Annotated in this window: 55 protein-coding genes and 2 CRISPR repeat arrays; of the genes, 29 read left to right on the top strand and 26 right to left on the bottom strand. The window is 71.2% G+C overall.

The annotated features are described in order from the left end of the window. Positions 1-23 precede the first annotated feature (23 nt). Entirely contained in the window at positions 24-1,622 is a 1,599-nt protein-coding gene (locus ACFV9T_RS27090; RefSeq protein ID WP_385444766.1) for an acyl-CoA carboxylase subunit beta, read from the bottom strand. A 177-nt stretch (positions 1,623-1,799) separates the two neighbouring features. Then, the gene (locus tag ACFV9T_RS27085; protein ID WP_385444731.1) at positions 1,800-3,002 is read right to left on the bottom strand and encodes a magnesium and cobalt transport protein CorA; all 1,203 of its coding nucleotides are present in this window, start codon (positions 3,000-3,002) and stop codon (positions 1,800-1,802) included. A gap of 278 nt (positions 3,003-3,280) precedes the next feature. Here ACFV9T_RS27085 and ACFV9T_RS27080 point away from each other — a divergent pair, with 278 nt between their 5' ends. Next, a complete protein-coding gene (locus tag ACFV9T_RS27080) occupies positions 3,281-3,937 on the top strand; it encodes a TetR family transcriptional regulator (RefSeq protein WP_385444729.1) in 657 nt (218 codons plus the stop codon). A 160-nt stretch (positions 3,938-4,097) separates the two neighbouring features. On the opposite strand, the gene ACFV9T_RS27075 is transcribed toward ACFV9T_RS27080, so the two are convergent. After that, positions 4,098-4,958: a response regulator transcription factor gene (locus tag ACFV9T_RS27075; protein WP_385444727.1), complete on the bottom strand. Its 861-nt coding sequence runs from the start codon at positions 4,956-4,958 to the stop codon at positions 4,098-4,100. Between the two features lie 102 nt (positions 4,959-5,060). Here ACFV9T_RS27075 and ACFV9T_RS27070 point away from each other — a divergent pair, with 102 nt between their 5' ends. Together ACFV9T_RS27070 and ACFV9T_RS27065 are read left to right on the top strand one after the other, a co-directional pair. Then, positions 5,061-6,782: an AMP-binding protein gene (locus tag ACFV9T_RS27070; RefSeq protein ID WP_385444725.1), complete on the top strand. Its 1,722-nt coding sequence runs from the start codon at positions 5,061-5,063 to the stop codon at positions 6,780-6,782. A gap of 38 nt (positions 6,783-6,820) precedes the next feature. Beyond that, a complete protein-coding gene (locus tag ACFV9T_RS27065) occupies positions 6,821-8,527 on the top strand; it encodes an AMP-binding protein (protein WP_385444724.1) in 1,707 nt (568 codons plus the stop codon). 15 nt (positions 8,528-8,542) lie between these two features. Here ACFV9T_RS27065 and ACFV9T_RS27060 read toward each other — a convergent pair whose 3' ends face one another. The 3 genes from ACFV9T_RS27060 to ACFV9T_RS27050 all read right to left on the bottom strand — a co-directional run bounded on the left by ACFV9T_RS27060 (position 8,543) and on the right by ACFV9T_RS27050 (position 11,112). Continuing rightward, on the bottom strand, positions 8,543-9,271 hold the full coding sequence (locus ACFV9T_RS27060; RefSeq protein ID WP_385444722.1) for a neutral zinc metallopeptidase: 729 nt from the start codon (positions 9,269-9,271) through the stop codon (positions 8,543-8,545). Between the two features lie 62 nt (positions 9,272-9,333). Further along, the gene (locus ACFV9T_RS27055; protein ID WP_385444720.1) at positions 9,334-10,260 is read right to left on the bottom strand and encodes an alpha/beta fold hydrolase; all 927 of its coding nucleotides are present in this window, start codon (positions 10,258-10,260) and stop codon (positions 9,334-9,336) included. Positions 10,261-10,401: 141 nt separating this feature from the next. After that, positions 10,402-11,112 (bottom strand): hypothetical protein, encoded by a 711-nt coding sequence (locus ACFV9T_RS27050; protein WP_385444718.1) that lies wholly within the window; start codon positions 11,110-11,112, stop codon positions 10,402-10,404. A gap of 196 nt (positions 11,113-11,308) precedes the next feature. On the opposite strand from ACFV9T_RS27050, the gene ACFV9T_RS27045 reads away from it, so the two are divergent. Together ACFV9T_RS27045 and ACFV9T_RS27040 are read left to right on the top strand one after the other, a co-directional pair. Then, the gene (locus ACFV9T_RS27045) at positions 11,309-11,560 is read left to right on the top strand and encodes a hypothetical protein (protein WP_385444716.1); all 252 of its coding nucleotides are present in this window, start codon (positions 11,309-11,311) and stop codon (positions 11,558-11,560) included. Between the two features lie 77 nt (positions 11,561-11,637). Beyond that, on the top strand, positions 11,638-11,964 hold the full coding sequence (locus tag ACFV9T_RS27040) for a helix-turn-helix domain-containing protein (RefSeq protein ID WP_385444764.1): 327 nt from the start codon (positions 11,638-11,640) through the stop codon (positions 11,962-11,964). On the opposite strand, the gene ACFV9T_RS27035 is transcribed toward ACFV9T_RS27040, so the two are convergent. Then, positions 11,927-12,376, bottom strand: a complete 450-nt coding sequence (locus tag ACFV9T_RS27035) for a hydrolase (protein ID WP_385444714.1) — start codon at positions 12,374-12,376, stop codon at positions 11,927-11,929. The genes ACFV9T_RS27040 and ACFV9T_RS27035 overlap by 38 nt on opposite strands. A gap of 134 nt (positions 12,377-12,510) precedes the next feature. On the opposite strand from ACFV9T_RS27035, the gene uraD reads away from it, so the two are divergent. From uraD to ACFV9T_RS27010, 5 genes are all read left to right on the top strand, one after another. Continuing rightward, positions 12,511-13,026, top strand: coding sequence for a 2-oxo-4-hydroxy-4-carboxy-5-ureidoimidazoline decarboxylase (uraD, locus tag ACFV9T_RS27030; RefSeq protein ID WP_385444712.1), 516 nt, complete (start codon positions 12,511-12,513; stop codon positions 13,024-13,026). Further along, positions 13,026-13,355, top strand: coding sequence for a hydroxyisourate hydrolase (gene uraH, locus ACFV9T_RS27025; RefSeq protein WP_385444710.1), 330 nt, complete (start codon positions 13,026-13,028; stop codon positions 13,353-13,355). Before uraD ends, uraH begins: the two co-directional genes overlap by 1 nt. 6 nt (positions 13,356-13,361) lie before the next feature. Continuing rightward, positions 13,362-14,243, top strand: coding sequence for a factor-independent urate hydroxylase (gene pucL, locus ACFV9T_RS27020; RefSeq protein ID WP_385444708.1), 882 nt, complete (start codon positions 13,362-13,364; stop codon positions 14,241-14,243). A gap of 26 nt (positions 14,244-14,269) precedes the next feature. Beyond that, on the top strand, positions 14,270-15,649 hold the full coding sequence (locus tag ACFV9T_RS27015; RefSeq protein ID WP_385444707.1) for an 8-oxoguanine deaminase: 1,380 nt from the start codon (positions 14,270-14,272) through the stop codon (positions 15,647-15,649). Between the two features lie 155 nt (positions 15,650-15,804). Continuing rightward, on the top strand, positions 15,805-17,676 hold the full coding sequence (locus ACFV9T_RS27010; RefSeq protein ID WP_385444706.1) for an alpha-L-fucosidase: 1,872 nt from the start codon (positions 15,805-15,807) through the stop codon (positions 17,674-17,676). A 60-nt stretch (positions 17,677-17,736) separates the two neighbouring features. Here ACFV9T_RS27010 and aceB read toward each other — a convergent pair whose 3' ends face one another. Further along, positions 17,737-19,356, bottom strand: a complete 1,620-nt coding sequence (gene aceB / locus ACFV9T_RS27005) for a malate synthase A (protein WP_385444704.1) — start codon at positions 19,354-19,356, stop codon at positions 17,737-17,739. Between the two features lie 116 nt (positions 19,357-19,472). Next, a complete protein-coding gene (locus ACFV9T_RS27000; RefSeq protein WP_385444702.1) occupies positions 19,473-20,093 on the bottom strand; it encodes an NTP transferase domain-containing protein in 621 nt (206 codons plus the stop codon). A gap of 194 nt (positions 20,094-20,287) precedes the next feature. Between ACFV9T_RS27000 and ACFV9T_RS26995 the strand changes: the two genes are divergently transcribed. Continuing rightward, positions 20,288-20,599 carry a DUF5955 family protein gene (locus ACFV9T_RS26995; RefSeq protein WP_385444701.1) on the top strand — a complete coding sequence of 104 codons (312 nt, stop codon included), beginning with the start codon at positions 20,288-20,290 and terminating at the stop codon, positions 20,597-20,599. 11 nt (positions 20,600-20,610) lie between these two features. Here the strand turns inward: ACFV9T_RS26995 and ACFV9T_RS26990 are convergent, their stop codons facing one another. Beyond that, positions 20,611-21,396 (bottom strand): IclR family transcriptional regulator, encoded by a 786-nt coding sequence (locus ACFV9T_RS26990; protein ID WP_385444699.1) that lies wholly within the window; start codon positions 21,394-21,396, stop codon positions 20,611-20,613. A 261-nt stretch (positions 21,397-21,657) separates the two neighbouring features. Here ACFV9T_RS26990 and allB point away from each other — a divergent pair, with 261 nt between their 5' ends. Then, positions 21,658-23,004, top strand: a complete 1,347-nt coding sequence (gene allB, locus ACFV9T_RS26985) for an allantoinase AllB (RefSeq protein ID WP_385444762.1) — start codon at positions 21,658-21,660, stop codon at positions 23,002-23,004. Further along, positions 23,001-24,134 (top strand): allantoicase, encoded by a 1,134-nt coding sequence (alc, locus tag ACFV9T_RS26980; protein ID WP_385444698.1) that lies wholly within the window; start codon positions 23,001-23,003, stop codon positions 24,132-24,134. Before allB ends, alc begins: the two co-directional genes overlap by 4 nt. Before the next feature lie 196 nt (positions 24,135-24,330). Here alc and ACFV9T_RS26975 read toward each other — a convergent pair whose 3' ends face one another. From ACFV9T_RS26975 to ACFV9T_RS26945, 7 genes are all read right to left on the bottom strand, one after another. Then, positions 24,331-25,959, bottom strand: coding sequence for an IS200/IS605 family accessory protein TnpB-related protein (locus ACFV9T_RS26975; RefSeq protein ID WP_385444696.1), 1,629 nt, complete (start codon positions 25,957-25,959; stop codon positions 24,331-24,333). Between the two features lie 290 nt (positions 25,960-26,249). Next, entirely contained in the window at positions 26,250-26,885 is a 636-nt protein-coding gene (otnC, locus tag ACFV9T_RS26970) for a 3-oxo-tetronate 4-phosphate decarboxylase (protein ID WP_385444694.1), read from the bottom strand. 16 nt (positions 26,886-26,901) lie between these two features. Then, complete coding sequence (otnK, locus tag ACFV9T_RS26965; protein WP_385444693.1) at positions 26,902-28,185, bottom strand: 3-oxo-tetronate kinase; 1,284 nt, start codon at positions 28,183-28,185, stop codon at positions 26,902-26,904. Between the two features lie 71 nt (positions 28,186-28,256). Next, the gene (locus ACFV9T_RS26960) at positions 28,257-29,339 is read right to left on the bottom strand and encodes an isocitrate/isopropylmalate dehydrogenase family protein (RefSeq protein WP_385444691.1); all 1,083 of its coding nucleotides are present in this window, start codon (positions 29,337-29,339) and stop codon (positions 28,257-28,259) included. 28 nt (positions 29,340-29,367) lie between these two features. Next, a complete protein-coding gene (locus tag ACFV9T_RS26955) occupies positions 29,368-30,207 on the bottom strand; it encodes a sugar phosphate isomerase/epimerase family protein (RefSeq protein WP_385444690.1) in 840 nt (279 codons plus the stop codon). Continuing rightward, on the bottom strand, positions 30,204-30,902 hold the full coding sequence (locus tag ACFV9T_RS26950; protein WP_385444688.1) for an aspartate/glutamate racemase family protein: 699 nt from the start codon (positions 30,900-30,902) through the stop codon (positions 30,204-30,206). The genes ACFV9T_RS26955 and ACFV9T_RS26950 overlap by 4 nt, the downstream gene beginning before the upstream one ends. 288 nt (positions 30,903-31,190) lie before the next feature. Next, on the bottom strand, positions 31,191-31,904 hold the full coding sequence (locus tag ACFV9T_RS26945; protein WP_385444686.1) for a FadR/GntR family transcriptional regulator: 714 nt from the start codon (positions 31,902-31,904) through the stop codon (positions 31,191-31,193). Between the two features lie 180 nt (positions 31,905-32,084). Between ACFV9T_RS26945 and ACFV9T_RS26940 the strand changes: the two genes are divergently transcribed. Further along, positions 32,085-33,380: a CitMHS family transporter gene (locus ACFV9T_RS26940; RefSeq protein ID WP_385444684.1), complete on the top strand. Its 1,296-nt coding sequence runs from the start codon at positions 32,085-32,087 to the stop codon at positions 33,378-33,380. A gap of 7 nt (positions 33,381-33,387) precedes the next feature. Here the strand turns inward: ACFV9T_RS26940 and ACFV9T_RS26935 are convergent, their stop codons facing one another. After that, complete coding sequence (locus ACFV9T_RS26935) at positions 33,388-33,669, bottom strand: hypothetical protein (RefSeq protein WP_385444683.1); 282 nt, start codon at positions 33,667-33,669, stop codon at positions 33,388-33,390. Between the two features lie 110 nt (positions 33,670-33,779). Between ACFV9T_RS26935 and ACFV9T_RS26930 the strand changes: the two genes are divergently transcribed. Then, a complete protein-coding gene (locus tag ACFV9T_RS26930; protein WP_385444681.1) occupies positions 33,780-34,394 on the top strand; it encodes a TetR/AcrR family transcriptional regulator in 615 nt (204 codons plus the stop codon). Between the two features lie 69 nt (positions 34,395-34,463). Here ACFV9T_RS26930 and ACFV9T_RS26925 read toward each other — a convergent pair whose 3' ends face one another. The 4 genes from ACFV9T_RS26925 to ACFV9T_RS26910 form a co-directional block, all read right to left on the bottom strand. Beyond that, positions 34,464-34,937, bottom strand: a complete 474-nt coding sequence (locus tag ACFV9T_RS26925; RefSeq protein ID WP_385444679.1) for a carboxymuconolactone decarboxylase family protein — start codon at positions 34,935-34,937, stop codon at positions 34,464-34,466. An 86-nt stretch (positions 34,938-35,023) separates the two neighbouring features. Continuing rightward, positions 35,024-35,884 carry a hypothetical protein gene (locus tag ACFV9T_RS26920; RefSeq protein ID WP_385444677.1) on the bottom strand — a complete coding sequence of 287 codons (861 nt, stop codon included), beginning with the start codon at positions 35,882-35,884 and terminating at the stop codon, positions 35,024-35,026. A gap of 83 nt (positions 35,885-35,967) precedes the next feature. Further along, the gene (locus tag ACFV9T_RS26915; RefSeq protein ID WP_385444675.1) at positions 35,968-36,150 is read right to left on the bottom strand and encodes a DUF6126 family protein; all 183 of its coding nucleotides are present in this window, start codon (positions 36,148-36,150) and stop codon (positions 35,968-35,970) included. Then, entirely contained in the window at positions 36,147-36,821 is a 675-nt protein-coding gene (locus ACFV9T_RS26910; protein ID WP_385444673.1) for a helix-turn-helix domain-containing protein, read from the bottom strand. The genes ACFV9T_RS26915 and ACFV9T_RS26910 overlap by 4 nt, the downstream gene beginning before the upstream one ends. A 169-nt stretch (positions 36,822-36,990) precedes the next feature. Here ACFV9T_RS26910 and ACFV9T_RS26905 point away from each other — a divergent pair, with 169 nt between their 5' ends. From ACFV9T_RS26905 to ACFV9T_RS26880, 6 genes are all read left to right on the top strand, one after another. Continuing rightward, the gene (locus ACFV9T_RS26905; protein WP_385444671.1) at positions 36,991-37,416 is read left to right on the top strand and encodes a ribonuclease; all 426 of its coding nucleotides are present in this window, start codon (positions 36,991-36,993) and stop codon (positions 37,414-37,416) included. Positions 37,417-37,681: 265 nt separating this feature from the next. Next, positions 37,682-38,647, top strand: coding sequence for a sugar kinase (locus tag ACFV9T_RS26900; protein WP_385444669.1), 966 nt, complete (start codon positions 37,682-37,684; stop codon positions 38,645-38,647). Positions 38,648-38,825: 178 nt separating this feature from the next. After that, entirely contained in the window at positions 38,826-39,482 is a 657-nt protein-coding gene (locus ACFV9T_RS26895; protein ID WP_385444667.1) for a bifunctional 4-hydroxy-2-oxoglutarate aldolase/2-dehydro-3-deoxy-phosphogluconate aldolase, read from the top strand. 112 nt (positions 39,483-39,594) lie between these two features. Next, on the top strand, positions 39,595-40,464 hold the full coding sequence (locus tag ACFV9T_RS26890; protein ID WP_385444666.1) for a transporter substrate-binding domain-containing protein: 870 nt from the start codon (positions 39,595-39,597) through the stop codon (positions 40,462-40,464). A 95-nt stretch (positions 40,465-40,559) separates the two neighbouring features. Continuing rightward, positions 40,560-41,036, top strand: a complete 477-nt coding sequence (locus tag ACFV9T_RS26885; protein ID WP_385444664.1) for a hypothetical protein — start codon at positions 40,560-40,562, stop codon at positions 41,034-41,036. 177 nt (positions 41,037-41,213) lie between these two features. Continuing rightward, a complete protein-coding gene (locus ACFV9T_RS26880; RefSeq protein ID WP_385444663.1) occupies positions 41,214-42,500 on the top strand; it encodes a cytochrome P450 in 1,287 nt (428 codons plus the stop codon). 621 nt (positions 42,501-43,121) lie between these two features. Here the strand turns inward: ACFV9T_RS26880 and ACFV9T_RS26875 are convergent. Next, positions 43,122-43,742, bottom strand: coding sequence for an HAD family hydrolase (locus ACFV9T_RS26875; RefSeq protein WP_385444661.1), 621 nt, complete (start codon positions 43,740-43,742; stop codon positions 43,122-43,124). A gap of 363 nt (positions 43,743-44,105) precedes the next feature. On the opposite strand from ACFV9T_RS26875, the gene ACFV9T_RS26870 reads away from it, so the two are divergent. Next, a complete protein-coding gene (locus tag ACFV9T_RS26870) occupies positions 44,106-45,122 on the top strand; it encodes an NAD-dependent epimerase/dehydratase family protein (RefSeq protein ID WP_385444660.1) in 1,017 nt (338 codons plus the stop codon). Here ACFV9T_RS26870 and ACFV9T_RS26865 read toward each other — a convergent pair whose 3' ends face one another. The 3 genes from ACFV9T_RS26865 to ACFV9T_RS26855 form a co-directional block, all read right to left on the bottom strand. After that, positions 45,123-45,710: a hypothetical protein gene (locus ACFV9T_RS26865; protein WP_385444658.1), complete on the bottom strand. Its 588-nt coding sequence runs from the start codon at positions 45,708-45,710 to the stop codon at positions 45,123-45,125. A 335-nt stretch (positions 45,711-46,045) separates the two neighbouring features. Further along, a CRISPR array of direct repeats spans positions 46,046-46,318; the repeat unit is 29 nt; unit sequence GGGACCAACCCCGCGTGTGCGGGGACCAC. Positions 46,319-46,527: 209 nt separating this feature from the next. After that, entirely contained in the window at positions 46,528-47,103 is a 576-nt protein-coding gene (locus ACFV9T_RS26860; protein WP_385444657.1) for an HD family hydrolase, read from the bottom strand. A gap of 23 nt (positions 47,104-47,126) precedes the next feature. Beyond that, complete coding sequence (locus ACFV9T_RS26855; RefSeq protein WP_385444655.1) at positions 47,127-48,284, bottom strand: helix-turn-helix domain-containing protein; 1,158 nt, start codon at positions 48,282-48,284, stop codon at positions 47,127-47,129. Positions 48,285-48,483: 199 nt separating this feature from the next. Between ACFV9T_RS26855 and ACFV9T_RS26850 the strand changes: the two genes are divergently transcribed. From ACFV9T_RS26850 to ACFV9T_RS26820, 7 genes are all read left to right on the top strand, one after another. Then, positions 48,484-49,029 carry an ATP-binding protein gene (locus ACFV9T_RS26850; protein WP_385444653.1) on the top strand — a complete coding sequence of 182 codons (546 nt, stop codon included), beginning with the start codon at positions 48,484-48,486 and terminating at the stop codon, positions 49,027-49,029. Between the two features lie 201 nt (positions 49,030-49,230). Continuing rightward, on the top strand, positions 49,231-50,118 hold the full coding sequence (locus ACFV9T_RS26845; protein WP_385444760.1) for a thymidylate synthase: 888 nt from the start codon (positions 49,231-49,233) through the stop codon (positions 50,116-50,118). Next, positions 50,115-51,155: a nucleoside-diphosphate kinase gene (locus ACFV9T_RS26840; protein WP_385444651.1), complete on the top strand. Its 1,041-nt coding sequence runs from the start codon at positions 50,115-50,117 to the stop codon at positions 51,153-51,155. Before ACFV9T_RS26845 ends, ACFV9T_RS26840 begins: the two co-directional genes overlap by 4 nt. A 29-nt stretch (positions 51,156-51,184) precedes the next feature. Beyond that, positions 51,185-52,369, top strand: coding sequence for a radical SAM protein (locus ACFV9T_RS26835; protein WP_385444650.1), 1,185 nt, complete (start codon positions 51,185-51,187; stop codon positions 52,367-52,369). Beyond that, on the top strand, positions 52,366-52,968 hold the full coding sequence (locus ACFV9T_RS26830) for an exonuclease domain-containing protein (RefSeq protein WP_385444649.1): 603 nt from the start codon (positions 52,366-52,368) through the stop codon (positions 52,966-52,968). The genes ACFV9T_RS26835 and ACFV9T_RS26830 overlap by 4 nt, the downstream gene beginning before the upstream one ends. Beyond that, entirely contained in the window at positions 52,965-53,555 is a 591-nt protein-coding gene (locus ACFV9T_RS26825) for an AAA family ATPase (RefSeq protein ID WP_385444647.1), read from the top strand. Before ACFV9T_RS26830 ends, ACFV9T_RS26825 begins: the two co-directional genes overlap by 4 nt. Next, positions 53,552-54,331: an aldo/keto reductase gene (locus ACFV9T_RS26820; RefSeq protein WP_385444645.1), complete on the top strand. Its 780-nt coding sequence runs from the start codon at positions 53,552-53,554 to the stop codon at positions 54,329-54,331. Before ACFV9T_RS26825 ends, ACFV9T_RS26820 begins: the two co-directional genes overlap by 4 nt. A 134-nt stretch (positions 54,332-54,465) precedes the next feature. Continuing rightward, positions 54,466-55,164: direct repeats of the CRISPR family, unit length 29 nt; unit sequence GGGACCAACCCCGCATGCGCGGGGACCAC. Positions 55,165-55,858: the final 694 nt, after the last annotated feature.

Below are 55,858 nucleotides of genomic sequence, written 5' to 3'. Positions count from 1 at the left end.
AGCGGGAGCGGAGTGCGGGCCGGTCAGAGCGGGATGTTGCCGTGCCTGCGCTCCGGCATCGCGGCGCGCTTGCCGCGCAGCGCGCGCAGGGCGCGGCAGACATGGGCGCGGGTGTCGCGCGGTGCGATGACGGCGTCGACGTAGCCGCGCTCGGCCGCCAGGTACGGGGTCCCGTAGGTGCCCTCGTACGTGGCGACGAGCCGGGCCCGCAGCGCCTCGGGGTCGTCCGCGGCGGCGAGTTCACGCCGGTGGAGGACGCCCACCGCGCCCTCGGCGCCCATGACGGCGATGCGCGCGGTGGGCCAGGCGAGGTTGATGTCGGCGCCCAGGTGCTTGGAGCCCATCACCGCGTACCCGCCGCCGTACGCCTTGCGTACCACCACCGTGACCTTGGGGACGGTCGCCTCGGCGTACGCGTACAGCAGCTTGGCGCCCCGCCGGATGATCCCGGCCTGCTCCTGCCGGACGCCGGAGAGGTAGCCGGGGACGTCGGCGAAGGTCAGCAGCGGGATGCCGAAGGCGTCGCAGAACCGCACGAAGCGCGCGGCCTTCTCGGACGCGTCGATGTCCAGGACCCCGGCGGCGTGCAGCGGCTGGTTGGCGACGACCCCGACGGAACAGCCCTCCACGAGCGCCAGGGCACAGATGATGTTCGGCGCGAACAGCTCCTGGATCTCCAGCAGTTCGCCGTCGTCCACGACCGCGCGCAGGATATCGCGCATGTCGTAGGCCTGCCCGAGCCGGTCCGGCATGACCTCATCGAGGCACGCCCCGGCCGGTGGCGCCGCCGGTGCGTACCGCGGCGGCAGTTCCAGATTGTTGGCGGGCAGGTACGACAGCAGATCGCGCACGGTGCCGAGGGCGCTCACCTCGTCGGCGGCGAGGAAGTGGGCGTTGCCGTTGACGGTGTTGCTGGTGCGGGCGCCGCCCAGCTCCTCGGCGGTGGCGCGCTCACCGGTGACCGCCTCGATGACATCCGGCCCGGTGACGAACATCTGCGAGGCCCCGTCCACCATCACGGTGAAGTCGGTGATGGCGGGCGAGTACGCGGCTCCGCCCGCGCACGGCCCCAGCACGACCGAGATCTGCGGAATCACCCCGGACGCCCGCACATTGCGGCGCACCAGCTCGGCGTAGAGCGCGAGCGAGGCGACCCCCTCCTGGATCCGGGCGCCCCCGCCGTCGTTGAGCCCGACGACCGGACAGCCGGTCTTCAGCGCGAGGTCCATCAGCGCGACGGTCTTCTCGCCGAAGGCCTCGCCCATGCTGCCGCCGAACACCGTGGAGTCCTGCGCGAAGACACACACCGGACGGCCGTCGACGGTGCCGTGCCCGGTGACGACCCCGTCGCCGTACGGCCGCCCGGAACCGCCCCCGCTCCCGCCCCCGCTCCCGCCTCCGCCTCCGCCGGGCCGGGCCCGTACGAACAGCCCGGTCTCGGTGAACGACCCGGCGTCCAGCAGCAGATCGATCCGCTCCCGCGCCCCGAACTCGCCCCGCCGCCGCGTCCCGCCCGGCGCGGCCGCCTGTTTCCGGCGCACCTCCAGATCGGCGAGGCGATCGGCGGTGGTGCGGCCGGGTGCGTGTGGTGGGGGTCGCGGCGGGGAGAGCGGTGCGGGTATCCGGGATGTTGTCGCCTCAAGCGTCACTGCCACCTCCGAAGGGGGCCTTCGAATATGGCAGCGCCTGAGTCACGGACCGGGACGATCGCGGCCGCGTGTGGCCGAGGTGAGTCCCCCGGGCCGGTGGTTCGTGCCGGGATGACAAGGCCGACAAGGCCAACGGCGCCCGGGACGCGCTCAGAGCCAGTCGCGCCGCTTGAAGATGACGTACAGGCTGACGCACACCACCGCCATCAGCAGCAGCGCGAAGGGGTAGCCCAGCACCCAGTGCAGCTCCGGCATGTGCGTGAAGTTCATGCCGTAGATGGTGCCGACGAGGGTGGGGGCGAAGAGGATGGCCGCCCATGCGGAGATCTTCTTGACCTCCTCGTTCTGCTCGAAGCCCGCCTCGGCCAGCGCTCTCATCTCGGCGTTCTGCTGCTGGGTGACCAGGGTGGCGTTGACCGCGAGGATGTCGGTGAGGGCCGAGCGGAAGCCGTCCACGCGCTCGCTGGTGTGGGTGACATGGTCGGCGACGTCCCGCAGGTAGCGCTGCAGCTCCTCGTCCGTGCCGTACTTGTCGAACCCGGCCATCAGCCCGCGCAACATCCCCACCAGGGGGCGGGTCGCGCGCTGGAACTCGACCATCTCGCGGGAGAGTTCGTAGATGCGGCGCGATACGGCGGGGTCGCCGCGGAAGACCTCGGTCTCGATCTCGTCGATGTCGTTCTGCACGCCCGCCACGACCGGGGCGTAGCCGTCCACGACCGCGTCCAGGATGGCGTACAGCACGGCCTCCGCGCCCAGGGCCAGCAGCTCCGGGGCCGACTCCATGCGGGCGCGCACCGCCGACAGGTCCGGGGCGGCGCCGTGCCGGACGGTGATGACGAAGTCGGGGCCGACGAAGACGTGCAGCTCGCCGAAGTCCACCTCCTCGACCGCGTCGAGGTAGCGGGCCGCGCGCAGCACGACGAAGAGCGTTTCGCCGTAGCGCTCCAGCTTGGGCCGCTGATGCGCCTCCATCGCGTCCTCGATGGCCAGCTTGTGCAGGTCGAATTCCTCGGCGACCGACAGCAGCTCCGCCTCGGTCGGCCGGTGCAGCCCGATCCACGCCATCGCGCCCGGCTCCTCGCGCAGCCGCCGGAAGGTGGCGGCCAGGCCGTCGGGCGTGCCGACCCGGCGGCCGTCGCGGTAGACGGCCGCGTCCACCACGCTCTGCTCGTCGGCGACCGGGGTGCCGTCGACCGCGGCGGGCCCGGAGTCGGCGCTCGGCGGACCGGCCGCCCCGGTCCCGGCCCCGGTCCGGGAGCGCGGTCCGGCGCCCGCTCCGCGCTCCGCTGCGGACCGCAGCCAGGGGTACTTCCTCGGCGGGCGCGGGGTGTGGGAACGGCGCTGGGACATGCGGGGTCCTTTACGAAGAGGTGCCGCCGGGCCGTGCCGCGCTCAGCGTGTCCGGCTCGGGGTGATGGTTCGCGGCATGCGACTGGGAGGTTCGCTGGTCATCGCGTGGACCTCACCTCCTCGTCGCGGTCCCCTCGGCGCCCGGAGCGCCGACCACTGGCCTCAGTGCAGGATATCCCCCGATATGCCCAGGCGGCGGCCGGGGCACTGGCGGGGCCTCGCCGGGCCCTCGTACCCGCTCCTGGCGCCCCAACGACTGGTTGCCTACGATTGTTGGCATGGACGATCCCGGGCGGCGCCTCCCCTCCGGACCCTCCGACCCATCCGACCGCTCCGCAAGCGAACCGGGCCCCGGCCCGGCCGACAGCCCGGCGGCCACCCCTGCAGGCTGCCTCAGGGGCGCCCGGAGCGCCGACCGCACCCGCGCCACCATCCTCCGCGCCGCCCGCGCGCACTTCGCCCGGCACGGCTACGAACGCACCACCATCCGCGCCGTCGCCGCCGACGCGGCCATCGACGCCTCGATGGTCATGCGCTACTTCGGCAGCAAGGAGAAGCTCTTCGACGCGGCCCTCACCATCGACCTGCGGCTGCCCGACCTCACCGCCGTGGCCCGCGACGACCTCGCACTCGTCCTCGTCCGCCACTTCCTCGACCGCTGGGAGGGCGACCCCGCCGACGACGCCCTGCTCGTCCTGCTGCGCTCCGCCGTCACCAACGAGCGGGCCGCCGAGCGGCTGCGCGAGATCTTCGCCGAGCAGGTCGCGCCCGCGCTCGGCGAGACCGTCGACCGGCGCCGCGCCGGGCTGGTCTGCGCCCAGCTCCTCGGCCTCGCCCTCTCCCGCTATCTGCTGCGCGCCCCGGCCGTCGCCGCCCTCACCCCGGACGAGGTCGCCGAGCTGTACGCACCGGCCCTCGCCGCCGTCCTCTCCTGACCGCAGCCGTCACGAGCACCGCCACCGCACCATGAAACCGCCACAGCATGACCGCGACATCGCATCAGGTCGGCCCACGGCGTCAGGGACGCGCCTTCCGGCCGTCGCCCGGGGAAGCGCTCCGGGCGTCACGGGGCCGGGGGGTGTTGGCGGACACGCCCTACGGCAGCAGCCCCGCGCGCCGCGCCTCGACCACCGCGTGCAGCCGGGTGCGCGCCCCCAACTTGCGCATGCACGAGCGCAGATAGCTCTTCACCGTCTCCGGCCGCAGCCCCAGCCGGTCGGCCGCCGCCGAGTTCGTCGCGCCCGAGGCCACGCAGGCCAGGACGTCCACCTCGCGCGGCGACAGCCGTACGTGGCCGTGGGGCGCCGGGTCGCGGGCCTCGCCCGACGAGGCGCGGGCCAGCCGGCCGCACGCGGTCAGGATCTCCTCCCGCAGCTGCGGGTCGGCCACCCGGTGGGCCAGGGCCCGCAGGTCGACATGGGCCCGGCGGACCTCTTCCCACACCGCCGGGTCCGGCTCGGCCTCCGGCACCGGCACCGGCCGCTCCGCGACGACCGTCATCAGCCGCTGCGCCTCGTCCTGGACGGCGAGGGCCCGTTCCAGCTCACGGGCCGCCTCCACCCCGGCGGTCAGCGCGCGGTCGCCGAGGATCAGCGGCTGCCGCAGCGCCCCGTACAGCACCGCGCGCACCCGGCCCCGGACGACCACCGGGACGGCCATCATCGAGCGCAGCCCCTCGGCGCCGACCGCCCCGTCGTACTCATGGCTGATGGCCCGCGAGACGGGGTAGTCGATCACGGATATCGGCCGGGACAGGGTGAGGACCTTGCCACCGAGCCCGTTGCCCGCCGTGATGGCGAGCCCGTGCAAGGAGTTCGTGGTGGTTCCGGTCAGTTCGGAGATCCGGAACTGCCGCGCGCCCGAGAACAGCCCGCCGAAGGCGACGGGCAGCCCGCCGCGCCGGCGCATCCGCAGCAGCGCCGCCCGTATGTCGACGGCACGCTCCGATTCCGCCACGGTCGCCTCCCCGAAACGTCACCACCCCCGCCCGGGGGATGGTGAGACCCAGATCACCCGTCGCACGATGCTAGCGAGCGGCACGCCACATCAGGAGGACAAGTGACAGCAAACAGTCCGTCTCACGAATTCCGTGCGGCCCGGGACTTCCTTCTCGACCGCCGGGAGGACTACGAGGCGGCGTACGAGGGGTTCAGCTGGCCGCGCCCGGACCGGTTCAACTGGGCCCTGGACTGGTTCGACCAGATCGCGGACGGCAACGACCGCACCGCCCTGCACATCGTGGAGGAGGACGGCCAGGAGACCCGGCTGAGCTTCGACGCGATGCGCCGCCGCTCCGACCGCGCCGCGAACTGGCTGCGCGCGCGGGGCGTGCGGGTCGGGGACCGGATCGTGGTCATGCTCGGCAACCAGCGGGAGCTGTGGGAGACGGCGCTCGCGGCGATGAAGCTGCGCGCCGTCGTCATCCCGGCCACCCCGCTGCTCGGCCCGCTGGACCTGGCCGACCGCATCGGCCGCGGCCGGGCCAAGCACGTGATCGCGCGGGCGGAGGACACCGGCAAGTTCGCCGAGGTGGCGGGCGACTACACCCGCATCGCGGTCGGCGCACCCCAAGGGGCGGTCCCGGACGGCTGGCTGGCGTACGAGGACGCCGGGACGGACACCGTGCCGGACGAGGTGCGGGGCGGGGCGGCGGACCGCTTCGTACCGGACGGCCCGACCTTCGCCGCCGACCCCCTCATGCTCTACTTCACCTCCGGCACCACCGCTCAGCCCAAGCTCGTCCAGCACACCCACATCTCGTACCCCATCGGCCATCTGTCGACGATGTACTGGATCGGGCTCCGGCCCGGGGACGTGCACCTGAACATCTCCTCCCCGGGCTGGGCCAAGCACGCCTGGTCCAACCTCTTCGCCCCGTGGAACGCCGAGGCGACCGTCTTCATCCACAACTACACCCGCTTCGACGCCACCCGCCTCATGGCCGAGATGGACCGCTGCGGCGTCACCACCTTCTGCGCCCCGCCCACCGTCTGGCGGATGCTCATCCAGGCCGACCTGACCCAGCTGCGGCACCCGCCGCGCGAGGCCGTCGCCGCCGGTGAGCCGCTGAACCCCGAGGTCATCGAGCATGTCCGGCGCGACTGGGGCGTGACCATCCGGGACGGTTTCGGCCAGACCGAGACCGCCGTCCAGGTCGCCAACACCCCAGGCCAGCCGCTCAAGACCGGCTCGATGGGCCGCCCGACCCCCGGCTTCGCCGTCGTCCTCCTCGACCCGGTCACCGGCGAACCCGGCGACGAGGGCGAGATCGCCCTCGACCTGACCGGACGGCACGGCCGCCCGGTCGGCCTGATGACGGGGTACGAGGGCGACGAGGAGCGCACCGCCGAGGCCACCGAGGGCGGCTACTACCGCACGGGCGACATCGGCTCGCGGGACGAAAGTGGATATATCACCTACATCGGGCGCGCCGACGATGTCTTCAAGGCCTCCGACTACAAGATCTCCCCGTTCGAGCTGGAGAGCGCCCTGCTGGAGCACGAGGCGGTCGCAGAGGCCGCCGTCGTCCCGGCGCCTGACCCGCTGCGGCTGGCCGTGCCGAAGGCGTACATCGTGCTGGCCGAGGGCTGGGAGCCGGGGCCCGAGACGGCGAAGGTGCTGTTCGCGCACTCCAGGGCGGTGCTGGCGCCGTACAAGCGGGTCCGGCGGCTGGAGTTCGCGGAGCTGCCCAAGACGGTGTCCGGCAAGATTCGCCGGATTGAACTACGGGAACGCACGGCGATGGGAGACGGCGTCGAGTTTCATGAGGGAACCTCATGAAGGGCAGCTCTCTTTCGTGTGACCGCTAAGGAGACACCATGACCGACCCGATCCCCCCGGCGGCTGAGGCCCCCGCCGCCCTCTCGTACGCGAGCGGCACCGGGGACCAGCCGCTGCGCGGCGACACCATCGGCGCCGACCTCGCCCGGGCCGTCGAACGCCACGGCGACCGCGAGGCGCTGGTCGACCTGCCCTCCGGCCGCCGCTGGACGTACGCCGAATTCGGCCGGTCGGTCGAGGAGGTGGCGCTCGGGCTGCTGGCCAAGGGCGTCGGCAAGGGCGATCGGGTCGGCATCTGGGCGGTCAACTGCCCCGAATGGCTGCTGACGCAGTACGCCACCGCCCGCATCGGCGCCATCATGGTCAACGTCAACCCCGCCTACCGTGTCCACGAGCTGCGCTACGTGCTGCGGCAGGCAGGGGTGTCGGTCCTCGTCTCGTCCACCGAGCACAAGGACAGCGACTACCGCCGCATGGTCGAGCAGGTCCGCGCCGAATGCCCCGCCCTGCGCGACGTCGTCTACATCGGCGACCGCACCTGGGACGGGCTGGTGCGCGCGGGGGCGAGCGTGCCGAAGGACCAGCTGGCCGCCCGCGAGGCCCGGCTGACCTGCGACGACCCGGTCAACATCCAGTACACCTCGGGCACCACGGGGTTCCCGAAGGGCGCCACCCTCTCCCACCACAACATCCTCAACAACGGCTACTTCGTGGGGGAGACGGTCGGCTACACCGAGCGCGACCGGATCTGTCTGCCGGTGCCGCTGTACCACTGCTTCGGCATGGTCCTGGGAGCGCTGGCCGCCACCACCCACGGCGCCTGCCTCGTCCTCCCCGCCCCCACCTTCGACCCGGCGGCCACTCTGACCGCCGTCGAACGGGAGCGCTGCACCTCGCTGTACGGCGTCCCCACCATGTTCATCGCCGAGCTGGCCCTGCCCGACTTCGCCACCTACGACCTCTCCTCGCTGCGCACCGGCATCATGGCCGGATCGCCCTGCCCGGTGGAGGTGATGCGGCGGGTGGTCGCCGAGATGCACATGGCCGAGGTGTCCATCTGCTACGGCATGACCGAGACCTCCCCCGTCTCCACCCAGACCCGCCGCGACGACGACCTCGCCCGCCGCACCGGCACGGTCGGCCGGGTGCTGCCGTACGTCGAGGTCAAGGTCGTGGACCCGGCCACCGGCCTGACCGCCCCGCGCGGCACCCGCGGCGAGCTGTGCACCCGCGGCTACTCGGTGATGCTCGGCTACTGGGAGGAACCCGAGCGGACGGCCGAGGCGATCGACCCGGCGGGCTGGATGCACACCGGCGACCTGGCCGTGATGGACGACGACGGCTACGTCCAGATCGTCGGCCGCATCAAGGACATGATCATCCGGGGCGGCGAGAACGTGTACCCCCGGGAGATCGAGGAGTTCCTGCACACCCACCCCAAGATCGCCGATGTGCAGGTGGTGGGCGTACCGGACGAGAAGTACGGCGAGGAGATCCTCGCCTGCGTCATCCTGCGTGAGGGCGCCACCGCCCTCACCCGCGACGAACTGGCCCGCTTCTGCCGTGGCCGCCTGGCCGCCTTCAAGGTGCCCCGCCACCTGCGCGTCATGGACGCCTTCCCGATGACGGTCAGCGGCAAGGTCCGCAAGGTCGAGCTGCGCGAGGCGGGCGCCCGAGACGTGTCCGCCGTCCCGGAAACCCGCACCGACCCGGACCGCAGCCCGGCGCCGCAGGCCGCGCGCTGAGGCCGATAACGCGTTCTACCGGGCCGCGTTCGGGAGGCAGCCCTTTACTCCGGATTCGGCGCCCCGGCTGAACGCCGAGACGCGCTGCGAGGCGTTGCCGTGGTCGGAGGTGTTCGTCCACGGCGTCTCGTCGGCGAGGGCCGACAGGGCGTCGGACAGTTCATTCGTGTCGCCGTCCTCGAAGGTCAGCGTGTTGTCCCGGGCCGCGCCGAAGAGGACGGCGCCCGCCAGGCAGTCGGCCTGGAGTTCGCGGGCCAGGTCGACCAGGCCCGCGTCCAGCCGGTTCTGGATGGCATGGCCCCACTCATGGGCGATGACCAGGTAGACCCAGGCGTCGCCGCGCTGGTGGCCCGCCCGCATCAGGTCCATGTCCCAGGCCACGTAGTCGCCGCCCGGGCAGTAGACGGCGTTGTTGTCGGGGAGCGCGGTGCCGCCGCAGGTGGGAGCGGTGCCGGTGGCGCCGTCGTAGGCGCCCACGATCCGGGGCGGGCGGTAGGTGCCGGTGAAGAACTCGTTCCAGTGGGTGGACCAGTAGGTGTTGGTGATGGACACCGCCGCGTTGATGTCCCCCTCCACGCTGTCGGCCGTCCCCGGATCGGGGACGCTCGGCGTGGTCGCGGGGCGGCTCTCGTCCGTGGGCCGCGGCAGCCCGCCCCCACCGCAGCCGGTGACCGTGAGCAGGGTCAGGACGGTCAGGAGGGTCAGGAGCGTCGCCGCGATCCTCGGGCACCACGGAACAGCCATCGCTACGGCCTCCGGCCGGTCGTGAACGGTGGGGGTGGTGCTTCAACCGAAGCGCCCCCCGGTCATGAGCGCAAGTGCGGGCCGGTGGTGAAGGAGCGCACGAGCGCCGCCAGCGCACGCGGGCGCTCGAGCAGCATCGCGTGCGACGCGTCCAGCGTGTGCACCGCGATGTGCGGGTGGTCGGCGGCGAGCGCGCTCAGCTCGGCCTCCAGCCCCTTCATGTACGCGGCCATCAGCTCGTCGAACCACGCCAGCTCCGGGCCCTGGTCCACGAGCCGCGCGCCACGGACGATCAGTAGCGGGCGGGTCAGACGGCGGTAGACCGGGAACATGTCCAGCTCGTACATCGCGTCCAGCATCTCCACCGCCCGCTCCCGCTCCGGCCGCAGGAACAGCTGCCCGTCGCCGGTCTCGCCGAGCGACCGCCGTACGCCCTCCTCCAGCAGCTCGGGTGCGAAGCCCAGCTGGGCGGCCATGGCGGCCCCTTGGGCGCGTACGGTCTCCAGCGCCTCGGGCGGGAAGGCCTGGCCCGCCGAGGCCCGGGCGACCTGCCGGGCCCGGTCCAGGCCCTCGGCCACGGTCTCGGGGTCGAGCCCGGCGTACTGGTCGGGGCGTCCCATGCCGAAGCCGTCGAGGTTGACCGCGCCGGGGGTGTGCGGATGGGCGTCCGCGTAGAGCGCGGCCAGCATGCCGCCGAGCGAGTGCCCGACGAGTACGGCCTCGGGGGCGTCGCACGCGTCGAGGACCGCCTCGATGTCGCCGAGCGCGGCCCCGGCCGTCCACGGCCGCGCACCGCGCCCCGAGGCGCCGTGCGCCCGCAGGTCCATCGAGAGGACCCGGTGATCGGCGATCAGGTCGTCCGCGATCTCCGACCAGTCGGCGAGCGTGCGGGTGGCGCCGTGGAGTAGCAGCAGCGGGGTGCCGCTGCCGCCGTGGTCGCGGACGGCCAGGGTGATGTCGGCGCGGTCGACGGTGAGGTCTTCGGGCATGGCTCGGCGCTCCGATTCGCAGGGGGTCGTGGGCGGGAACGGGAACCACGGTAGAGCGCGAAAAACCGGCGGAGATCATCCGCGAAGGGGAGGCGAAACGGCCCTCGTTCGGGTGACAATGGACAAGGCTCATACGCGGGTTCATGCGCGGGGCGGGCCACAGCGGATCAGCGTGTCCGCGGGGTCGTTGACGGGCTGTGGAGTGCCGGTCAGGTCCATGATGAACAGCGGTATGTGCAGCGCGTCCGCGCGCGCCCGCGCCTCCCGGGCGTAGCCCGCCAGCGAGAAGAAGACGCTCACGGCCGACTCGTTGAGCCCGTTCAGCCACAGGCACTCGACCTCGCGCAGCCCGGTGGGGCGGGTCGTCGGATCGACCTGGGCGACGATGCCCTTCCCGTACAGGTCCACTCCGGACGCCTCCGGGTCGTCCGGCCGCCGCAGACACCCGAAGCCGAGCCACCGCAGATACTGGGCGGCGGCGGTGACCACGTCCCGCGCGGTACGGATCGTCACCGGCCGGAACGCCGGGCGCGGGGTCGGCTCGCTGTCCTGATGACGTTCCGAGGCTTCCGGAACCGGCGCGACCGGCACCACCGGGACCACCGGGACCCGTACGACCGCACCGCAGCCGCAGCCGAACTCCGGCTGCGGCCAGTGGCCCTGACGCCCGCAGGAGGGGCAGTCCGCCGCCACCCATATGTCCTGCCAGGTGCGGTGTTCGATCTCCTCCGGCGTGCCGTCGCGCAGCACCGGCAGGGTGAGCGGCGCGCCGCACGAGCACGGGAAGGTGGGCGGAGTGAACGACTGCTCGCGGCGGCACGCGGGGCAGCGCACCGGCACGCTCTCTGTCATCTGACGCTCCGTAGTGGGCTGCTGGTAACTGGGCCATGGTCCACGAAGCGGGCGGGCGAGGAGGGGGAGTTGGGCGTTCTGCCCACCTCCAGTGGGACGGCCGCGTGACGCCGGGCTGGACGCTTGACGGATGACGCCCGGAGTACGCGCCGCGCGAGGCTGCCGGAGGCGCGGCCCGGCGCAGTAGGTTGGCGGCGTGAGATTGAGGGTTGAGTTCACCACCGAGCCGTTCGACCTCGACGAGGTGCCGCCGCACGCCGTGGCCGCCCGCGAGGCGGTTCAGGCCGCACCGCTGGACACCGTCGACGTCGGCCCGTTCGGCAACACCGCCGAGGGCCGGGCGGACGCCGTGCTGGCCGCCGTGGGCGACCTGCTGCGCACCTCCCTGGACGCGGGCGCCACCCGGGTCTCGCTGCAGGTCAACGTCGTCGCGGAGCCCGACGCGTGACCGGCCCGGCGGACACCGACGCGGACCCGGGAACGGACCACCCCTTCGTCTCGGCGGTCCGGCCGCTGGTCGACGCGATGGGCGGCGAGCTGATCGCCCCGGACCGGGCCCGGGACGACGACGTGGTGCTGTCCTGGGAGGGCAGCGCGGTGGTGGCCGTACGGCTGCCGCACCTCTCGGCGTCGCTGGACCACATCCTCGCCGACCTCCAGCGCCGCCACGGCGTCCCGCTGTCGGACCTGGACCGCAAGACGAAGCAGGGAATCGTCCGCGCCCTGGAACAGCGCGGCGCGTTCTCGGTGCGCCACGGCGTCGAAACGGTCGCGAGCGCGCTCGGGGTGAGCCGCTTCACCGTCTACAACTACCTCAACCGCGAGAAGAGCGCCGAGCCCCCACGGCCGTGACCAGCTTGACGCCGATCAGGGTGCGGTAGCGGGGCCGGTCGGCGAAGGCGCTCAGCGGCCAGACGGCGGGGCGCCCGGCCTCGGCGCACAGGTGGAGCACCTGGTCAGGACCGGCCCACACGCCGACGTGGGCGCCGTAGGCATCGTCGGTGGCGTTGAAGAACAGCAGGTCGAGGGGGCGGGCCACCGTAACGCGGGCCGTCGCCGCCGTGTCGGCCCACAGGTCGCTGGAGCGCAGCGCGGGCGGCTCCAGGCCGAAGTGGCGGAGCACCGCGTACGCGAACACCTGGCAGTTGGCGCCCTCGGCGAGGTCCGGCCGCTCGGCGACCGCCGGGGATCCGGGGAAGCGCGCGCCGACGTACGGCACGGACCAGAAGCGGTCCGGCAGCCGTGCGGCGAGTTCAGCGGTCATGGAACCCATCCTGCCGTGTGCCGTGTGCCGTGTGCCGTGTGCCGTGTGCCGTGGCCGGGCCCGGCACCCGCGTTTCCTGGCCTGATTTCAACAAAGTGTTGACGTTCGCCGGGGAAGCTCTTAGCTTTCGGGATGTGACTACCAGCGCTCCACCGGGCCTGGCCCGGTTCAACGCGGCGGACCGGCCGGACGCGGCCGCGCTGCTGTACGAGGTGTGCGCCAGCCGGGCCTGGGGCGCGGCGGTGGCCGCCAAGCGCCCGTACGCGCACCTGGACGCCCTGCTCGACGCGTCCGACACGGCCATGGCCGGGCTGACCGAGGGCGACCTCGCCGAGGCCATGGCCGGGCATCCGCCCATCGGGCGGCCGAAGCCGGGGGACGCCACCTCGGCGCGCGAACAAAGCGGAGTGGGCCATGAGCTGCGGGCGGAGCTGCTGGAGCTGAATCTCGCGTACCAGGAGCGCCACGGCCACGTGTTCCTGATCTGTGCCACCGGCCGCACCGGCGAGGAGATGCTCACCGCCCTCCGCCACCGGATCGGCAACGACACGGCCACCGAACGCGAGATCGTCCGCACCGAACTGGGAAAGATCAACCGCATCCGGCTGACCCGATCCATGACCGCCGAGGCGGCGGAAGGAGAGCGGTAGTGACGACCCCCACCTCCGTGTCCACCCATATCCTGGACACCAGCCTCGGCCGCCCGGCCACCGGCGTCCCCGTCGAGCTGTCGGTGCGCCCCGCCGCCGGTGGCGAGTGGACGGTGCACGCCGCCTCCGCCACCGACCGGGACGGGCGCTGCAAGGATCTGCCCGCCCTGCCCGGGGGCACCACCCAGGTACGGCTGCGTTTCGAGACCGAGTCGCGCGGGCCCTTCTTCCCGGAGGTGGCGGTCGTCTTCGCCGTCGAGCCCGGCGAGCACTACCACGTGCCGCTGCTGCTCACCCCGTTCGGCTACTCCGTATACCGAGGGAGCTAAAGCCCGATGCCCATGCTCGGCCAGAACCAGTACGGCAAGGCGGAGACCCGCGTGGTCCGGATGGTGCGCGACGGCGCCGTCCACCACATCAAGGACCTGAACGTCTCCGTCGCGCTCTCCGGCGACATGGCGGAGGTCCACCGCCAAGGCGACAACACCGGTGTCCTGCCGACCGACACCATGAAGAACACGGTGTACGCCTTCGCCAAGAAACACGGCATCGCCACCGCCGAACACTTCGGCATCGAGCTGGCCCGCCACTTCGTCTCCAGTCAGGAGACGATCCGCACCGCCCGCGTGCGGATCGAGGAGTACGCCTGGGAGCGGATCGAGACCGGCGGCGAGGCCCGGCACTCCTTCGTCCGCGCGGGCCGGGAGACCCGTACCGCCCAGATCCGCTACGACGGCCAGGACTGGGAGGTGCTGTCCGGCCTGCGCGACCTCACGGTCATGAACTCCACCGACTCCGAGTTCCACGGCTACGTCAAGGACGCGTACACCACCCTGCCCGAGGCGCGCGACCGCGTCCTCGCCACCGAGGTGCACGCCCGCTGGCGCCACGGCTGGAGCGACGGCGAGCAGCCCGAGCCGGACTGGGACGCCGCGTACGCGGACGCGCGCGCCGATCTGCTGGCCGCCTTCGCCGAGACGTATTCGCTCTCGCTCCAGCAGACCCTGTACGCGATGGGCGCGCGCGTGATCGAGCGGCGTTCCGGGATAGCCGAGATACGGCTCTCGCTGCCCAACAAGCACCACTTCCTGGTCGACCTCGCGCCCTTCGGGCTCACCAACGACAACGAGGTCTACTTCGCCGCCGACCGGCCGTACGGGCTCATCGAGGCCACCGTCCTGCGGGACGGCGCCGAGGCCAGGATCCCCACCGACTGAACCCCCGACAGGGAAGGCCACGCCCCGTGCACCGCACCCACCGCATCGTCATCGAGAACTGCGCCATCGCGACTGTGGACGCGCAGGACACCGAGCACGCCTCGGGCCATGTCGTCGTCGCGGGCAACCGCATCGAGTCGGTCGGCCCGGGACCCGCGCCGGGCGGCCTGGACGGGGTGGTCCGCCGGGTCGACGGCACCGGCCACCTTGTCACCCCGGGCCTGGTCAACACCCATCACCACTTCTACCAGTGGCTCACCCGAGGCCTCGCCCAGGACCACAACCTCTTCAACTGGCTGGTCGCGCTCTACCCCACCTGGGCCCGGATCGACGAGCCGATGGTGTACGCCGCCGCGCGCGGCTCGCTCGGGATGATGGTGCGCGGCGGCGTCACCACCGCCATGGACCACCACTACGTGTTCCCGCGCGGTGCGGGCGATCTGCTGGGCGCCGAGATCCGCGCGGCGCGCGAGCTGGGCGTGCGGTTCACCGCCGCGCGCGGCTCCATGGACCTCGGCAGCTCGGACGGCGGACTGCCGCCGGACTTCGCCGTCGAGACCACCGAAGACGCCCTCTCCGCCACCGAGGAGGCCATCGACACCCACCACGACGCCTCGTACGACGCGATGCTGCGGATCGCGGTCGCGCCCTGCTCGCCCTTCTCCGTCACCACCGAACTCATGCGGCAGAGCGCCGAGTTGGCCCGCCGCAAGGGCGTACGGCTGCATACCCACGGCTCGGAGACGGTCGAGGAGGAGAAGTTCTGCCACGAGCGGTTCGGGATGGGCCCGACCGACTACTTCGCGGACACCGGCTGGCTCGGCGAGGACGTGTGGATGGCGCACAGCGTCCACATGAACGACGCCGACATCGCCGCCTTCGCCCGCACCGCCACCGGCGTCGCCCACTGCCCGTCGTCCAACGCCCGGCTCGCCGCCGGGATCGCCCGGGTGCCGGATCTGCTCGCGGCGGGCGTACCGGTCGGGCTCGGCGTGGACGGCACCGCCTCGAACGAGTCCGGCGAACTCCACACCGAGCTGCGCAACGCCCTGCTGATCAACCGGCTCGGCGACCACCGCGAGAAGGCGCTGACGGTCCGCCAGGCGCTCCGTCTCGGCACCTACGGCGGGGCCCGGGTGCTGGGCCGCGAGGGCGAGATCGGGTCCCTGGAGCCGGGCAAGCTCGCCGATCTGGTGCTGTGGAAGCTGGACGGCATCGGCCACTCGACCATCGCCGACCCGGTGGCTGCGCTGGTTCTGGGCGCGGCGGCGCCGGTGACCCTGTCGCTGGTGAACGGCGAGCCGGTGGTGGAGGCGGGGCGGCTGCTCACCGCCGACGAGGACGACATCGCACGCGGTGCGCGCGACGAGGCGCGGCGGCTGGCCCGTATCGCCGAGGATGGGTGATACATCGGATGGATGGGGGCTCGCTGGTAGCAAAGTGGCGGCGGTGGCGCTTTATGTCCCGTTGACATCCCACCTATGCGGCTCTAGGTTCCGGTACGCGGCTGGCCAGCCCTCCTGTCCGACCACCCATGAGCACCATGAGCACAGGAGCCGCCATGCGTGTGTCCCCACGGGCGTTATCCCTGTCCCGAGGTCTGAGCCTGCTGCTCGGCCTGTTCCTGGCGCTGACCCTCACCGGACCCTCCGCCACCGCCGAAGCCACCCCCGTACCCACCCCCGTACCCACCCCCGTACCCACCAGCGCCGACCCCGGTCCCGGCACCGACTACGCGGGCGACGACCCGTTCACCTCCGCCCGCACCGACTGGTGGCGGCAGGACCGGTTCGGGATGTTCATCCACTTCGGCGCCTACTCCCAGCTGGAAGGCGAATACACCCGCCCCGACGGCACCGTGTGCCGGGACGCGGAGTGGATCAAGCGGAACTGCCGGATATCCACGAGCGCCTACGAGGACATGGCGCGGGGCTTCAACCCGTCCTCCTTCGACGCCAAGGCCGTCGTCCAGGCCGCCAAGGACGCGGGTCAGCGCTACATCGTCATCACGTCCAAGCACCACGACGGATACGCGATGTGGCCGACGAAGCAGAACACCTGGAATCTGCGCGACCACTCCTCGTTCGACCAGCGGCGCGACATCCTCGCCGAACTGAAGACCGCCGCCGACGCAGCCGGGATCAAGCTCGGCTTCTACTACTCGATCTGGGACTGGCACGACCCCGACTTCGCCGACCCGGCCACCTTCCCGAAGTACCGGGAGCGGATGTACGCGCAGCTCAAGGAGCTGGTCGACGGGTACGACCCGGCGCTGCTGTGGTTCGACGGCGAATGGGACGCGGACGACCCCACCAACAACTGGTCCCCGCGCGACGGCGAGCAGCTCGAAGCGTATCTGCGCGGCCTCGACCCGGACCTGGTCATCAACAACCGGGTCGGCAAGCGCCGCGTCGTGGACGGCGACTACGGCACCCCCGAGCAGGAGATCCCGGACGCCCCGGTGGACGGCCAGCTCTGGGAGTCCTGCATGACCCTCAACGGCAACTGGGGCTTCGCCAAGTACGACCAGAACTGGAAGTCGCCCCAGACCCTCACCCGCAACCTCCTCGACATCGCGGGACGAGGCGGCAACTACCTGCTCAACGTCGGCCCCGACAAGCTCGGCCGCATCCCCCAGCCGTCCGTCGACCGGCTGCGCGACATCGGCTCCTGGCTGCGGACGTCCGGCCAGGGCCGGGCCGTATACGGGGCGCGGGAGGCCGGTCTTGTGGCCGAGCCCCGGTGGGGAGCGGTCAGCCGGTCCGGCGACAAGCTCTACGCCTCCGTGGCTGACTGGCCCGCCGCCGGGCAGCCCCTCCACCTCACCGCGCGGGCGCCGTTCGAGGTGACCGGGGCGCGGGTGCTGGGCAGCGGGCAGAAGGTCGCGGTCGCGGCGGCCGGGGACGGCTTCGACCTCACCCCGTCCGGCGGGCCGGCGAACACCACCGCGTCGGTCATCGAGCTGACGGTCAGGCCATCGGGCGCGTCCGTACCTCCGGGCCGGGGCACCGGGCTGCGGCAGGAGGTGTTCGCGAACGACACCTTCACCGGGCCGCCGGTCGTCACCCGGACCGATCCGACCGTCAACCACGCCTGGCGGAGCGCCGGTTCACCGGACGCCCGGGTTCCGGCCGACCGCTTCAGCGTCCGCTGGACCGGCTCCCTGGTGCCCCGCCACAGCCAGACGTACACGCTCACCACCGTCTCCGACGACACGGTGCGGGTGTGGATCGACGGCAAGCTGCTCATCGACAGCACCACGCCGCATACGGCGAAGGTCGACAAGGCGACCGTCGCCTTGACGGCCGGGAAGCGCCACGCCCTCAAGGTCGAGTACACCGAGCAGACCGGTGAGGCGCATATGAAGCTGCTGTGGTCCAGCCCCGGCCAGTCCCAGCAGATCGTGCCGCGCGCCCAGCTCCACACCTCGTAGACGCCAGCACGCCAAAGGGCCCCGGGGCGATGTCCCGGGGCCCCTCGTCACGTACGGGGCTCAGCCCAGCAGCTCGTACGCGGGCAGCGTCAGGAACTCCGCGTAGTCCTCGTCCAGCGCGACCTTCAGCAGCAGATCGTGTGCCTGCTGCCACCGCCCGGCCTCGAACGCCTCCGGGCCGACCTCCTCGCGGATCGCGGCCAGCTCCTCGGCGGCGACCGTGCGCACCAGGTCGGCGGTGGCCTTCTCGCCGTTCTCGAAGACGACCCCGGCGTTGATCCACTGCCAGATCTGGGAGCGGGAGATCTCCGCGGTGGCGGCGTCCTCCATCAGGTTGAAGATGGCGACGGCGCCCAGGCCCCGCAGCCACGCCTCGATGTAGCGGGTGCCGACCTGTACGGCGTTGCGCAGCCCCGCGAAGGTGGGCTTGGCGTCCAGGGAGGCGACGTCGATCAGCTCGGCCGCCGTGACCCGGACGTCCTCGCGCAGCCGGTCCTTCTGGTGCGGCCGCTCGCCGAGCACCGCGTCGAACGACTCGCGGGCGACCGGGACCAGATCGGGGTGGGCGACCCACGAGCCGTCGAAGCCGTCGTTCGCCTCACGGTCCTTGTCGGCCCGCACCTTGTCGAACGCGACCGCGTTCACCTCGGCGTCCCGGCGCGAGGGGATGAAGGCCGCCATCCCGCCGATCGCGTGGGCGCCGCGCTTGTGGCAGGTGCGGACCAGCAGCTCGGTGTAGGCGCGCATGAACGGCGCGGTCATCGTCACCGCGTTGCGGTCGGGCAGGACGAAGCCGGGGCCCGCGTCGCGGAAGTTCTTCACGATGGAGAACAGGTAGTCCCAGCGGCCCGCGTTGAGCCCGGACGCGTGGTCGCGCAGCTCGTACAGGATCTCGTCCATCTCGTACGCGGCCGTGATCGTCTCGATGAGCACGGTGGCGCGGACGCTCCCTTGCGGGACGCCCACGTAGTCCTGCGCGAAGACGAAGACGTCGTTCCAGAGGCGGGCCTCCAGGTGCGATTCGGTCTTCGGGAGATAGAAGTACGGGCCCTTGCCCAGGTCGAGCAGGCGGCGCGCGTTGTGGAAGAAGTACAGCCCGAAGTCGACGAGCCCGCCGGGCACCGCGCGGCCCTCCGCGTCCCGGAGGTGGCGCTCGTCCAGGTGCCAGCCGCGCGGGCGGGCGACGACGGTGGCCAGCTCCTCGGCGGGGCGCAGCGCGTAGCTCTTGCCCTCGGGGGAGGTGAAGTCGATCCGGCGCTCATACGCGTCGGTCAGATTCAGCTGGCCGCCGATCACATTCGCCCAGGTGGGCGCGGAGGCGTCCTCGAAGTCGGCGAGCCAGACCCTGGCGCCCGAGTTGAGCGCGTTGATCGTCATCTTGCGGTCGGTGGGACCGGTGATCTCCACCCGGCGGTCCTGGAGCGCGCGCGGGGCCTCGGCCACGCGCCAGTCCGGGTCCTCGCGGATGTGCGAGGTCTCCGGCAGGAAGTCCAGCGTGCTCGTACGGGCGATCTCGGCCCGTCGCTCGGCGCGACGCGCGAGCAGCTCGTCGCGGCGAGGGGTGAAGCGGTGATGCAGCTCGGCCAGGAAGGCCAGAGCCGCGTCGGTCAGCACCTCTCCCTGACGCTCCAGAGGCTCGGCGTCGACGATGGCCAGCGGGGATGGCGCTGGTGCGGACATGGGCGTTCACTCCTCAGTCGATAGCAATTCTGGATATTAATTTCCTCATCGTGGAAGTTCAATCGGCTGTCGATGTGAGACTCGCTGCACGTGCGGTGTGGACGTGTGAGTGGGGGCTACCGCAGCAGCTCCAGATCCTGCGGGGTGTCGATGTCGTCCACGCGGGCGATGTCGCCGCAGTCGACCCGGATGATCTCGGCCTGATGTGCCCTCAGATACGCGCGTGCCCCGCGATCCCCCTCCGCACTCGCCGCCACATCCGCCCACCGGTCCGCGCCGAACAGCACCGGATGCCCCCGCTCGCCGTCGTACTCCGCCGTCACCAGGCCCTCCGCCGGGCGGGTCGCGTCGCGGCAGGCGGCCCGTACGCGCGCCACCGCCGGTGCCCCGATCCCGGGCTGATCCACCAGCGTGACCAGCGCCGCGCACGCCCCCGTGGCGCTCAGTGAGGCCAGTCCGGCGCGCAGCGAGGAGCCCATGCCGCCCTCCCAGTCCGGGTTGTCGACCAGGACGCAGCCCGGCAGCTCGGCCCGCTCCCGCACCTCCCCGGCGGCGGCGCCCAGCACGATGTGCACCGGGGCGCACCCGCCCTCCCGCAGCGCGCGCGCCGCGTGCTCCACCAGCGGCCTGCCCCGGTACTCCAGCAGCGCCTTGGGCCGCCCGCCCAGCCGCCGTCCCCCGCCCGCCGCCAGCAGCAACCCGGCGACCTGCGCGTTGTCATCGAAGGTGCGATCCATGCCCCCTGCTTACCGCACCGGGGCGCCGCGTGGACGGTTCATCCCAGCCGGTCTGATTTTCGCTCTCCGTATGGCGCACTGCGCACACGGTGGCGTTAACTGATCCGCAGCCCCTTGTGTCCGATTCGACATCCGGAGGGGCAGGGGAGAGGGAGGGCGGGCTCGTGCAGCCGCGCGCGAGGGGGAGAAGGGCCGTGTTGTCCGACGTGGAGGGCGCCACAGTGGCGTGCACCGAGGAAGACCCGAGGGTGGCGGAGCTGCGCCTGGCCGTGGCCCGGCTCAGGCGTGACCTGGCCGCCCATCCGGCGGAATTACCGGACCGGGCCATCGCGGACGACGAACTGGCCGCACTCGACGCCATGGCCCGCACCGGCACCCCCGAACTGCACCGCCTCCGCCGCTCCCTGCTCTTGGTGGCCGGTGCGCTCGGCTCGGTCAGCGCCCTGAACCCGGCGCTGCGAGGGGTCAGGACGGCGATCGATTTGTTCGGTACGGTGCCGCGCTAGCTCCTGCCTCGTCAGCTGCCGTCCGTGCTGGCCAGCGCCGCCGACAGATCGGCGGCGACCTCCTTCAGCACCGGCACGATCTCCTGAGTGGCCTCGTCCGTCACCCGCCCCGCCGGGCCCGAGATCGAGATGGCGGCCGCCGTCGGGGAGTCCGGTACGGACACCGCCAGGCAGCGCACGCCCATCTCCTGCTCGTTGTCGTCCACGGCGTATCCGGTCTCACGTACCAGCCGCAGCGCGTCCAGGAACGCGTCAGGCGAGGTGATCGTCTTCGCCGTCGCGGCGGGCATACCGGTGCGGGCCAGGAGGGCGCGTACCTCGTCCGGGGGTGTGGTGGCCAGCAGCGCCTTGCCGACGCCGGTGGAGTGCGGCAGGACCCGCCGCCCGACCTCGGTGAACATGCGCATGGAGTGACGGGAGGGCACCTGTGCGACGTACACCACCTCGTCCCCGTCCAGCAGCGCCATGTTCGCGGTCTCGCCGGTCTCCTCCACCAGGCGCGCCAGATACGGCCGTGCCCAGGTGCCCAGCAGCCGGGCCGAGCTTTCGCCGAGCCGGATCAGCCGGGGGCCGAGCGCGTAGCGGCGGTTGGGCTGCTGGCGTACGTAACCGCAGGCCACCAGCGTGCGCATCAGCCGGTGGATGGTGGGCAGCGGGAGGCCGCTACTGCCGGAGAGTTCGCTCAGCCCGACCTCGCCCCCGGCGTCGGCCATCCGCTCCAGGAGGTCGAAGGCGCGCTCCAGGGACTGGACGCCACCCGCGTTGGTGGCGGCGGTCTTGGACTCGGCGGACGGCACGTCGGCGTTTCCTTTCGCAGCGGGCAGCACCGGTCTCGCGCCCGCGTCGGATATCGCGGCCGACCGGCCTTCGGAAGCCTACCGGTCCCTCTTGGCGCCACGTTCTACGTATCGAAAATCCACTTTCATGCTACGGAATCGAACGGGGGTGCCCGGGAAGTCTTGACCAGATCGAACGAGAAGGGAAGACTCCGAGCGGAAAACTTATTCCGTGTTGCGGAATTATCGAGGGGAGTAGGGGTGCCCGAGCTGGAACCGGAGCTGAGCCCGGACCTGGTGCTGCGTTCGACGCGCGTGATCACTCCCGACGGCCCGCGCGCCGCGTCCGTCGCCGTTTCCACCGCCGAGGGCCGGATTCTGGCCGTCCTGCCGCACGACACGGCCCTCCCGCCCGGGGCGCGGCTCGAAGACCTCGGGGACGATGCCCTCCTCCCCGGGCTCGTCGACACCCACGTCCACGTCAACGACCCCGGCCGCACCGAGTGGGAGGGCTTCGCCTCCGCCACCCGCGCCGCCGCGGCCGGTGGCGTGACCACGCTGGTCGACATGCCCCTCAACAGCATCCCGCCCACCACCGATGTCGAGGCGCTGGAGATCAAGCGGGCCGTCGCCCGCGCGGCGGCCCATATCGACGTCGGCTTCTGGGGCGGTGCGATCCCCGGCAACACGGCCGATCTGCGGCCGCTGCACGACGCCGGGGTCCTCGGCTTCAAGTGCTTTCTGCTGCACTCCGGCGTGGACGAGTTCCCGCACCTCGACCCGGCCGGGCTCAAAGCAGCCCTGGGCGAGATCGCGGGCTTCGGCGGGCTGCTCATCGTCCACGCCGAGGACCCGAGGCTGATCGACGGCGCCCCGCCGCCCAGCGGCCCGCGCTACGCCGACTTCCTCGCCTCCCGCCCGCGCGCCGCCGAGAACCGGGCCGTCGAGGGCCTGATCGACCTCGCCCGCGAGCTGGAGGCCCGGGTCCACATCCTGCATCTGTCCTCCGCCGACGTCCTGCCGCGCATCGCCGCCGCGCGCCGCGAAGGCGTCCGGATCACCGTGGAGACCTGCCCGCACTTCCTCACCCTGACCGCCGAGGAAGTCCCGGACGGCGCCACCGAGTTCAAGTGCTGCCCGCCGATCCGCGAGGCGGCCAACCAGGACGCGCTGTGGCAGGGCCTGGCCGACGGCACGATCGACTGTGTCGTCTCCGACCACTCGCCCTGCACCGCCGAGCTGAAGACCGACGACTTCGGACAGGCCTGGGGCGGCATCTCCTCGCTCCAGCTCGGCCTGCCCGCCATCTGGACCGAGGCCCGCGGCCGGGGCCACACCCTCGTGGATGTCGCACGCTGGATGTCCACGGCCCCGGCCGCCCTGGTCGGCCTCGACGGCAAGGGCGCCATCGAGGCGGGCCGGGACGCCGACTTCGCGGTCCTGGCGCCCGAGGAGACCTTCACCGTCGACCCCGCCGCCCTCCATCACCGCAACCAGGTCACCGCGTACGCCGGGAAGACGCTGCACGGCGTCGTACGGTCCACCTGGCTGCGCGGCCGCAAGATCGCCGACCACGGCGCACACACCGAACCGACCGGCCGACTCCTCGAAAGGCAGCCCCGCGTATGACCGCGCCGATCCCCCGTTTCACCGGCGACGCCCACCCGTACGGCGGCGGCGACCCGGGCGCCGACTACCGCACCGCCGACTTCCCCTTCGCCCACCTCCCCGACCTCGCCGACCGGCGGCTCGGCGGCAGTGTGACCGCGGCCAACGACGAGTTCTTCGCCGAGCGCGAGAACCTGCTGCGGCCCGAGGCGCCGCACTTCGACCCCGCGGACTTCGGCCACAAGGGCAAGGTCATGGACGGCTGGGAGACCCGGCGCCGCCGGGGGGCCGCCGCCGACACCCCGCACCCCACGGACGAGGACCACGACTGGGCCCTGATCCGGCTGGGCGCGCCGGGCGTCATCCACGGCATCGTGGTCGACACCGCCCACTTCCGCGGCAACTACCCGCAGGCCGTGAGCGTGGAGGCCACCTCGCTGCCGGGCACCCCGTCCCCGGCGGACCTGCTCGCCGACGAGACGGAGTGGACGACCCTCGTCCCCCGCACCCAGGTCGGCGGCCACGCGGCCAACGGCTTCCCCGTCTCCGTTCCCCATCGCTTCACCCATGTGCGCCTCAAGCAGCACCCCGACGGAGGCATCGCCCGCCTCCGCGTCCACGGCGAGGTCATCCCCGACCCGGCCTGGCTCACCGCCCTCGGCACGTTCGACCTGGCGGCCCTGGAGAACGGCGGCGCGGCCGAGGACGCCTCCGACCGCTTCTACTCCCCGCCGACCAACTCCATCCAGCCGGGCCGCTCCCACAAGATGGACGAGGGCTGGGAGACCCGCCGCCGCCGCGACCGGGGCAACGACTGGGTGCGCTACCGGCTCACCGAACAGGCCTCGATCCGCGCCGTCGAGATCGACACCGGCTGCTACAAGGGCAACTCGCCGGGCTGGGCGGCGCTGTACGGCCGTGACACCACCGCCGACGCGGACGCGCCCTGGACCGAACTCCTGCCCCGCACCCCCCTCCAGCCGGACACCGTCCACCGCTTCCTGCTCGACCAGGCCCCGCCGGTGACCCACGTCCGCATCGACATCTACCCGGACGGCGGCATCGCCCGCCTCCGCCTCCACGGCTCCCTGACGGCCGAGGGCGCGAACCGGCTGGCCGCGCGGTACGCGGAGCTGGGCGGCGACGCCTGACGTTCCCAGCGCACCCCGCTCGGTGACGGTCCCGCTACCTTCGGCCCTCCATTAGACGTGGCGGGGCTGTCGCGCCAGGGAGTGTCTTGCCGATCATGCCGGCTCCCGACGCCCGGCATGGCACCTTGCGGCGCCGCGCTCGCCCTCGGTATCACCGACCAGGACCAGCGGGTCGTGATCTACACCGCGACCGTTCCTAGGGACTGAGCGGGAGCGAGTCCTGGTGCCAGAACTCGTGCTCAGCCGTGTGCTCCGAACGGTTTTGGGCACACTGGTCGCCCGCTTTCGCTCCGCGTCCGGTGCCGACGGATCGTGTCCGTGGTCCGGGGATGCGGGGGCGGGTTTCCTCACGCCCCGGGGCACCCGGTGCGGCCTGGACGCTCCGATGCCCGACAGCATCGCTCTGGTGCTGTGGGGGCGGTTGCGTCCGTCGCCGGATCGGGTGTCCCAGGGCGCGCCTTCCGATCGCCACCGCTGCCGCGTGATGACGAGTTGGCTTTCTGCTGTCGCTGGTGAGGGGCTTTTGCCAGTGCTGGGCGCCCCAGCGGCTGGTGTAGGCGGGATCGACGGCCACGATGTTGATGCCGAGCTCGGCGGCCATCGATACCAGTCGTGCCCGCAGCTTGGCGGTGGGCATGCTGGAGATCAGTTTGCGGAACCGCTTCCTGCGCCCGTGCTTCTCCCGGGTCTTCTCCGCGGCGAAGTCCAGGTCCTCGACTGCTATGGCCGCCCCGTGGTGTTTGGCCCAGTGCAGGAGGCGGATGAGGGCGTGCCGTACCTGCGCGTCCCGGTGCGGTGCGTTGCTGGACAGGTCGTAGTCGAACCTGCGCGGTTCACCGACGGGGTTGCCGTGGGTGTCCAGGCGCCAGGCGGCCAGGTGATCGGCGTTCATGTCGGCGCCGATCAGCCCGCCGGACCGGACAGCCTCCAACGGCACCGTCCTGATCGGTGGGATCTTCCAGGAGGCGGTCAGGTACCAGCGGTCCCGATCCACGTCGTAGTGGATGCGGTAGGCCACGGCGCGGTGGGCCGTGATGCGGTCGGCCCACTGCTCGCCCCGGTGCCGGAAGCCGACCCGGCAGGCCAGCACATAATGGCCGTGGGGCGCGTTCGCCAGCCCGGCCAGCGGCGCCGGGAGCTTGATACTCACCTCACCGTCCGGGCTGACGCGGATCGTCTCGTTCCCGTGCCGCTTTCCTGATTCGCCGTCGGCCTGGAGGAACCAGCGCTCAGCCTCCCACCGCACACGCCACTGGGACTCGGTCAACTGGGCGGCTTGGAGATTGTGCCGGTTACGCAGCAGCTTCCTGCCACCCCGCACCACCCGCACACATCCGCTCGCACGGTCGGCCCGCTCCTGCTCCAGCTGGTCTTGGAGCAGGTGCAGGCGCCGGGACTTGGCGAACCACTCCTGTCGGGAGCGGTAACCCCCCGGCAAGCCCCGGGAGCCCTTCGCCCCGACCGGCAGCGCCAGCCGACTGGTGATCGTACGAACAGCGGCCTCAAGAGACTGGATATGCGCGAGCTGGCCACGCCGGGCCAGCGCCCATTGGTCATGCGTGGCCTTAGTGATACTGCCCGCCCAACGCGAGGAGCACTGTCCGGTCAACGCCCGCTTGCGCTGCGCCCACCGGTCGCTGTCATGAGCTGGCCCGGCTGCACAGCGGGCCTTCCAGTCCAGGGAGGCCAGGGAGCCCAGCAGGCCACCGACCAGGCGCAGGACCCTCTCGTCCTGACCGGTCAGGCCCTTGAGACCGGTGCGGATGGCCACCCCGGCCGGGCCGGGCGCCACGAACGACGCCGCCACCTCGCGCATCCCGCTCATCCCTCACCCCTACGCGGCCCGAAGAGTTCCCGTCGCAGCGTCCAACGAACACCACTCGTAAAGGTCACGCATTCGACGCAAGAACCGGCGTTCCCTTCCCACTCTTCGAAGGGGCGTCGCGCGCTCGTCGATGCTCACTCGCGCACACCAAAATGCACCCAAGTGCTTTCAACCGGCAGCAGCTCTCGACCCCCGGCTCCTCGTCCGAGGAGGCGCTGCGGCTGCTGTCCGTCGTCGGCACGCAGCGCATGGACGTGCCCCCTCCCGCGCGGCGATGGCTCGGCGATGGCTCAGGGGGCGATCTCGGCGGCCTGTTCGGGGGTGAGGGGGCGGGTGGCGTGGCCGCGCAGCAGGAGGTGGAGCTTGGCGGTTTCCTCCAGTTCCTCGATGGCGTCGGCGGCCTGTTCCAGGGTGGCACCGGCGACGACGGGCCCGTGGTTGGCGAGGAGGACCGCGTGGTGGGCGCGGGCGGTCCGCTCGGCGAGCGGTTCCAGGGCGCTGTCGCCGGGGGCGTGGTAGGGCAGCAGCGGCAGGGTGCCGACGCGCATGGCGTAGTACGCGGTCAGCGGGGGCAGGGCGTCGGCCGGATCGACGCCGTCCAGGCAGGAGACGGCGGCGGCGTGGGTGGAGTGCAGATGGACCACCGCGTGGGCGGCGGGCCGGGCCCGGTAGAAGGCGGCGTGCAGGAACGCCTCCTTGGTCGGCCGGGGCCCGTCCAGATGCCCGCCGGTGAGGTCCGTACGGGACAGCTCGGCCTCCTCGACGGTGCCGAGGCTGGACCCGGTGGGGGTGAGCAGCAGGCTGCCGTCGGCCAGCCGGACGGACAGATTGCCGGTGGAGCCGTGGGTCAGGCCGCGCGTGAACAGGGAGCGGGCGGTCCGCACGACCAGCGCGCGGGCGGCCTGATCGCCGTAGGGGGTCGTCATGCGTGCTCCTCGCTCGTCATGCGTGCTCCTCGCCGGGGGTGCCGGGGGCGCCGAGGGCGCGGGTGAACAGGTCCGGGGCGCCGAAGTTGCCGGACTTCAGCATGAGGGCCAGCTCGCCCGCCTCGGTCGTGGCGTACGTCCACGGCACGCCCGGGTCGGCCTCGTCGCCGACCAGGACCGCGCGGACGCCGAGCGCCGTGGTGACGGCGCCGGAGGTCTCCCCGCCCGCGACCAGCAGGCGCCGTACGCCGCGTCCGACGAGGTGGGAGGCGAGGGTGCCGAGCAGCCCCTCGACCAGGGCGGCGGCTTCGGCGACGCCCAGCGCGTCCTGGACGGCGGCGAGTTCGCCGGGTGCGGCGGAGGCGTGGAGCAGGGCGGGCAGGCCGGGGTCCTGTGCGTCGTACCAGTCCAGGGCCGCGCCGATGACGTCGTGGCCGGACGCGGCGGCCAGGGCGTCGAGGCGGTGGGCGGGCAGCCCGGCGGCGTGGAAGTGGCCGATCTGCTCCAGGGTGCGTACGGAGCAGCTGCCCGCCAGCACCGCGGCGCGGCCCTCGCGCGGTACGGGGACGGGGGCGGCGGGCCCGGCGGCCGGGTGGGCGCGGCTGAGCCCTTCGGCGAGCCCGGCGGCGCCCGCGACGACGGGGAGTTCGAGGGCGGCGGCGCCGAGCGTGGCCAGGTCGTCGTCGGTGAGGGCGTCGGCGATGACGTGCCGCGCCCCGGCCCGCTGGTGCGCGGCCAGGGCGTCCCGTACGGCGTCGGCTCCGCGGCGTACGGTCGGCCAGTCGATCAGGGCGACGGGGTGCGGGGTCTGCGCGGACAGCAGGCGGGTCAGGGCGGAGTCCGTCATGGGGTTGAGGGGGTGCTGCCGCAGGGGCGATTCGGACAGCAGCTGGTCGTGGACGAAGAGATGGCCCTGGTAGACGGTGCGGCCGTTGGGCGGGGACGCCGGGCAGTGCAGGGTGACGGCGGTGTCGGTGGCCGTTGCCAGAGCGTCGGTGACCGGGCCGATATTGCCCCGGGCGGTGGAGTCGAACGTGGAGCAGTACTTGACGTAGATCTGCGCCGCGCCCATTTCCCACAGCACCCGCTGGGCGGCCAGCGAGTCGGCGACGGCGTCGTCGGCGGGCGCGGAGCGGGACTTGAGGGCGATCACGGCGGCGTCGCAGTCGGCGGGCAGCGCGGTGGTGGCGTCCGGGGTGCCGAAGACCAGAGCGGTGCGCAGGCCCGCCCGCCGGAAGGCGGCGGCGACGTCGGTGCCGCCGGTGAAGTCGTCGGCTATGCAGCCGATGCGCAGGGTCATGGTCGTGGGTCTCTCTCGTGCGGAGGCCGGGGCGGGCGACGACAGGGAGGGCCCGCCCCGGAGCGGGTGGGTCAGCTCTGGCCGGTGGCGCCGATGGTCTTGACGGCGGCGGCGGTGAACTCGGTGGTGGAGGCGGAGCCGCCGAGGTCGCGGGTGGACGTACCGGCGGCGATGGTGTCGGCCACGGCGGTCTGCATGAGCTGCGCGGCGGCGCCCAGGGCCTCGTCGCCGTGCTTCGCGCCGAGCCATTCGAGCAGCATGGCGCCGGAGAGGATCATGGCGACCGGGTTGGCGGCGTTCTGCCCGGCGATGTCGGGGGCGGAGCCGTGGGACGCCTGGGCCATGGCGGTGGTGGCGGAGGCGTTGATGGACGGGGCGGTGCCGAGCGAGCCGGAGATCTCCCCGGCCAGGTCGGAGAGGATGTCGCCGAACATGTTCTCGGTGACGATGACGTCGAAGTCCTGGGCGCGGCGCACCAGATGGACCGTCATGGCGTCGATGTGGAAGTCGTCCACCGCGACATCCGGGTACTCCTCGGCGACCTCCTGGCACACGGTGCGGAACAGCCCGGTGGTGAGCTTGAGGACGTTCGCCTTGTGGACGATCGTCACCTTCTTGCGGCGCGAGCGGGCCAGGTCGAAGGCGACGCGGGCGACGCGCTCGGTGGCCTCGCGGGTGATGATGCCCATCATGATCGCCGTATCGCGGGTGGGCATGAACTCGCCCGTACCGGCGTAGGTGTTGCGGTCGGCGTAGAAGCCCTCGGTGTTCTCGCGGACGATGACCAGGTCGGCGCTGTCGCAGACGGCCTTCGCGCCCGGGAAGCTCTTGGCGGGGCGGATGTTGGCGAACAGCTGGAAGTGCTTGCGCAGGGTGCCCGAGGGGTTGAGCGCGGACTTGTGCGGCTCGGGGTACGACACGGAGTCGTGCGGGCCGAGGAACCAGCCGTCCAGTCCGGCCAGCGCCTCCTTGGTCTCCTCCGGAACCGGCGTCCCGTGCGAGGCGATCGCGGTGGCGCCCAGCGGCAGGGGCACCCAGTCGACGGACACCCCGGTGGCCCGGGCGGCGGCGGTGGCGATCTCGACGGAGGACGGGACGATCTCGGCGCCGATGCCGTCGCCCTCCAGGACGCCGAGGCGGTACGTGGTGCTCATGCGGGTTCCTCTCACAGGTGGTGGGGTGTCAGGTTGGGCTCTCTGCCGCATCGGTGAGCGCGGCCCGCGATCTCGCGGCGGCCCCGGGGCTGTCGTCGCCCTGGGTGTGTTCCAGCGTCAGCCACCCGGTGAAGCCGCCCCGGCGCAGCGCCCCCAGCAGCGCGGGCAGCCGGGGGTCGCCGACGGTCAGCGGGCCCCGGGTGCCCGGCGCCGCGAGCTGGACGCAGCCGGTCACCCGGGCGTGGTCGGCCACGGCCCGGACCGGATCGATGCCCTCCGACTCCAGGTGGTGGGTGTCCAGCACCAGCCCGGCTGACGGTGCGCCGATCCTGTCGAGCGCGGCGAGTACTTGGCCGGGGGAGTGCCAGAAGGAGGTGTGGGCGCGCGACTGCGGCTCCACGAGCAGTCGACTCCCGTACGCGGCAGCCTCCTCCGCCAGCTCCCGCACCGCTCGCTCCGCCCAGGCCCGCTGCACGTCCTCCAGCCCCGGCAGGAAGGTGCCCCGGGTCTGGCCGAGGGTGAGCGGCACCCCGAGGGCCCCGGCGAGCCGGGCCGCGCCCAGCAGCCGGTGGCGTGCGTGGCGGCGTACGTCCGGCGCGGGGTCGGTCGGCGTCAGCCGGTCCTGCGCGGAGACCGGTCCGGTGCCGATGCCGAGGATCCTCAGCCCGGCGCCCTCGGCGGTGCGGAGCATGGCGTCGGCGTCGCGCGCGGTGGCCTCGCGGACCTGGACCTCGACACCGTCGTAGCCGAGTGCGGCCAGCTGCCGGACGGCGTCGGCGAACCGCGCCCGGAAGCCGAGCGGCACGGGCGCGCGGCAGTCGTCGCCGGTGACGGTGTAGGCCAGTGGCCAGGCCAGGGGCGTGCTCATGGGGTGACCGTCGCCCGGGGTACGAGCAGCGCGCGCAGCTCGCGGGCGGCGGCGCCCGCGCCGTCCAGTACGGGGACGCCCAGCAGCCCGGCCAGCGCGTCCCGGGCGGGGGAGAGGGAGTACTGCGCCAGCAGCACCACGTCCGCCCCCTCGCCCCCGGCGGCCGTGAGGGCGTCGGCCAGCTGCCGGGCGATCGCCTCCGGGGTGTCCGCGCGGGCCGCCGCCTCGCTCAGCGCGGTGACGAGCCGGACCGGCCGGTCGGGCCGGACGGCCGGGGCGAGCGCCTCGAACTGGGCCACGGCGGCGGGAACGGCGGGCGGAGTGGAGGCGACGACGGCGACGCGCTCGTACGGGCCCGCCAGGGCGGCCGTGAACATGGCCTCGTCCGCCTTCAGCACGGGCACGTCCCACAGGGCGCGGGCGGTGTTCACCACGTCCCCGTAGGACGAGCAGGTCAGCAGCAGGCCCTGGGCGCCGCCGTCCACCACATGCCCGATCAGGCGGAGCATGCGACGCCGCAGCGCGCCCGTAAGACCGTCGCCGTCGGCAGCACCGAGGGCGTCCTCCAGCAACCGATCGTCCAGCACATTCCACACGGTGGCCTGCGGGAACTCTCGCGCGAACGCCTCCTGGGCGACGCGGGCTCCGGTCGGCACGGCGTGGATCATGGCGACCAGAGGGCGGGATTCGATCACCGGGATGTCCTCTTCCGGTAGGCGGGGGCGCCGCCACTGTAGAAGCAACCGGTCAACCGGTCAACCAGTTGCCGTTATGGCAGGCCATGGACCACCGGAACGCGCCCGGCGGCCCTAGGGGGTGTCTTCCGGATCATGCCGGGCTCCCGACGCCCGGCACGGCACCTCGCCGCCCCGCGCTCGTCGCACGCAGCGCCGCTGCGCTCTCCTCACGCGGGTTGCGAGGCACCGCACCGGACGCCGCTCGCTGATCCGGCCTGATCCGAAAGACACCCCCTAGCCGCCCCCCTACGCCTGACGCTGCTCCAGCGCCTCCATCAGCCGCCGCGACGCCCCGTCCATGTGCTGCGTCATCGCCGCGCGGGCCGCCTCGGCGTCGCCCTCCGCGACCGCTTCAAAGATCGGCACGTGGTCGGCGTACGCCACCTCGCGCGACCGTACGGCGCCGGTGCGCTCCACCCAGCCGCGCTGGATCATCGCCCGCATGCCCTTGAGCATGTCCCGCAGGACCGTGTTGCCCGCCAGCTCCGCCAGGGCCGCGTGGAAGGCCGTGTCCGCCTCGGGGAACTCCTCGTCCGGGCACTCCCGCATCGCGGCCAGCCGTGCGCGCAGCAGCCCGACGCCCGCCTCGTCACGGGCCTGCGCCGCAAGGCCCGCCACGACGACCTCCAGCTCCGCACGGGCCCGCACCATGTCCCGGGCGCCCCGCTCGCCGAGCACCAGGCCCAGTTCGAACAGCCGGTAGAGCACGTCGGAGTCGGCGCCGCGGAAGTACGTCCCGCTGGACTGGCGGATCTCCAGCAGGCCGAGGAATCCCAGCGACTTGATCGCCTCGCGCACGGTGGGTCGGTTCACGCCGAGCATCTCGGTCAGCTGCCGCTCGGAGGGGATGCGGTCGCCGGGCTGCACCTCGCCGGACATCAGATAGTCGATCAGACGGCGAGAGACCTCGGCTGCCAGCGGCTCCCGTGGTTCGACGGTGATCCTGGCGAGTTCGGCCATCGAAATCCTCAACTTCGGTATTGACGTGATGCCCGGAAGTCTAGTTACCTACCGGCCATCCGGTAAACCGGTCAACCGGATGCAAGGTGACGGATCTCCTCCCCGGCAGCGCGACCGATGACGCGAGCCACACCGGAACCCACCCCGCACGGCCCCTCGGCCCTGCCCCAAGGAGCAACGATGCTCGCCGTCCTCGGCTTCGCCACCCTGGGCAGCTTCATGCTGCTCGTGATGCGGAAGTACCTCTCCGCGTTCACCGCCATCATGCTCACGCCGATCGCCGCCGCCCTCGTCGCGGGCAAGGGAGCCAAGCTCGGCGACATGATCACGAACGGCCTGGAGACCGTCGCGCCCACCGCCGCGCTCCTCCTCTTCGCCGTCCTCTACTTCGGCCTGATGATGGAGTGCGGGCTCTTCGAACCCGTCTGCCAGACGATCGTCCGCGCCGCCAAGGGCGACCCGGTCCGCATCTGCGTCGGCACCGCCGTCCTGTCCCTGTGCGTCGCCCTCGACGGCGACGGCACCACCAGCTACATGATCGTCTGCTCCGCGTTCCTGCCCATCTACCGGCGCCTGGGCATGAACCCCCTCATCCTCGCCACCGTCTCCGCCATGGCGCTGGGCACCATCTCCGGCACCACCCCCTGGGGCGGCGCGGCCACCCGGGGCATCAGCGTCCTGCACCTGAGCGCCACCGACTACTTCGTCCACATGATCGGCCCCATGGCCCTGACCAGCGTGGCCATCATCGCCGTCGCCTACTGGCTCGGCCTGCGCGAGCGCCGCAAGCTCGACCCCGCCGAACTCGCCGCCTACCAGCGCGAGATCGCCTCCGGCGAGGCCTTCGAACCGGTGCGCCCGGACTGGCGCATGTGGGTCAACGCCGCCCTCACCGTGCTGCTGATGGTCCTGCTCATCCTGGAGGTCGCCGACCTCCTGGTGCTCTTCATGGTGGCGTTCGTCATCGCCCTGCTCATCAACATCCGCGCCATCGGCGACCAGCAGGACCTCATCAAGCGTCAGGCCGCCAACGCCGTCCCCGTGATGATCCTCGTCCTCGCGGCCGGTGTCTTCACCGGCATCATGACCGACTCCGGCATGATCAAGGCCATGGCCGACGCGGCCCTCGCCGTCGTCCCCGACTCCATGGGCAACCTCATCCCGCTGTTCACCGCCGTCCTCGCCCTGCCCCTCGGCTTCTTCATGTCCAACGACGGGTACTGGTTCGGCGTCGTCCCCGTCCTCGCCGAATCCGCCGCCCACTACGGCATCGACGCGAACCAGATCGCCCGCGCCGGTGCGATAGGCCAGATCCTCCACATGATGGGCCCCACCAGCGCCCCCCTCTGGGTCCTCCTCGGCCTCGTCAAGGCCGAACTCGGCGACTTCCAGAAGCACGCGCTGCGCTGGGGCGTCCCCGTCTCCCTCGCCTACATAGCCTTCGCCGTCATCACCGGCGCCATCACCGTCACCTGAGCGTTGGCTAAGGGATGTCCCGCGACGCGACCGGGTGCCGCTCCGCCCGACTCCTCGCGTAACGACGGCGCGCCGCCATTCCCAGCAGGACCACCCCCGCGAAGCCGACCAGCAGCGTTACCCATTCGGGCAGATGGGCGGCCCGCAGGAGCCCGGCGACACCAAAGCTCGTATCCCACCCGGCCTCCGTGATGGCGGAGCCGAAACCCTGGACGACGAGGATGGCACCGAACAGCCACAGCAGCCCCTGCCCTGAGCCGCTGTCCGTCCTCTTGAGCTGCTTCGCCATGACGAACTTTCCCTCCCGGTATCCGCGCATCGTTCCGATGCGATCGCATCACATCGTGCAGCGGATCCGGATACGATGCAAGTGCATCAGAACGTGGGAAGGAGTACACCGTGCCCAGGCAGGTCGACTACGAGGACCGGCGCCGACGGATCGCCGAGGCGGTCTGCACCCTGATCGCGCGCTCCGGCATGGAAGCCGTCAGCCTCCGCGACGTCGCCGCCGAGGCCGGTGTGTCCATGGGCGCTGTCCAGCGGTGTTTCCGCACCAAGCAGGACATGCTGCTCTCCGCGCTGGAGCACATCTCCCACCACGTCAGCGAACGCGCCAACCAGCGCATAGCCGCCACCCCCACCTCCCAGGCCGCGTCGACCCTGCTGTCCCACACCCTGGCCGAACTCGCCCTGCTGGACGAGGAGTCGAAGACCCAGGCCCAGGTCTGGCTGGCCTTCGTCACCCATGCCCCCGCCAGCGAGGAGCTGGCCGCCGTCCTGCGCGACACCTACGCCAAGCTCCACGGCCTCATCGCGTGGCTCATCCGCTACGGCCAGGACACCCGGGAAGTTCCCCAGCACCTCGACCCCGACCGCGAAGCCCACACGCTCCTCGCCCTGGCCGACGGCCTCACGGCCCACGTCCTGGCAGGCCACCACTCCCCGCCCACGGCGCAGGCCATCCTCCAACGCCACATCGACCACCTGCTGCACACCACACCCGCCCGCGCCTAACGCCTCCGGCACGTGAACGACGTCCCCCGGGCCCCGATAGAGCAGGACCCGGGGTGCCGTGCTGACCGGTTAGCCGAACTGGCCCACCCGGTAGTCACCGGCGGGCTGCTGGACGATGACGTTCATGCGGTTGTAGGCGTTGATGAGGGCGATGAGGGAGACCAGGGCGGCGAGCTGGTCCTCGTCGTAGTGCTTGGCGGCGTCCGCCCAGGCCTCCTCCGTGACGCCACCGGCCGCGTCGGCGATGCGGGTGCCCTGTTCCGTCAGCTCCAGGGCGGCGCGCTCGGCGTCGGTGAAGACCGTGGCCTCGCGCCAGGCCGCGACCAGGTGGAGGCGTACGGAGGTCTCCCCGGCGTGTGCGGCCTCCTTGGTGTGCATGTCGGTGCAGAAGCCGCAGCCGTTGATCTGGCTGGCGCGGAGCTTGACCAGCTCCTGGGTCGCGGTCGGCAGGGTCGAGTCCGAGATGGACCGTCCGGCCGTGTTGATGTGCTTGAGGAACGTGGCCGCGGCCGGGTTGGCGAAGAGGTTCAAGCGGGCTTCCATGGTCGGCTCCTCATGTCGTCGCTGCTGGTTACACCTCTCTGACGGGACAGCGCGGCGAAGTGTGACATGGGGGAGGGTGACCTGGGTCACTGCCCGCTCGGGTTCGGCAGGCCGATCGGGTTCGGGAAGCGGAGCGCGGTGGCGCAGGCGCGGGAGACGGGGGTGAGGAGGGTGGTCAGCTCCCGGACTGCGTCCGGGGTCAGGGCGCGCCAGGGGCGTTCCGCCGCCCGGTCGGTGGCGGACTCGACGGCGCGCAGCAGCTCGCGGCCGTTGCGGCTGGCGGTGCCGTCGGGGAGGAGGAGGCCGCGTTCGGTGAGGTGGAGGCGGGCTTCCTCCCACTCCTGGTCGGTCCAGCCTCGGTAGGGCTGGAGTTCGGCGCGCGGGATGTCGGTGCCCGCGCGGAGGGCGAGGGCCTCGCAGCCGTCGAGCCCGGCGGCGACGAGGGCGGCGACATGGCCGTCGCCGCGGTGCTCGCGCAGTAGCGTGGCGGCGTGCCACAGGCGGTCCAGGGGCTGGTCGGGGAAGTCCAGCGAGGCATGGGCGGCGGCCAGGACGCGCCCGGCGGTGTCGAGCCCGGCGGCCCGGGGGACCAGGGCCTCGGCGGCCCGTTCGGCCTCGCGCTCATGGCCGGTGAGCAGCCGCCGCAGGGCCGCCACGGTGCCCGCGCGCCGTATCTCCAGGGCGCGTTCGGGGGCGGTCAGCTGCCATACGTCGGGCAGGGCGCGGGCGACCATGGCGGGCGCGAAGGAGAAGAAGGCGGCGGCGACGGGCTCCGGCCCGACCGGGCCCAGCGGCGCGGCGCGGCACGCGAAATAGCCGCGCCAGAAGCCCCGCAGCCCCGCGTCCTCGTACGTCGCCAGGGCCTCGGGGGCGAAGTAGGCGACGGCGTGGACGGGTTCGAACAGGGTCCACATCGTGCGGGCGGTCGACGCCGCGCGGTCCTCCATCGGTGGGCTCCCTTCCCGGGCGGGGCGGCTACGGAGCCGTATTCCCGCCGTACGCGATCCCAGCGCGCCGCGCGCGAGATCAGCTACTTGGACGCGCCCAGGTAGAAGAGCATGTAGAGGAAACCGGCGAAGGCGTGGACGCCGACGACATAGATGAAGATGCGGACGGAGACCGGGATCGGCGCCCGGTCCTGCTCCCGCATCGCCCTCGGGGCGGCCGGGTCCGGCTGGGGATCCGGAGCCGGGGTCGGGGTCGCGTCGTTCATGGGGTTCCGGGCCTTCCTCCGCGGCGCGCGGCGTCACCGAGGCACAGCTCGGCGGCCCCGCTCTGCAGCAGGGTGTGGACGAAAAGCAGATCGGTGCCGCCGGGGGACGCGGCGGCGATGCGGTGCGGGGTGAGCGAGTCGAAGTGGGCCGCGTCGCCGGGGCCGAGTACGTGGACGGCGTCGCCGAGCGTCAGCCGCAGCCGCCCGCTGATGACGTACAGCCACTCCTCGCCCGTATGGACGCGTACGAGGTCGTCCTGGGCGCCCGAGCCCTCCGGTACGTGCAGCCGCAGCGCCTGCATCGCCCGGCCGGAGCCACCGGCCCGCCGGTACGTCCAGCCGCCCGCCTCCTGCGCCTCCATCCGGTCGGCGCGCACGATGGGGTCCTGGCTCGGCGGCACCTCGCCGAGGAGGTCGGATACCGTGGTTCCGTAGGTACGGGCCAGGGCCAGCAGCATCGGCAGCGACGGCTGACGGCGGCCCGTCTCCAGCCGGGACAGATGCGCGGGGGAGAGCCCCACGCGGTGGGCCGCCGCCTCCAGGGTCAGCCCGCTGCCGCGCCGCAGGTCCCGCAGGCGGGGTGCGACGGTGGGCAGTTCGGCTTCGGCGGACGCTTCCGCGGGCGGGTCGACGGGCGGCTCGGCGGGGTCCCCTTCGGGGAGCGGGTTCATGTTTCCGGTATAGCGAGCCCTTCGCCTCTCAGGCAAAAAGCTTGCCTCAGGGGCAAAATAACGGTTCGGTCTCGCCTCCTCGCGCTTCACCCGCATCTTGTGAACTCCGCGAAAACTCCCGCCACTTGGCATTGACATGCCACTGTCTACGCGCGTCATGCTATGGGGCATGAAAATCCCCCCACGGATTGCCCGCATCGGAGCCCTCGGCGTCCTCGCCTCGTCGCTCCTCATCGGCGGTACGGCTGTCACGGCCACCGCCACCCCGGCCGCGCCCGCGGCCTCCGTATCGGTACGGGCCGTCGCGGACGTCGGCGACATCTGTTACTCGAAGCTGCCGTCCCAGGCCCATGACACCCTCGACCTGATCGAGGAGGGTGGCCCGTATCCGTTCCCGCAGGACGGCACGGTCTTCCAGAACCGCGAGGGCATCCTTCCGGCCCAGTCCTCCGGTTATTACCACGAGTACACCGTCATCACCCCCGGCTCCGACGACCGTGGCGCGCGCCGCATCGTCACCGGCAAGAAGGCGGAAGAGGACTACTACACCTCGGACCACTACGAGTCGTTCGACCTGGTGGACTACGGCTGCTGAGCCGCATCGCGAAAGCCGCCACCCCCCATGCGCAACGGCCGCAGCCCTCGCCCGGGCGGCGGCCGTTGTGCTGTGCGCGCGGTGGCTGTGGTGCCGTGCGCGCGGTGGTCGTTGTGCCGTGCACGCAGTGGTCGTTGTGCCGTGCACGCGCGCCGGTCCGCGAATGATCTCGGTCTCTTTGTGAACGATCTCATCCCCCCGCGCCGCCGTTTGTCGGTGGTTGCCGATACCGTTCCCGTAGTAGTGGACGCGCGGGGAGGCAGCGGTGGCGAACGGTCCGGAAGTGGTCACGTGCGGCGAGGCGATGCTGCTGCTGCTCGCTGAGCCGGGAATCCCGCTCGACCGGGCCGTGCACTTCCGCCGCTCCGTGGCGGGCGCCGAGTCCAATGTGGCCGCCGGGCTGGCCCGGCTCGGCCACGTGGTGCGCTGGCTCGGCCGGGTCGGCGCGGACCCGGCGGGCGAGGCGGTGCTGCGCGAGCTGCGCGCCGACGGGGTGGACGTCTCGCAGGCCGTCATCGACGAGCACGCGCCCACCGGGCTGCTGCTGCGCGACAGCCATCCGCAGCGCGCGATCGACGTGCAGTACTACCGCATGGGATCGGCCGCGTCCCGTCTCACCCCCGACGAGATCAGCCCCGACGCGCTGGACGGCGCCCGGATGCTGCACATCTCCGGGATCACGCCGATGCTCTCCCCGACCGCCGCGGCCGCCAGCCGACGGCTGCTGGAGCTGGCCCGGGAGGCCGGGGCGAAGGTGTCGTTCGATCCGAACGTACGGCGCAAGCTGGGCGGCGCCGCCCAGTGGGCGCAGACGGCTGGACCGTTGCTGCGCGAGGCGGATCTCGTCCTGGCGGGGGAGGATGAGCTGGAGCTGCTCACCGCCCAGTCCGCCGACGACGCCGCGCAGGAGCTGCTGGAGGGCGGCACCCAGGAAGTCGTGATCAAGCGCGCCGACCACTCCGCCACCGTCATCACCTCCGACGGCCGCTGGCAGCAGTCGCCGCACACGGTGCCGGTGGTCGACCCGATCGGCGCCGGTGACGGCTTCGCCGCCGGGTATCTGTCGGCGCGGCTGCGCGGGCTGTCCGAGCCGCGGGCGCTGGCCGAGGCGGCGTGTGTCGCCTCGCTCGTCGTCCAGGCCGCCTCGGATACGGACGGGCTGCCCTCGGCGCTCGCGCGGGACCGGGCGCTCGCCGAGATCGTCACCGGCGTGGACGCGGTCCACCGCTAGGAGCGAGGCCCGTTTCCGTTCCGCCCGGCCCGTTCCGTTCGGAAGAAGCAAGACCATCAAGCGCACGACAGCACCACGTCCCGTCCACCACGTACCCCGCGCCGCCGCATATCCCGGAGGCACAGGGGTGCGGCACGATCAGGCAGCAGACCCTAGGAGAGGAAAGGCGGCGACTGCCGTGTACCGCTGGGAGACCACCCGGGCCGCGCTCGCGCAGCGCGTCCTCGCCATCGTCCGCAGCGACAGCTACGACCACGCCACGGCGACGGCGGACACTCTGCTCTCCGCAGGCATCACCAGCCTGGAGATCTCGCTGACCACCCCCTTCGCGCTGGAGGCGGTCACCACGCTGATCCGGGAGGTCGGCGACGACGCGGTGATCGGTGCGGGCACGGTGCTCGACGGCGCGTCCGCCCGGATGGCCGTCGACGCGGGCGCCCGCTTCCTCGTCTCGCCGAGCCTGGACCCCGAGGTCATCCGCACCGGCCACCGCTACGGCCTGCCGGTTTTCCCCGGCATCTCCACCCCCACCGAGGCGGTGCGCGCGATGGAGCTGGGCGCGGACGCGCTGAAGCTGTTCCCGGCCGCGGCGTTCGGGCCGCGCTGGATCAAGGACGTACGGGCGGCGCTGCCGCAGGCCGCCTTCGTGCCGACCGGCGGGGTGACCGTGGCCGACGCGCCGGACTGGATCGCCGCCGGGGCGGTCGCCTGCGGGATGGGCTCGGCGCTCTCCGAGGGCGACCGCGACACCGTGGCCAAGCGCGCCTCCGAGCTGCTGGCCCGGCTCGCGGACGCCGGACCACCGCTGGAGGACGCCGGACCGGAGCGCTACTGACGGCGACTCCTGCCGGACTCCTGGATTCCAGCAGGTGGTCGACGGGTTCCGGACGGCGACGTCTTCTGACACCCTGAGCGCGCTGTGATCATGCCGCTGCCGGGGAGGCCCCATGAGACGCGCCGTCACGCTCGCCACCGTCGCCGCCGTGCTCGCCGCCACCGCGGCGGGCTCGGCCCTGGCCGACGGCGCGGCGCGGCCCAGGCCCACCGCGCACTCCACGGCCGACTCCGCCGTGCAGCGCGGCACCCTGCTCGACCGGGTGCCCGAGCGCGGTGTGCTGCGCGTGTGCACCACGGGCGACTACCGGCCGTTCAGCCATCGCGACGCCACCACCGGCGCGTACACCGGCATCGACATCGCGATGGCGGGCAACTTGGCCAAGAGCCTCGACGCCAAGCCGAAGTTCGTGGCCACGACCTGGGCGAAGCTGGTCGACGACCTCGCCGCCGGGCGCTGCGACATCGGCATGGGCGGGGTGTCGGTGACGCTGGAGCGGGCCCGTAAGGCGGCCTTCAGCGAGCCGTATCTGACCGACGGCAAGACGCCGATCGTGCGGTGCGAGGACGAGAAGAAGTACCAGACGCTGGACGACATCGACCGGCCGGGCGTCCGCGTGGTCGTCAACCCGGGCGGCACCAACGAGCAGTTCGCCCGAGCCCACATCAAGCGGGCCACCCTCACCGTCCACCCGGACAACACCACGATCTTCGAGGAGATCATCGACGGCCGTGCCGATGTGATGATGACGGACGCGAGCGAGACGCGTTACCAGTCGAAGATCCATCCTGAGCTGTGCGCGGTCCACCCGGACAAGCCGTTCTCGTTCTCGGAGAAGGCGTACGCGCTGCCGCGTGCCGACGCGCAGTTCAAGGAATACGTCGATCAGTGGGTGCATCTGGCGACGCATGACGGGACGTACCAGAAGTACGCGGACGACTGGCTGGCCGCGTCCCCCGCCGCGTCCCCCGCGCCCAGTTGAGTGAAAAACGGGACCTATCCGACAAAGATCATATTTTCCGGGTAATCATTCCCTGCCAGATTGTGAACCGTTTCTCCATAGAGGGAGCGTAGGGAATGAGGCAGAAGCGAAAGCTTGCCATAGCCCTGACCGCGGCAGCCATGATGACCGCCATCGGTGCCGGTCAAGCGGCGGCCGATACGAAGCCCGAGCCCGCGAAGACGAAGACGGCGAAGGCCACCAATACCGGCGGGCACGGCGGCTGTGTCGACGTCGACTCCGCGGGAAATGAAGGCGCGGTAGCGGGTGGAGTGGGCAAGAAGTACGTCTCGACGGTCTGCGACGGCCAGGTGTACGTCCTGTCCGTCGACGAGTCGACGGACCCGGGAACCCCTGTCGGCGACTGGCAGGCCGTGGGCGGTCCCGACCACGTCCTCGAAGCCACGCTGGCGTCCAACACCGACGACGTCCAGGGCGGCCCGCTGTACGTCACCGTGCTGACGCGGTCGCAGGAGGTGTGGGAGGGCCGATGCCCCAGCACCCTGCCGCTCGGGCCGTGTGAGTTCACCCAGCTGCCCGACCCGCCCCGGTAACAAGCCTCGGCGTCCAGAACCCCGGTGCGTACATCTCGCGCCGGGGTTCACCGTGGCCGTACGGCGGGCCCGTGCGGCGGGCCCGGCCCAGGTGAAACCCGGTGACTCTGACACACGATTGACTACGCGATCTATTCTGGCCTGGCTCACGTCCACTCGTGCACAAGGACTCGATCCATGACTGCCAGCCCCGAACAGCCGTCCGAGAACGCCGTGGCCACCGCCGCCACCCCGCCGCCCGGCTGCCCCGCCCACCAGGGCGCGCGGTCGCTGAGCGGACCCGGCTTCCAGACCAACCCCTTCGGGGTCTACGGGGAGATGCGGCGCGAGCACGGGCCGGTGGCCCCGGTCCTGCTGGACGGGGACATACCCGGCTGGCTGGTGCTCGGCTACCGCGAACTCCACCAGGTCACCAGCGACGCCGAGTTGTTCACCCGGGACGCGAACCAGTGGAACCAGTGGGACAACGTGCCCGAGAACTGGCCCCTCGCGCCCATGATCAGCCGCGATCAGACCTCCGTCGTGTACGCGACCGGCGAGGACCACCAGCGCCGCGCCGAGGCCATCGGGGAGGCCCTGGAGGCCGTCGACCCGTACGAACTCGCCCGCCAGGCCGAGCACGTCGCCGACCGGCTGGTGGACGAGTTCTGCCACCAGGGCGAGGCCGAACTGATCGCCGACTACGCCCGGCTCCTGCCGGAACTGGTCCTCGCCCACATCTACGGCATCCCCGACGCCGAGGGCCCGGCCCTCGTCCAGGCGATGAACGACGCGATCGACGGCAAGGAGAACGCCTTCGAGGCGTACCAGCACGTCTACATGGTGATGAGTCAGCTCGCCTCCGCGAAGCGGGCCGCGCCCGCGCCCGACGTGGCCTCCCGCATGGTCGCCTCCTACCGGGGGTACTCCGACGAACTCATCGTCCAGGACCTCATCGTCATCATGACGGCCGGTCACCAGCCCACGGCCGACTGGATCGGCAACACCCTGCGGCTGCTGCTCACCGACGAACGCTTCGCCCTCTCCCTCTCCGGCGGCCGCCACAGCGTGGGCCAGGCCATGAACGAAGTCCTCTGGGAGGACACCCCCGTCGCCAACCTCGCCGCCCGCTGGGCCACCCGCGACACCTCCCTCGCGGGGAAGCGCATCCGCAAGGGCGACCTGCTGATCCTCGGCTTCCACGGCGCGAACACCGACCCCCTGGTCCGCCCGGACACCCACGCCTTCACCGAGGGCAACAGCTCCTTCCTCTCCTTCGGCCACGGCGAACACCGCTGCCCCCACCCGGCCCAGGAGATCGCCGAGACGATCGCGAAGACCGCCGTCGAGGTCCTCCTGGACCGCCTCCCGGACGTACGCCTCGCCGCCTCCGACGACACCCTCCTCTGGCGCCCCTCCCCCTGGGTCCGAGGCCTATCAGCCCTCCCGGTCACCTTCACTCCGGCCCCGAAGGGCGGCCGGTAGCCGCCCCCGCAGCGGCCCCCTCCGCCATGGAGGCAGCCGGACCAACCCCACACGTGCGGGGACCACACCGACGCGCCCAGCATCGTCCCGCCGGGCCAGGGACCACCGGTTGTACATCTGGTGCCCGGTCAGCTTGGGGGGACCAACCCCGCGTGTGCGGGGACCACCTCAACGCCCTCGGCTACCCCGACTTCGCCTGGGGGCCAACCCCGCATGTGCGGGGACCACGGCACCAGGTACAGGCTCCCGCTCGTCGGCGTGGGACCAACCCCGCGTGTGCGGGGACCACCCCCACAGAATTCAATGCGACAGTGAATGCCAGGGACCAACCCCGCGTGTGCGGGGACCACAGTAGGTGACCTGGGGGTTTATGTGGCTGGGGGCTCGATTTTACTTACTTCTGCGGAGTCCGGCGAAACGGGGCTTGCTGGTATTTCTCGCATATTGGTCATTCTGGTGCCCCCGTTCTCTTCAGGTACTCGGTCAGTTTGGATTATCGCGGTGGCTGCTCCATTCCGGTGTCGGATGAGGTGTTGAGGTCCGTGGCCGAGACGCGGCCTCCGGGCGCCAAGACACGTTGGCCCTCGGCGCTCCCAGGTGCGGCCGGGTCTTGCGCCGGGTTCAGGCGGGGGCGAGTAGTGCGTCGAGTTGGGCGGCGGTGGCCTCGGGGGTCGTCGTGTGGTGGATGGTGCGGATGCCCAGGGCTTCCGCCGGTGGGAGGTTTCCGGCGTGGTCGTCGACGAACACGCACTCGGGGCCTGCGAGCCCAAGCGCGTCCAGCGTCCGTTGGTAGATGGCTGGCGACGGCTTCCGTACCTTTTCGACCTCGGAGAGGATCACCGTGTCGAAGCAGTCGTACAGCCCGAGGGCTTCGTACGGGTTGTAGGGCGTCAGGCCGAAGCTGTTCGAGAGCATCGCGACCTTCACGCCCGCCTCGCGGGCACGTTGCGCGGCCGCCACCATGGCTGGCTCCGGGCGGAGGTTCGCCAGGGCGCGCCGCATCAGGTCGGTCGGGTCGATGCCGAGAATGCCGCCGATGACGCGGTTCCAGTCCTCCTGGGTGGCCCGGCCGACTTCGAGATCGGCGTAGACGCGCACACCGTCGGGGTGCTTCCCCAATGCGTCGAAGTACGCACCAGGCGGGAGCCCGAGGGACCGTTCGAACGCCTGGCCGTTGAGTTTCATCTGCGTGGTCAGAACGCCGCCGAAGTCGAGGATCAGGCCACGGTAAGGGGTCGTCAAAGGGGCTCCTTGTGGATGCGCGTGATCTGGAGGCGGCTCCAGCTGTTTTGGCTGGGCCGTAGGTGCCCCAGGGAGGGCGGTGGACCAACATCGCCCCTGTCGTGGGCCCATGGCATACGCTCTTTGCGTTGACGGCCAGTTGCGGAGAGCCGGGCAAGGGATCGCAGGCCTTCGCCTGTGGCGGGGGATACCCAGAAGCCTCTCAACGCCGAGAAGTCGGCCTGCTGCTTCCTTTCGTACTGTGCCAGCTCGCTCACATCCTCTCCTGCCAGCTCCAGACATGGCCGTGCTGTACTTGTCGACCCGGGCAGCCATGTTGCCCCGACTGTGCAGCCGAGCCCACACGAGGGCAGGATCAGCGCCATGAAGATTCTGGTGGTCGGCGGAACGTGGTTCCTGGGGAAGCAGATCGCGGAGGATGCGCTGGCGCGCGGGTGGGAGGTGGCCACCTTCAACCGTGGTCGGTCCGGTACGGATGTGCCGGGTGTGGTGCCCGTCCACGGGGACAGGACCGTCGAGGAGGATTTGCGGCGTCTCGCCGGGCAAGGACCCTGGGACGCGGTCATCGATACGTCCAGCTCGGAACTGGCTCCGCGCGATGTCCTGCTGGCAGCAATCGCGTTGAAGGATGTCGTCGGTCGGTGGGTCCACCTCTCCACCGTCTCCGTATACCAGGGCTGGCCGCACCTGCCGTTGACGGAGGACTCTCCGCTGCTGGAGTGCCCGGCGGACGCGGACGAGACGTACGGGTACACCGGCGAGGACGGCAGCCCGACCATCTACGGCTTCCAGAAGGTCGGCGGCGAGAACGCAGTGCGTCAGACCCTGGGCGACGAGCGGGTGGTGCTCCTTCGGCCTGGTGTCATCGTGGGCCCGGGTGAGTATGTGGGCCGACTGCCCTGGTGGCTGAACCGAGCCCGGCAGGGCGGTCCCATCCTCGCGCCCGCCCCCGCTGACCGCCACATCCAGCCCGTCGACGTGCGCGACGTGGCAGCGTTCGCGCTCGATCAAGCGCAGGGAGCAGGCCTCGGCGGATTCAACGTTGCGCACCCCGACGGGCTGACGATGCAGGACTTCCTCGCCGAGTGCCTGGCGGTCACCGAGGGAGCGGGCAAGCCGGTGTGGGCCGCCCCCGAGAAGCTGACCGCCCAGGGGGTCCGGCAGTGGACGGAGCTGCCGTTGTGGCGCACGCATGCCGGGGTGTGGTCGGTCGATGCCGGTCGCGCCGTTGCGGCGGGACTGCGGTGCCGCCCGCTCAGCGAGACGATCCGGGACACCTGGGCCTGGATGGCCGCCGACGGCCGCCCGGTGGAGCATCCACGGTGGGCCGAGCACGGCATCGACCGCGACAAGGAGGCCAAGGTGCTGGCCTCCTTGTGATCAGGGCTCCAGCGCCAACGGTCCGTACGGGCCGTCGAGCGCCCGGGCCGATGATGCCAGGACGAAGCCCTCGATGCGCTCGGCCAGATCACCGGCCACGGCGGCGCCTTGGTAGCGCGGCAAGGTCAGGGTGCTGCGCAGTTGGCTGATCCGGCGCAAGAGGCCGGTGGCGCGCTGGTCCACCGGAACATCCCACACCTTGGCCAGCGCTTCGGAGGCCCCTTCGAGGTCGTTGTCCAGCAGCCGGGCCATGGCCAGATCGGCGGCGGCACCTCCTATCACCCGTGCGGAGCGAGCGCTTGCGGGCTTGGCGCTGAGAAGCTCCAGGGCACGTAGCGCGCTGGCTTCAGCCTGCTCGCCGTTGCCGACGAGGAGCGCCGTGCTGCTGTTCGACATCGCCAGCCGCTCCTCGCTGAAGCCGAACTCGCCTCCGACGACTTCGTGCAGCTCGTCGGTCCGGCCTGACCTTGCGTCCTCGGACAGCTCAACGGCGCGCTGTGCGGACGCGGTGTCGCCGAGGTGCCCGTACGCGCGAGCCTCGATCGCCCGCAGTCTGCGCACGGCGGTGTCGCCCAATCCCTCGCACATCAGGCCTCGCTGAACCAGACGAACCGATTCGCTGGGTGTCGCGCTGAAGTACGAGATGTACGCGAGGGCGCCTGCGGCGAACGCCTGCAGAGGCCCGAAACGGGCGCTCTCCCCGTAACCTTCACCCCCTCCCCCAAGGGCGCCCGCTGACCCGCCCTTAGTCCGCCGCCCACCACGCAGCACGGGGCCCTTCTGGCCCCTCCGCCATCGCAGACCCCCGGAGCCACCCGAAACCAACCCCGAGCGTGTGGAGGGGGGAACCCCCGGAGTTGAGCGCTTTGACTGCCTGGTTGGGGGGACCACCCGCAGAAGGGGAGGATTACGCAGAACTGCGAGGGACCAACCCCACGTGTGCGGGGACCACGCGCTCGCGGCGCGGAGGTAGGGGTGCGCGTCGGGACCAACCCCGCGTGTGCGGGGACCACTTATGCCCGACGACACTCACATTGGCGCCAGCGGGACCAACCCCGCGTGTGCGGGGACCACGCGTACCAAGCGCCGTCCGGGCGCTGCGCCCGGGGACCAACCCCGCGTGTGCGGGGACCACGGGCTGGAGCGGGGTTCGGTTACGCTGGCCGCGGGACCAACCCCGCGTGTGCGGGGACCACAGTAGGTGACCTGGGGGTTTATGTGGCTGGGGGCTCGATTTTACTTACTTCTGCGGAGTCCGGCGAAATGGGATTTGCTGGCATTCCTCGCGTATAGGTCATCCAGGTGCCCCGTTCTCTTCAGATTCTTGGCCAAGTTCCGACTGTCAGGGCGAGGCCCGCAGCGCATGGAAAGAGCCTTCGGGGGCGGTACGGGCGCCTTGGGCCGTTCAGCTCAGATAGGTGTGCTGCCACTCGGCGGACGACATGCCTCGGGCCGCCTCGGCAAGCGCGAGCGCTGAGGGAGTCTTCAGCCTCGCCCGCGTGGTGTCCACCCATTCCTGGGCATTGCGATAACCCTGCTCCAGGTACTCCATGCCCTGCAGCATGCACTCAAGCTTGTCCGCGTCGTGCGCCACGAGAACCTCCAGCGAGTCCCCGTTCTCGTACTCGTGGACCACGGCCTTGATCCCCTCCGCCACGGCTGGATGTGCCTTCGAGACCTGATCGGCGGTGACCTTCTCATTCGACGCGGCATCGAGATAGCGGCGCCCGACCCACGGAATGTCCCCGACGCGGGTCTCCTGGGTGTCATGGAAGGTACACAGGAGCGCGACCTTCGCCGGATCAGCGCCCTCCATCATCGCCAGCACCGCCCCGATGACCGCAGTACGAAACGAATGCTCGGCGATGGTCTCGGGGTCCTTGACCCCGGCGATCCACCACCCGCTCCGCTTCCCCCGCTTGAGGGCCCCCATCTCCAGCAGGTAGCCGACGGTGCCCTTGTAGCCGTGGTCGTCAGTCATGTCGATCGTCCCCTTCGAGCGGATCACCGGCTACTCAGTCTCAGACCGTAGTGCACGTTCTCCACCTCACGCCTTGCCTGGCGAGAGATCGCTCGGCTGTCGAGCAGACGACCGACGCGGGCGGCCAGCTCGCGGTGCAGTGTCGGATCGGCCGAGAGAACGCCCGGCTTTGAGCTGATGAGGGCCCACACCGAATGGATGTTCAAGTCCACGGCCCCCAGGGACGGGTCAAGCCGGTCCGTGAGGCTGCGGAGGAGCGGGAGGGCTTCCCAGGACCGGCCGTCGATGTCGCTCATGAAGACGTCGCTCACCCGGGGCACGGGATCCAGGCCCAACCAGTGCGCCCAATAATTGAGGTTGGCCATCTCTCCGGCGTCTTCACCCATCCCTCGCTCGATGAATGCCTGCAGCGTGTCGACATCTCCATAGCGTGTCAGAGACGTCGCCACCGACGTGGCGTCGGACCAAGCTGGCGTCCATGATGCGTGACGGAGTGGCGTTGGACGGCGTTCCCGCATGTCAGAGAGCCAGGAGTGGGTGTCGTCGCTGGTGTCGTACGCGCACAGATAGAGGGCCTGTCGGCGGAGAAGCGAGCCGTGTGCCCCCGCCCGGTCAGCGACCTCGGCTGTGCGACGGAGATGGGTGAACAGTGCGCTGCGCGCAGGAGCAGGTAAGAGCGGCGAGTCAGGAGTGGGGCCTCTCCGCCGGGGGGTCGACGCTGGTGCCTTGGGCAGAACTGCGGGCTGTTCACCAGTCAGTGCCCAGGTAATCAGGTGGGTGGATGCTCGGGTGAAGACCCAGCTGTGCAGCGGGTGCTGGGTGATGTCATCGATGCTGTGCGTGGCGTCGAGCGAGTACTCGATCACCGAGTCGGCTTCGATCGCGAGGTCGAGGAGTGGCAGAAGCGTCGCCTCGGCACCGCGCCGCAGCAGGTGTCTCTTGAGGCGCAGAAATTGTGTCGAGGGGACGGCTGCGAGCGAACGACGGCCTGACTCCCAGCCCTGAACCGTTGTCGTGTCGATGCCGAGTTCTTCCGCAAGCCTGGACTGAGTAAGCGGAATCCGTTCGCGAATGATCTTCAGCAGGTGACCGCAGACGGTGCCGCCCGCAGCACAGGATCGCGAACCCTGACCGGCAGTCAGTGTTCGCGTCCTGGAGCGCGATCGATCGTGTGGTGCCATGCCGTGCTCCCACGGGGTTCGGCCTAGGTAACTCGTACTGTGTGTCAGTTTTTTGACCCACTTGGTCACAGTAAATTCATGTGTGGTCAGTGACCCAACGCACACCCGGTCCAGCTTAATCGCGGTGAGCGATCGAGTGGCTACGCATGCGAAGACCGCGTATGCGCCCTATCCATCAGCAGAGTCAGGGAGACCGCTAGTGCATGACGTATGCGAACCGGAGGCGTTGGTGGGGGCGGCGGTGATGTGCGCCAACATCCATCCGCACAGCTTCCACGCCTCCCTCATCGCCGATATCAGTCTGGCTTCGGACGTCCGCAAGGTGGTCACTCGCTGGCTGGAGCGGTGGAACAGGCCGGAGATTCTGGATGCTGCTGTCCTTGCCGTGGACGAGTTGTTCAGCAACGCGGTCAAGCACGGAAGCCAGGGCGACCAGGACCGGGTCGAGGTGACGGGCATGTGCCGTGACACCGACGTGCGGATCGCGGTTGCCGACTCCTCGCCGTGTCTCCCCGTGACCCGAAAGGCGTCCGTTGATCAGGAGTCTGGCCGGGGGCTTGCCCTCGTCGCCGCGGTCAGCGATTCCTGGGGCATCGAGCTGTCAGCGGACGTGTTGCCCGGCAAGAGAGTGTGGTTCACGGTGCCGCTGAGCGGTCTCGGCCGGTCAGCGAATGTCGACTTCGTGAAGACCGCGCGCCAGGCCCTCGACTCGAGAGCTGATGACTCAGAAGGCCCCACCGCATAGCGGAGCTGAACACGTCCTACCCCCGCCCGCAGCCCGCTCGGCTGCGTCCTCGAACGGGAGACTTCCTTGCTCACAGCCACCAGATATCCCGGTCTGGAAGCCGCGTACCTGGCTCTCCTGAGGCAGGTGTCCGACGATTACGAGCAACGCATCGTGGCGCGAGGACATCATGCTCGCGAAGTGATCGGTGCCTCCTTCTAACTGCCGGACCCGCGTCAGCGGCTGCCCTATCTGGGGCAGCGCAAGGCCAATCCCGTCTTCCACTTCGCTGAGGCGCTTTGGTACCTGGCCGGTCGCCGGGATCTGGAAATGATCGGCTACTACGCCCCGTCCATGCGCTCCAGCTCCTCCGATGGCATTCACATCGGCGGGTCGGCGTACGGACACACGCTGTTCACCCCTGCCCTGGGCGACGTCATCTCCCCTTTCGACCGGGTCCTGGAACTGCTCCGGACGGAGGCGGACAGCAAGCGCGGATACGTCCCGGTCTTCTCGCTCGGCGAACTCGCGATCAGCGATAACCCCGACGTGGCCTGCCTGGCCGGGCTCCACCTCCTGTCGCGCGACGGGCACCTGCACATGGTCTGCTACATGCGGGCCAACGACCTGGACTGCGGACTGCTGTCGGATGTCTTCAGTTTCACCATGCTCCAGGAGTACGCGGCCGTACAGCTCGGGCTGGAGTTGGGCGCGTATTCGCACTTCATCGGCTCAGCTCATATCAACGACCGCAACGCCGATCGCGTCGAACGTGTCCTGGCCGAGGCGGACAGCCGGAGGGCCGTCCGCTTCCCGTTCCCGGAGATGCCGGTGAGCACCACCGCGGCGACGGTGGCGCACGTCCTGGAGCACGAAGAGGCCCTGCGTACGAACAAGACCCGCTACACCGTCGAGGACGTACGGCGTCTGGGGCTGGATCCCTACTGGCAGCAGCCTGTGCTGTTGTTCGAGGTCTATCGGCAGCTCCAGCACGACCATCCCGTGAAGGTCGATCCCAGCCTCCTCGCCGCGCTGGACCCGGGGCTGCGGTGGCTCGTCGGCCACCGCTGGCCAGCCTGCGCCGCCGCCCTGGACGGGGGCGAGGAGTGAGTCGGAAGCCGCAGAGCGGCGCCGTGGTGGAAGGCATCGACTTCGACCGCTGGGCGGTCATCCTGTGCAAGCCGGACGCCGTCGAGCGCGGCTTGGTCCTGCCCGTGCTCGACAGGATCCGCGCATGTGGTGTCACCGTCACGGACCGGAGGGACACCATGGCGCGGTCCTGGCAGGCGCACGTCGTGTACCGCGATCTTCTCGCGGACGCCAAGCGCAGGCCCCGTGATCTGCCCGCCCTTCTCGACGCGGCGTTCGCCGACCGGCCGGTGTCCGTGGCGCTGGCTCGCGGTGAGCCCGGTATCCATGCCCGGCTGCGGCAGCTGGTCGGACACACCGACCCCACATTGGCCGGGGCCGGGACGATCCGTGGCGACCTCGGCAACGACAGCCTGGCCGACGCCCGCACGCAGCGGCGCCTGGTTCGCAACCTCGTGCACACCAGCGACGACCCGGCCGCCGCCCGGCGCGACTTCGGCACCTGGTTCCACGGCGGCTGCCGACCGGACGAGCCCGACTTCGATCGGTGCTCGGTCATCCTGTGCAAGCCCGATGCCATCGAACGCGGCTTGGTCGGCGCCGTCCTGGACCAGATTCGCGCCGCCCAGGTAACGGTCTCCGAGCGGCGAGATCTCACCGTCCAGGCGTGGCAGGCCCACGTCCATTACTGGGATCTGCTGGTGGACGCCGACTGGTTCCCTGACCGCTCCATCCCCACCTGCCTGGACGCGGAGTACGCCAACCGACTGGTCACGGTGGCGCTGGCCCACGGAGAACCAGGAGTGCACCGCTGCCTGCGTCAGCTCCTGGGGCACTTCGACCCCACCCGGGCCGCGCCTGGCACGATCCGTGGCGACCTCGGCAACGACAGCCTGGCCGCCGCGCTCGCCGAGAAGCGCCTCGTCCGCAACCTGGTGCACACCTCCGACGACCCGGCCGCCGCCCGCCGCGATTTCGGCACCTGGTACGGCGCCCGCCGTCGCGCCCTGCTCGACCCGCTGAGTGCCCTGCGCCAGCGCACGCCCGTCGAGAACTGACGCCGTTTCCTCGAACTCTGGAGGCATCCATGAGCGAGCCGTTCAAGCACCGCCCCTTACCCATCCTCACCCCGGACCAGGTCGGGGAACTGAAGCCCTCCCTCGCGGACGTGATCGAGTACCGCAAGTCAGGCCTCTCCCTGAACTGGATCATCGGCTGCCCACTGGAGTGCGCCTACTGCGTCCGCCAGCTCTTCGACAACTTCGAGATGAAGGCCCCGCGTCGGCTGATGAGCGACGAGGAAGCCGTCGTACAACTCGTAGAGCACCCGTACTTCCAGCCGCACCGGACGCCCATCCAGCTCCTGAACCGGGCGACCGACCCCATGCTGCCCGCCGTCAAACCGCACCTCTTCGAAGTGCTGCGGAGCCTGGACGCGCGGGGCATGACCAACCACGTCCTCGTCATCACGCGCTGGCGCGTCGAGCCGGAGGACTGCGACGTCCTCAACAGCTTCCGGAACCTGCGCCTGACCGTCCTGGTCACCCACTCCGGCATCGACAACGAGGCCATCGAGCCGGTCGACTCCAACGTGGCCGCCGAGAGCCTTCGCACCCTCCATGAGCACGCCGAGCGATACCGCACCGTCCTGTACTGGCGGCCGATCGTCCCTGGGCTCAACGACTCGGACGCCCACCTGGAGCGGGCCCGCGAGCTGTCCGCGCACGCCCACGCGACGGTCTTCACCGGCCTGTTCTTCCGCCAGGAGATCGCGGCCTACTACGAGGCGAACGGGCTGCCGATGCCGTACGACCACACGGCTCGCCGCAAAATCCTGCCGGAGGCGGCCGAGCAGCGAGTGCTCGATTTCTTACACACACCCGAACACCTCAGCGCGCCGTGGGGAGCGCTGTTCCGCAAGACGAGCTGCGCCGTGGCCTACGCCCACGGCGAGGCCGACTACAACGGCCACTTCGGCATCCAGGAACTGTGCGACATCTGCCCTCGCGAACAGGTCGAGCTGTGTAAATCGGCCGGGGTCAAGCCCGATCTCACCCGCGTCACCGAAGATGCCCGAGTCCTCGGCGCGACCGGGCCCGTTGAGGTAACCGACCGCGCCATCATCGTGGAGGGCCTGGACGAGCCGCCGCGCTACTACCTCCAGCACGGCTACGGCTACCAGTGCCACGACCGCGACAAGCCCCACCACTACCACCAGCACGGCCGCGCCCCCATCGGCTGGCCAGCGAGGAACGGAACCCCCCAACGATGAACTTCGCCACCTGGCCCGCACTGCTCATCGTGGACGTAGAAGGCAACGGGACCAACCCTCCCGACCTGGTCGAGGTGGCCGCCCTGCCCGTTCGCGACGGCGGGCCGGACACGAGCACGGCCGGGGCGTGGCTGATCCGCCCGCCCCGGCCCGTCACTCCCCGCGCCGCCAGCCTCCACGGCCTGACCAATGGTGCTCTGGCCAAGTCCCCCACGTGGGAGGAGATCGCCGACCAGGTCCACAAATGCCTGGGCGAGGCGTGGATCTGCGCGCACAACGCCCACACCGACTACCGCGTGCTCAAGGCGCACCTGCCGACGTGGCAGCCGACGGGCGTCCTCGACACGCTTCGCCTCTCCAGGGCCACGTACAAGGACCTGCCCCGGCACAGCCTCGACGCCCTGATCGGGCACATCCAGCCCGACCTCACGGCCGCCCCCGCCCAACGGCACCGCGCCACCTACGACGCCTACGCCACGGCCCAGCTCCTCCTCGCCATGGCCGACCACTACGCCACCTGGGACCAGCTCATCGCCGCCGCCGTACCGCCCGGCCTGCCTGGCGTCCCCGAACCAGAAAAGGAACCCACCCTGTGGTGAACACACCCGTCCGCATCGGAGTGCTCGGTACCCACTCCACCAGCAAGACGACGTTGCTCAAGCGGATCGAGATGGAGCTGCGCGGCCACGGCCTGGCTGTGGCCCGCACCGGCCGCCTGGCCAAGCGAGCCGTCGGTGTCGGGCTACCGAAGATGCAGCACCACACCGAGATGTCCACCGAGTGGATCATCGCGCAGGGCATCGCGGACGAGATCGCCTGCGCCGCTCAGGGCACCCACGTCGTCCTCGCCGACAGGGCGGCCCCCGACGCGCTCGCGTACTACTTCGCGGCTCTGGAGTTTCGCGGTGAGCACGCCGAGCCCATGGCCATGGAACGGCTGCGCCTGCTGGCCGCGACGCAGTACGCGAAGTACGACCTGCTCCTGGCCACCGTGCTCGACCCGTCCGTCCCCGTCGACCAGGGCCACGACTACGACGCCCGTTTTCGCGCCCTGGTCGACCAGCACGTTCACGCGCTCCTCGAAGACGAGAAGCTGGACCACCTGCGCGTCACCAGCCACAGCCGCAGCACGGCCGCTGCCATCCAGCGTGCCGTCGAGATCGGCCTCAAGGGGGTCGCCGCATGAGCACCCCTCCGCCCGCAGGCACCATCACCATCGCCGACAAGACGGTCTCCCGCCTCGGGCTCGGCACCATGCGCCTGACCGGCCCCGGCATCTGGGGCGACCCGGACGACCGCGTCACCGCGATCAGCGTGCTCCGCCAAGCCGTCCACACCTACGGCATCACCCACATCGACACCGCCGACGCCTACGGCCCCCACACCGTCGAACACCTCATCCACGACGCCCTGCGCCCCTACCCCGAACACGTACTGATCGCCACGAAGGTAGGCCTGGTACGCCCCGCCCCCGGGACCTGGGTGCCACTGGGCCACCCCGTCTACCTCCGCGCCTGCGTCGAGGCCAGCCTCCGCCGTCTGGAGACCGACCGGCTCGACCTCTGCTACCTCCACCGCATCGACCCCGAGGTACCGCTCGCGGACCAGCTCGGAACCCTCGAAGCACTCCGGACCGAAGGCAAGATCGGCCACATCGGCCTGTCCAAGGTCACCCCGGACACCATCCGGGACGCCGCCAAGTGCATCCGCGTGGCGGCTGTACAGAACGTCCTCAACATGACCGACCGACACGACCCCGCGCTCGAACTCTGCCATGACCTCGACATCCCGTACGTGCTGTACCGGCCGCTCGACGCCGGAAACCTCGCACGCCATACGGACGTCGGCGCAGCACTCCACTGGCTGTTGCAGCTCGGCGCCCACGTCGCCCCGATCCCCGGCACCAGCTCACCGGAACACCTCTACCAGTTCGTGTCCGCAGTGACTGGCGCCTGGGTCTGACACCCGCACTCACGACCAAGTCCATCTCGCGCATCGGGCGATGGTGAACGGGGGAGGGTGCCATCCACCAGCCTCTGTCCAGTAGAAACGCCAATGCACTTGAAGCGCCCTGCAGTGCGGCTGGAATCCGAAGGCGCCGAGACCCCGCGTACGCGGGGACCACAGTGTCCGTACTCCGGCCATTCGGCCTCCCTCGGGACCAACCCCGCGTATGCGGGGACCACGTGCTGTCGGAGCTAATTGACAACGCGCTGCGGGGACCAACCCCGCATGCGCGGGGACCACCTCCCGTCAAGTTCCCGACCAATGTAGCTGGGGGGACCAACCCCGCATGCGCGGGGACCACGAGGTCACTGTCTCTGTTCAGGGCGGGACCCTGGGACCAACCCCGCATGCGCGGGGACCACCTCGCGTGATTCCGTCGCCGTGACCTGGACTCGGGACCAACCCCGCATGCGCGGGGACCACGCATGGACGGCGAAGTACCGGGCGCTGGTCTCGGGACCAACCCCGCATGCGCGGGGACCACGCTCTCGGCGACCCCTGTAACCTCACCGAGCTGGGACCAACCCCGCATGCGCGGGGACCACACGACTTCGTAATCGCCGCTGATGGCAGGGGGGGACCAACCCCGCATGCGCGGGGACCACTGCGAGGGTCATGTAGACGGCGAGGCGGGCGCGGGACCAACCCCGCATGCGCGGGGACCACTGCCAGCGCAGCGTGTCCGGCGGCACCTGCCGGGGACCAACCCCGCATGCGCGGGGACCACCGGCGGCGAGTTCAGAGTGGTGTACCGAACTGGGGACCAACCCCGCATGCGCGGGGACCACAGGAGCTGAACTGGGGGTTTATGTGGCTGCGGGCCCGGTTTTACTCACTTCTATAGAGTCCGGCGAAATGGTCTTTTCTGGCATTTCTCGCACACTGGTCATTCCGGTGATCCTGTTCTCATCAGGCTCTCGGCCCAATCGGATTATCGCGGTGGCTGCTCCAATCCGGTGAAGCGGCGCCCCGGGTGGTCGAGCCCTTCGTCAACGGCAGGTGTGGAAGGAACATCCCACACCTTGCGACGACTTGGCGCGGGAAAAGTCCAGGGCGCGCAATTGCATGGGCCGTTTCAGCCTGCGCGCCTCGGCGACGAGGAGTGTCCCGGAGTCGCCGTATGGCCAGCGAGCACCGCCGACAGGAGCAGGCAGAGGACTACGCTCCCGTGCCATGGCTGAGGTTGCCCGTCGGTGACGACGGGCACCATCGTGCATGCGGCATCGCCGGACGTGTTCGCGCAGCCTTCACGCGCGTGTCCGTCCAGCCCGGACTACGGCCGCCGGTACATGGCCCACCGGGGGCCCGTCTGTGGTGCACGACGAGGGCGTCCCGCTCGGGCTGCGGGTACCTCCGGGAGTTGCTGCGCGGCGTGGCGCCGGGGCGGGGCGACCGGGGCGGGGGGGGCGCCCCCCCCGGCACCCACCAAAGCGCACCTAACGCCCGGACACCCCCCGGCGCGCCCCCCGGCCACCCGGCACC

Origin of the sequence: Streptomyces sp. NPDC059850, assembly GCF_042731515.1 — a bacterium.
GTDB lineage: Bacteria > Actinomycetota > Actinomycetes > Streptomycetales > Streptomycetaceae > Streptomyces.
Note: the sequence above shows the minus strand (reverse complement) of the source record. Positions and strands in the feature narration are given on the sequence as shown.

Bases quoted from the DNA above. Each gene is read 5' to 3' on its own strand.
- ACFV9T_RS26920 (WP_385444677.1), bottom strand. From the start codon at position 35,884: ATGGAGGACCGCGCGGCGTCGACCGCCCGCACGATGTGGACCCTGTTC.
- ACFV9T_RS26955 (WP_385444690.1), bottom strand. From the start codon at position 30,207: ATGAGCACGCCCCTGGCCTGGCCACTGGCCTACACCGTCACCGGCGAC.
- ACFV9T_RS27065 (WP_385444724.1), top strand. From the start codon at position 6,821: ATGACCGACCCGATCCCCCCGGCGGCTGAGGCCCCCGCCGCCCTCTCG.
- ACFV9T_RS26975 (WP_385444696.1), bottom strand. From the start codon at position 25,959: ATGAGCGGGATGCGCGAGGTGGCGGCGTCGTTCGTGGCGCCCGGCCCG.
- ACFV9T_RS26940 (WP_385444684.1), top strand. From the start codon at position 32,085: ATGCTCGCCGTCCTCGGCTTCGCCACCCTGGGCAGCTTCATGCTGCTC.
- alc (WP_385444698.1), top strand. From the start codon at position 23,001: ATGACCGCGCCGATCCCCCGTTTCACCGGCGACGCCCACCCGTACGGC.
- ACFV9T_RS26860 (WP_385444657.1), bottom strand. From the start codon at position 47,103: ATGACTGACGACCACGGCTACAAGGGCACCGTCGGCTACCTGCTGGAG.
- ACFV9T_RS26865 (WP_385444658.1), bottom strand. From the start codon at position 45,710: ATGTGCGAGGGATTGGGCGACACCGCCGTGCGCAGACTGCGGGCGATC.
- ACFV9T_RS27055 (WP_385444720.1), bottom strand. From the start codon at position 10,260: ATGCCCGAAGACCTCACCGTCGACCGCGCCGACATCACCCTGGCCGTC.
- ACFV9T_RS26945 (WP_385444686.1), bottom strand. From the start codon at position 31,904: ATGGCCGAACTCGCCAGGATCACCGTCGAACCACGGGAGCCGCTGGCA.
- ACFV9T_RS27080 (WP_385444729.1), top strand. From the start codon at position 3,281: ATGGACGATCCCGGGCGGCGCCTCCCCTCCGGACCCTCCGACCCATCC.
- ACFV9T_RS26905 (WP_385444671.1), top strand. From the start codon at position 36,991: ATGAAAATCCCCCCACGGATTGCCCGCATCGGAGCCCTCGGCGTCCTC.
- ACFV9T_RS26915 (WP_385444675.1), bottom strand. From the start codon at position 36,150: ATGAACGACGCGACCCCGACCCCGGCTCCGGATCCCCAGCCGGACCCG.
- otnC (WP_385444694.1), bottom strand. From the start codon at position 26,885: ATGACGACCCCCTACGGCGATCAGGCCGCCCGCGCGCTGGTCGTGCGG.
- ACFV9T_RS26910 (WP_385444673.1), bottom strand. From the start codon at position 36,821: ATGAACCCGCTCCCCGAAGGGGACCCCGCCGAGCCGCCCGTCGACCCG.
- ACFV9T_RS26960 (WP_385444691.1), bottom strand. From the start codon at position 29,339: ATGAGCACCACGTACCGCCTCGGCGTCCTGGAGGGCGACGGCATCGGC.
- ACFV9T_RS27040 (WP_385444764.1), top strand. From the start codon at position 11,638: ATGGGCGGCGAGCTGATCGCCCCGGACCGGGCCCGGGACGACGACGTG.
- ACFV9T_RS26880 (WP_385444663.1), top strand. From the start codon at position 41,214: ATGACTGCCAGCCCCGAACAGCCGTCCGAGAACGCCGTGGCCACCGCC.
- ACFV9T_RS27035 (WP_385444714.1), bottom strand. From the start codon at position 12,376: ATGACCGCTGAACTCGCCGCACGGCTGCCGGACCGCTTCTGGTCCGTG.
- ACFV9T_RS27085 (WP_385444731.1), bottom strand. From the start codon at position 3,002: ATGTCCCAGCGCCGTTCCCACACCCCGCGCCCGCCGAGGAAGTACCCC.
- ACFV9T_RS27000 (WP_385444702.1), bottom strand. From the start codon at position 20,093: ATGGATCGCACCTTCGATGACAACGCGCAGGTCGCCGGGTTGCTGCTG.
- ACFV9T_RS26820 (WP_385444645.1), top strand. From the start codon at position 53,552: ATGAGCACCCCTCCGCCCGCAGGCACCATCACCATCGCCGACAAGACG.
- otnK (WP_385444693.1), bottom strand. From the start codon at position 28,185: ATGACCCTGCGCATCGGCTGCATAGCCGACGACTTCACCGGCGGCACC.
- ACFV9T_RS27060 (WP_385444722.1), bottom strand. From the start codon at position 9,271: ATGGCTGTTCCGTGGTGCCCGAGGATCGCGGCGACGCTCCTGACCCTC.
- ACFV9T_RS27010 (WP_385444706.1), top strand. From the start codon at position 15,805: ATGCGTGTGTCCCCACGGGCGTTATCCCTGTCCCGAGGTCTGAGCCTG.
- pucL (WP_385444708.1), top strand. From the start codon at position 13,362: ATGCCCATGCTCGGCCAGAACCAGTACGGCAAGGCGGAGACCCGCGTG.
- ACFV9T_RS26890 (WP_385444666.1), top strand. From the start codon at position 39,595: ATGAGACGCGCCGTCACGCTCGCCACCGTCGCCGCCGTGCTCGCCGCC.
- ACFV9T_RS26855 (WP_385444655.1), bottom strand. From the start codon at position 48,284: ATGGCACCACACGATCGATCGCGCTCCAGGACGCGAACACTGACTGCC.
- ACFV9T_RS26835 (WP_385444650.1), top strand. From the start codon at position 51,185: ATGAGCGAGCCGTTCAAGCACCGCCCCTTACCCATCCTCACCCCGGAC.
- aceB (WP_385444704.1), bottom strand. From the start codon at position 19,356: ATGTCCGCACCAGCGCCATCCCCGCTGGCCATCGTCGACGCCGAGCCT.
- ACFV9T_RS27050 (WP_385444718.1), bottom strand. From the start codon at position 11,112: ATGACAGAGAGCGTGCCGGTGCGCTGCCCCGCGTGCCGCCGCGAGCAG.
- ACFV9T_RS26885 (WP_385444664.1), top strand. From the start codon at position 40,560: ATGAGGCAGAAGCGAAAGCTTGCCATAGCCCTGACCGCGGCAGCCATG.
- ACFV9T_RS26830 (WP_385444649.1), top strand. From the start codon at position 52,366: ATGAACTTCGCCACCTGGCCCGCACTGCTCATCGTGGACGTAGAAGGC.
- ACFV9T_RS26870 (WP_385444660.1), top strand. From the start codon at position 44,106: ATGAAGATTCTGGTGGTCGGCGGAACGTGGTTCCTGGGGAAGCAGATC.
- ACFV9T_RS26935 (WP_385444683.1), bottom strand. From the start codon at position 33,669: ATGGCGAAGCAGCTCAAGAGGACGGACAGCGGCTCAGGGCAGGGGCTG.
- ACFV9T_RS26925 (WP_385444679.1), bottom strand. From the start codon at position 34,937: ATGGAAGCCCGCTTGAACCTCTTCGCCAACCCGGCCGCGGCCACGTTC.